Origin of the sequence: Pontibacter vulgaris (assembly GCF_022758145.1) — a bacterium.
In the GTDB taxonomy this organism is placed as follows: Bacteria; Bacteroidota; Bacteroidia; order Cytophagales; family Hymenobacteraceae; genus Pontibacter; species Pontibacter vulgaris.
Window position 1 is genome coordinate 403701 of the sequence record NZ_JAJVDH010000004.1, and the last position, 57212, is coordinate 460912.

At 44.6% G+C, this 57212-nt stretch carries 60 protein-coding genes and 2 tRNA genes (2 of these 62 cut by a window edge); 34 read left to right on the forward strand and 28 right to left on the reverse strand.

Features of this window, described 5'->3' with window-relative positions; genetic code table 11:
- Nucleotides 1-243, forward strand: partial view of a TonB-dependent receptor gene (locus LWP20_RS11965; protein WP_242928380.1) — the 3' end only. The gene continues 1944 nt to the left of window position 1, outside the view; only the last 243 of its 2187 coding nucleotides appear in the window; its start codon lies off the left edge, out of view; it ends in the stop codon at nt 241-243.
- A 219-nt stretch (nt 244-462) separates the two neighbouring features.
- On the opposite strand, the gene LWP20_RS11970 is transcribed toward LWP20_RS11965, so the two are convergent.
- From LWP20_RS11970 to LWP20_RS12015, 10 genes are all read right to left on the reverse strand, one after another.
- Nucleotides 463-550: transfer RNA gene (locus LWP20_RS11970), tRNA-Ser, on the reverse strand.
- A gap of 62 nt (nt 551-612) precedes the next feature.
- A complete protein-coding gene (locus tag LWP20_RS11975; RefSeq protein ID WP_242928381.1) occupies nt 613-1689 on the reverse strand; it encodes an asparaginase in 1077 nt (358 codons plus the stop codon).
- A 2-nt stretch (nt 1690-1691) separates the two neighbouring features.
- Nucleotides 1692-2459 carry a TatD family hydrolase gene (locus tag LWP20_RS11980; RefSeq protein ID WP_242928382.1) on the reverse strand — a complete coding sequence of 256 codons (768 nt, stop codon included), beginning with the start codon at nt 2457-2459 and terminating at the stop codon, nt 1692-1694.
- A 134-nt stretch (nt 2460-2593) separates the two neighbouring features.
- A complete protein-coding gene (locus tag LWP20_RS11985) occupies nt 2594-3688 on the reverse strand; it encodes a glycosyltransferase (RefSeq protein WP_242928383.1) in 1095 nt (364 codons plus the stop codon).
- Nucleotides 3685-4320: a polysaccharide deacetylase family protein gene (locus tag LWP20_RS11990; RefSeq protein ID WP_242928384.1), complete on the reverse strand. Its 636-nt coding sequence runs from the start codon at nt 4318-4320 to the stop codon at nt 3685-3687. Before LWP20_RS11990 ends, LWP20_RS11985 begins: the two co-directional genes overlap by 4 nt.
- A gap of 133 nt (nt 4321-4453) precedes the next feature.
- The gene (locus tag LWP20_RS11995; RefSeq protein WP_242928385.1) at nt 4454-5677 is read right to left on the reverse strand and encodes a PP2C family protein-serine/threonine phosphatase; all 1224 of its coding nucleotides are present in this window, start codon (nt 5675-5677) and stop codon (nt 4454-4456) included.
- Nucleotides 5670-6857, reverse strand: coding sequence for an ABC transporter permease (locus LWP20_RS12000; protein ID WP_242928386.1), 1188 nt, complete (start codon nt 6855-6857; stop codon nt 5670-5672). The genes LWP20_RS11995 and LWP20_RS12000 overlap by 8 nt, the downstream gene beginning before the upstream one ends.
- The gene (locus LWP20_RS12005; RefSeq protein WP_242928387.1) at nt 6857-7114 is read right to left on the reverse strand and encodes a hypothetical protein; all 258 of its coding nucleotides are present in this window, start codon (nt 7112-7114) and stop codon (nt 6857-6859) included. Before LWP20_RS12005 ends, LWP20_RS12000 begins: the two co-directional genes overlap by 1 nt.
- Nucleotides 7111-8244, reverse strand: coding sequence for a glycosyltransferase (locus LWP20_RS12010; RefSeq protein WP_242928388.1), 1134 nt, complete (start codon nt 8242-8244; stop codon nt 7111-7113). Before LWP20_RS12010 ends, LWP20_RS12005 begins: the two co-directional genes overlap by 4 nt.
- Entirely contained in the window at nt 8241-9230 is a 990-nt protein-coding gene (locus LWP20_RS12015) for a lysylphosphatidylglycerol synthase domain-containing protein (protein WP_242928389.1), read from the reverse strand. Before LWP20_RS12015 ends, LWP20_RS12010 begins: the two co-directional genes overlap by 4 nt.
- Before the next feature lie 25 nt (nt 9231-9255).
- Between LWP20_RS12015 and ruvC the strand changes: the two genes are divergently transcribed.
- Entirely contained in the window at nt 9256-9828 is a 573-nt protein-coding gene (gene ruvC, locus LWP20_RS12020; RefSeq protein ID WP_262914579.1) for a crossover junction endodeoxyribonuclease RuvC, read from the forward strand.
- A gap of 606 nt (nt 9829-10434) precedes the next feature.
- Here ruvC and LWP20_RS12025 read toward each other — a convergent pair.
- From LWP20_RS12025 to rsmA, 6 genes are all read right to left on the reverse strand, one after another.
- Entirely contained in the window at nt 10435-10833 is a 399-nt protein-coding gene (locus tag LWP20_RS12025; RefSeq protein WP_242928390.1) for an HIT family protein, read from the reverse strand.
- Nucleotides 10834-10836: 3 nt separating this feature from the next.
- Nucleotides 10837-11310 (reverse strand): transcription elongation factor GreA, encoded by a 474-nt coding sequence (gene greA, locus LWP20_RS12030; protein ID WP_242928391.1) that lies wholly within the window; start codon nt 11308-11310, stop codon nt 10837-10839.
- 257 nt (nt 11311-11567) lie between these two features.
- Nucleotides 11568-12002 (reverse strand): GNAT family N-acetyltransferase, encoded by a 435-nt coding sequence (locus LWP20_RS12035; RefSeq protein ID WP_242928392.1) that lies wholly within the window; start codon nt 12000-12002, stop codon nt 11568-11570.
- A gap of 7 nt (nt 12003-12009) precedes the next feature.
- Entirely contained in the window at nt 12010-12981 is a 972-nt protein-coding gene (locus LWP20_RS12040; RefSeq protein ID WP_242928393.1) for an NAD(P)-dependent oxidoreductase, read from the reverse strand.
- 51 nt (nt 12982-13032) lie between these two features.
- The gene (gene mgtE, locus LWP20_RS12045; RefSeq protein ID WP_242928394.1) at nt 13033-14385 is read right to left on the reverse strand and encodes a magnesium transporter; all 1353 of its coding nucleotides are present in this window, start codon (nt 14383-14385) and stop codon (nt 13033-13035) included.
- A 4-nt stretch (nt 14386-14389) separates the two neighbouring features.
- Nucleotides 14390-15172, reverse strand: a complete 783-nt coding sequence (gene rsmA / locus LWP20_RS12050; RefSeq protein WP_242928395.1) for a 16S rRNA (adenine(1518)-N(6)/adenine(1519)-N(6))-dimethyltransferase RsmA — start codon at nt 15170-15172, stop codon at nt 14390-14392.
- A gap of 158 nt (nt 15173-15330) precedes the next feature.
- Between rsmA and LWP20_RS12055 the strand changes: the two genes are divergently transcribed.
- The 10 genes from LWP20_RS12055 to LWP20_RS12100 all read left to right on the forward strand — a co-directional run bounded on the left by LWP20_RS12055 (nt 15331) and on the right by LWP20_RS12100 (nt 24670).
- Nucleotides 15331-16764, forward strand: a complete 1434-nt coding sequence (locus LWP20_RS12055) for a leucyl aminopeptidase family protein (RefSeq protein WP_242928396.1) — start codon at nt 15331-15333, stop codon at nt 16762-16764.
- Nucleotides 16765-16770: 6 nt separating this feature from the next.
- Nucleotides 16771-17793: a 4-hydroxythreonine-4-phosphate dehydrogenase PdxA gene (gene pdxA, locus LWP20_RS12060; RefSeq protein WP_242928397.1), complete on the forward strand. Its 1023-nt coding sequence runs from the start codon at nt 16771-16773 to the stop codon at nt 17791-17793.
- 66 nt (nt 17794-17859) lie between these two features.
- The gene (locus tag LWP20_RS12065) at nt 17860-18411 is read left to right on the forward strand and encodes a YceD family protein (protein ID WP_242928398.1); all 552 of its coding nucleotides are present in this window, start codon (nt 17860-17862) and stop codon (nt 18409-18411) included.
- Nucleotides 18412-18461: 50 nt separating this feature from the next.
- The gene (rpmF, locus tag LWP20_RS12070) at nt 18462-18659 is read left to right on the forward strand and encodes a 50S ribosomal protein L32 (RefSeq protein WP_007658910.1); all 198 of its coding nucleotides are present in this window, start codon (nt 18462-18464) and stop codon (nt 18657-18659) included.
- A gap of 51 nt (nt 18660-18710) precedes the next feature.
- Nucleotides 18711-19652 (forward strand): phosphate acyltransferase PlsX, encoded by a 942-nt coding sequence (gene plsX / locus LWP20_RS12075; protein ID WP_242928399.1) that lies wholly within the window; start codon nt 18711-18713, stop codon nt 19650-19652.
- Between the two features lie 137 nt (nt 19653-19789).
- Nucleotides 19790-20788 carry a beta-ketoacyl-ACP synthase III gene (locus tag LWP20_RS12080; protein WP_242928400.1) on the forward strand — a complete coding sequence of 333 codons (999 nt, stop codon included), beginning with the start codon at nt 19790-19792 and terminating at the stop codon, nt 20786-20788.
- A gap of 331 nt (nt 20789-21119) precedes the next feature.
- The gene (gene efp, locus LWP20_RS12085; protein WP_242928401.1) at nt 21120-21683 is read left to right on the forward strand and encodes an elongation factor P; all 564 of its coding nucleotides are present in this window, start codon (nt 21120-21122) and stop codon (nt 21681-21683) included.
- 3 nt (nt 21684-21686) lie between these two features.
- A complete protein-coding gene (gene accB / locus LWP20_RS12090; protein WP_242928402.1) occupies nt 21687-22175 on the forward strand; it encodes an acetyl-CoA carboxylase biotin carboxyl carrier protein in 489 nt (162 codons plus the stop codon).
- A gap of 129 nt (nt 22176-22304) precedes the next feature.
- On the forward strand, nt 22305-23648 hold the full coding sequence (gene accC, locus LWP20_RS12095) for an acetyl-CoA carboxylase biotin carboxylase subunit (protein ID WP_242928403.1): 1344 nt from the start codon (nt 22305-22307) through the stop codon (nt 23646-23648).
- Between the two features lie 86 nt (nt 23649-23734).
- Nucleotides 23735-24670 (forward strand): DUF6340 family protein, encoded by a 936-nt coding sequence (locus LWP20_RS12100; RefSeq protein WP_242928404.1) that lies wholly within the window; start codon nt 23735-23737, stop codon nt 24668-24670.
- 91 nt (nt 24671-24761) lie between these two features.
- On the opposite strand, the gene LWP20_RS12105 is transcribed toward LWP20_RS12100, so the two are convergent.
- Both LWP20_RS12105 and LWP20_RS12110 read right to left on the reverse strand, forming a co-directional pair.
- Nucleotides 24762-25343, reverse strand: coding sequence for a DUF3109 family protein (locus LWP20_RS12105; RefSeq protein WP_242928405.1), 582 nt, complete (start codon nt 25341-25343; stop codon nt 24762-24764).
- Nucleotides 25344-26132: 789 nt separating this feature from the next.
- The gene (locus tag LWP20_RS12110; protein ID WP_242928406.1) at nt 26133-27875 is read right to left on the reverse strand and encodes an ankyrin repeat domain-containing protein; all 1743 of its coding nucleotides are present in this window, start codon (nt 27873-27875) and stop codon (nt 26133-26135) included.
- Nucleotides 27876-28121: 246 nt separating this feature from the next.
- On the opposite strand from LWP20_RS12110, the gene LWP20_RS12115 reads away from it, so the two are divergent.
- From LWP20_RS12115 to LWP20_RS12145, 7 genes are all read left to right on the forward strand, one after another.
- The gene (locus LWP20_RS12115) at nt 28122-30368 is read left to right on the forward strand and encodes an ATP-dependent helicase (protein WP_242928407.1); all 2247 of its coding nucleotides are present in this window, start codon (nt 28122-28124) and stop codon (nt 30366-30368) included.
- A 198-nt stretch (nt 30369-30566) separates the two neighbouring features.
- Nucleotides 30567-31247, forward strand: coding sequence for a DUF4290 domain-containing protein (locus tag LWP20_RS12120; protein ID WP_242928408.1), 681 nt, complete (start codon nt 30567-30569; stop codon nt 31245-31247).
- 3 nt (nt 31248-31250) lie between these two features.
- Entirely contained in the window at nt 31251-32555 is a 1305-nt protein-coding gene (gene murA, locus LWP20_RS12125) for a UDP-N-acetylglucosamine 1-carboxyvinyltransferase (RefSeq protein ID WP_242928409.1), read from the forward strand.
- Nucleotides 32556-32798: 243 nt separating this feature from the next.
- Nucleotides 32799-33437 carry a hypothetical protein gene (locus LWP20_RS12130; protein ID WP_242928410.1) on the forward strand — a complete coding sequence of 213 codons (639 nt, stop codon included), beginning with the start codon at nt 32799-32801 and terminating at the stop codon, nt 33435-33437.
- Between the two features lie 84 nt (nt 33438-33521).
- On the forward strand, nt 33522-33833 hold the full coding sequence (locus LWP20_RS12135; protein ID WP_242928411.1) for a DUF6958 family protein: 312 nt from the start codon (nt 33522-33524) through the stop codon (nt 33831-33833).
- Between the two features lie 138 nt (nt 33834-33971).
- The gene (locus LWP20_RS12140) at nt 33972-34400 is read left to right on the forward strand and encodes a DUF1810 domain-containing protein (protein ID WP_242928412.1); all 429 of its coding nucleotides are present in this window, start codon (nt 33972-33974) and stop codon (nt 34398-34400) included.
- Between the two features lie 155 nt (nt 34401-34555).
- Entirely contained in the window at nt 34556-35398 is an 843-nt protein-coding gene (locus LWP20_RS12145) for a 1,4-dihydroxy-2-naphthoyl-CoA synthase (protein WP_242928413.1), read from the forward strand.
- Between the two features lie 166 nt (nt 35399-35564).
- Here the strand turns inward: LWP20_RS12145 and LWP20_RS12150 are convergent, their stop codons facing one another.
- Entirely contained in the window at nt 35565-36752 is a 1188-nt protein-coding gene (locus LWP20_RS12150) for a THUMP domain-containing class I SAM-dependent RNA methyltransferase (RefSeq protein ID WP_242928414.1), read from the reverse strand.
- A gap of 207 nt (nt 36753-36959) precedes the next feature.
- Here LWP20_RS12150 and murB point away from each other — a divergent pair, with 207 nt between their 5' ends.
- From murB to LWP20_RS12170, 4 genes are all read left to right on the forward strand, one after another.
- Entirely contained in the window at nt 36960-37976 is a 1017-nt protein-coding gene (gene murB, locus LWP20_RS12155; RefSeq protein WP_242928415.1) for a UDP-N-acetylmuramate dehydrogenase, read from the forward strand.
- A gap of 99 nt (nt 37977-38075) precedes the next feature.
- Nucleotides 38076-38507: a hypothetical protein gene (locus LWP20_RS12160; RefSeq protein WP_242928416.1), complete on the forward strand. Its 432-nt coding sequence runs from the start codon at nt 38076-38078 to the stop codon at nt 38505-38507.
- Between the two features lie 112 nt (nt 38508-38619).
- A complete protein-coding gene (locus LWP20_RS12165) occupies nt 38620-39045 on the forward strand; it encodes a hypothetical protein (protein WP_242928417.1) in 426 nt (141 codons plus the stop codon).
- A gap of 302 nt (nt 39046-39347) precedes the next feature.
- Nucleotides 39348-39794, forward strand: a complete 447-nt coding sequence (locus LWP20_RS12170; RefSeq protein WP_242928418.1) for a hypothetical protein — start codon at nt 39348-39350, stop codon at nt 39792-39794.
- Between the two features lie 56 nt (nt 39795-39850).
- Here the strand turns inward: LWP20_RS12170 and LWP20_RS12175 are convergent, their stop codons facing one another.
- On the reverse strand, nt 39851-42238 hold the full coding sequence (locus tag LWP20_RS12175; protein WP_242928419.1) for an endonuclease MutS2: 2388 nt from the start codon (nt 42236-42238) through the stop codon (nt 39851-39853).
- Between the two features lie 173 nt (nt 42239-42411).
- Between LWP20_RS12175 and LWP20_RS12180 the strand changes: the two genes are divergently transcribed.
- The 5 genes from LWP20_RS12180 to chrA all read left to right on the forward strand — a co-directional run bounded on the left by LWP20_RS12180 (nt 42412) and on the right by chrA (nt 46031).
- The gene (locus tag LWP20_RS12180) at nt 42412-42867 is read left to right on the forward strand and encodes a NanQ anomerase/TabA/YiaL family protein (protein WP_242928420.1); all 456 of its coding nucleotides are present in this window, start codon (nt 42412-42414) and stop codon (nt 42865-42867) included.
- A 49-nt stretch (nt 42868-42916) separates the two neighbouring features.
- Nucleotides 42917-43363: a GNAT family N-acetyltransferase gene (locus LWP20_RS12185; RefSeq protein WP_242928421.1), complete on the forward strand. Its 447-nt coding sequence runs from the start codon at nt 42917-42919 to the stop codon at nt 43361-43363.
- Nucleotides 43360-43935 carry a pyridoxine/pyridoxamine 5'-phosphate oxidase gene (locus LWP20_RS12190; protein WP_242928465.1) on the forward strand — a complete coding sequence of 192 codons (576 nt, stop codon included), beginning with the start codon at nt 43360-43362 and terminating at the stop codon, nt 43933-43935. Before LWP20_RS12185 ends, LWP20_RS12190 begins: the two co-directional genes overlap by 4 nt.
- Nucleotides 43936-44053: 118 nt before the next feature.
- Complete coding sequence (locus LWP20_RS12195; RefSeq protein ID WP_242928422.1) at nt 44054-44905, forward strand: sulfurtransferase; 852 nt, start codon at nt 44054-44056, stop codon at nt 44903-44905.
- Complete coding sequence (chrA, locus tag LWP20_RS12200) at nt 44898-46031, forward strand: chromate efflux transporter (RefSeq protein WP_242928423.1); 1134 nt, start codon at nt 44898-44900, stop codon at nt 46029-46031. Before LWP20_RS12195 ends, chrA begins: the two co-directional genes overlap by 8 nt.
- A 22-nt stretch (nt 46032-46053) precedes the next feature.
- Here chrA and LWP20_RS12205 read toward each other — a convergent pair whose 3' ends face one another.
- The 3 genes from LWP20_RS12205 to LWP20_RS12215 all read right to left on the reverse strand — a co-directional run bounded on the left by LWP20_RS12205 (nt 46054) and on the right by LWP20_RS12215 (nt 49098).
- Nucleotides 46054-46830, reverse strand: coding sequence for a TIGR02757 family protein (locus LWP20_RS12205; RefSeq protein ID WP_242928424.1), 777 nt, complete (start codon nt 46828-46830; stop codon nt 46054-46056).
- Between the two features lie 454 nt (nt 46831-47284).
- Nucleotides 47285-48241 (reverse strand): LysM peptidoglycan-binding domain-containing protein, encoded by a 957-nt coding sequence (locus tag LWP20_RS12210; RefSeq protein WP_242928425.1) that lies wholly within the window; start codon nt 48239-48241, stop codon nt 47285-47287.
- A gap of 23 nt (nt 48242-48264) precedes the next feature.
- Nucleotides 48265-49098 (reverse strand): DUF4905 domain-containing protein, encoded by an 834-nt coding sequence (locus LWP20_RS12215; RefSeq protein ID WP_367615750.1) that lies wholly within the window; start codon nt 49096-49098, stop codon nt 48265-48267.
- Between the two features lie 143 nt (nt 49099-49241).
- On the opposite strand from LWP20_RS12215, the gene LWP20_RS12220 reads away from it, so the two are divergent.
- The 5 genes from LWP20_RS12220 (at nt 49242) to kdsB (ending at nt 52905) form a co-directional block, all read left to right on the forward strand.
- Complete coding sequence (locus tag LWP20_RS12220) at nt 49242-50492, forward strand: NfeD family protein (RefSeq protein ID WP_242928427.1); 1251 nt, start codon at nt 49242-49244, stop codon at nt 50490-50492.
- A gap of 90 nt (nt 50493-50582) precedes the next feature.
- Nucleotides 50583-50921 carry a hypothetical protein gene (locus tag LWP20_RS12225; RefSeq protein WP_242928428.1) on the forward strand — a complete coding sequence of 113 codons (339 nt, stop codon included), beginning with the start codon at nt 50583-50585 and terminating at the stop codon, nt 50919-50921.
- 60 nt (nt 50922-50981) lie between these two features.
- Nucleotides 50982-51326, forward strand: coding sequence for a hypothetical protein (locus tag LWP20_RS12230; protein WP_242928429.1), 345 nt, complete (start codon nt 50982-50984; stop codon nt 51324-51326).
- Between the two features lie 80 nt (nt 51327-51406).
- Nucleotides 51407-52114 carry a DNA alkylation repair protein gene (locus LWP20_RS12235; protein ID WP_242928430.1) on the forward strand — a complete coding sequence of 236 codons (708 nt, stop codon included), beginning with the start codon at nt 51407-51409 and terminating at the stop codon, nt 52112-52114.
- 56 nt (nt 52115-52170) lie between these two features.
- The gene (kdsB, locus tag LWP20_RS12240) at nt 52171-52905 is read left to right on the forward strand and encodes a 3-deoxy-manno-octulosonate cytidylyltransferase (RefSeq protein ID WP_242928431.1); all 735 of its coding nucleotides are present in this window, start codon (nt 52171-52173) and stop codon (nt 52903-52905) included.
- Between the two features lie 64 nt (nt 52906-52969).
- Here the strand turns inward: kdsB and LWP20_RS12245 are convergent, their stop codons facing one another.
- The 4 genes from LWP20_RS12245 to gap all read right to left on the reverse strand — a co-directional run bounded on the left by LWP20_RS12245 (nt 52970) and on the right by gap (nt 56338).
- Nucleotides 52970-53317, reverse strand: coding sequence for a translation initiation factor (locus LWP20_RS12245; protein WP_242928432.1), 348 nt, complete (start codon nt 53315-53317; stop codon nt 52970-52972).
- Nucleotides 53314-54204 carry a diacylglycerol/lipid kinase family protein gene (locus tag LWP20_RS12250; RefSeq protein ID WP_242928433.1) on the reverse strand — a complete coding sequence of 297 codons (891 nt, stop codon included), beginning with the start codon at nt 54202-54204 and terminating at the stop codon, nt 53314-53316. The genes LWP20_RS12245 and LWP20_RS12250 overlap by 4 nt, the downstream gene beginning before the upstream one ends.
- A gap of 107 nt (nt 54205-54311) precedes the next feature.
- Nucleotides 54312-55157 (reverse strand): universal stress protein, encoded by an 846-nt coding sequence (locus LWP20_RS12255; protein WP_242928434.1) that lies wholly within the window; start codon nt 55155-55157, stop codon nt 54312-54314.
- 188 nt (nt 55158-55345) lie between these two features.
- On the reverse strand, nt 55346-56338 hold the full coding sequence (gene gap / locus LWP20_RS12260) for a type I glyceraldehyde-3-phosphate dehydrogenase (RefSeq protein ID WP_242928435.1): 993 nt from the start codon (nt 56336-56338) through the stop codon (nt 55346-55348).
- 182 nt (nt 56339-56520) lie between these two features.
- On the opposite strand from gap, the gene LWP20_RS12265 reads away from it, so the two are divergent.
- Nucleotides 56521-56592, forward strand: a tRNA-Glu gene (locus tag LWP20_RS12265).
- Nucleotides 56593-57003: 411 nt separating this feature from the next.
- Here LWP20_RS12265 and LWP20_RS12270 read toward each other — a convergent pair.
- Nucleotides 57004-57212, reverse strand: partial view of a DUF2911 domain-containing protein gene (locus tag LWP20_RS12270; RefSeq protein WP_242928436.1) — the final stretch only. Its footprint extends 427 nt past the window's final position; only the last 209 of its 636 coding nucleotides appear in the window; its start codon lies off the right edge, out of view; its stop codon occupies nt 57004-57006.

Here is a 57212-nt window from a genome sequence, read left to right on the forward strand (position 1 = left end):
TTCTCTCCGCAGCAATTAAATGATGGCAGCAGAGGGCGCGATTACTGGATAAACGGAGTGATGGTAGAGAAGATGTTTGAGAAATTTTCCCTTTTCCTCAACTTTGAAAACATTTTCGACACCAGACAAAGCAGGTTTGGCAGTATCTACTCCGGTAATATGCGAAATCCTGAATTCAATGAGATATATGCGCCAGTAGATGGCAGGGTAATCAACGGAGGAATAAAGTTAAATATACTGTAGAACAACATTTTATAATTACTAATCTCAATTACTTGATCTGAAGGAGGAGCCCGGCAAATATAATATCGGGCTTTTTGGCAATTATTCCTCTGACAAAAATATTTTTGTTTAATCCAGTAACTTTGAATACGTTGTGATATTAATGCAAATGCTGCCATTAAAGTTGTATTAAATTAAAAAGCCTTGTAAACTGACCAGTTTACAAGGCTTTTTAATTTGCAGAGAGGAAGGGATTCGAACCCTCGATACCCTTTTGAGGTATACACACTTTCCAGGCGTGCTCCTTCAACCACTCGGACACCTCTCTAATTGTGGTACAAATGTACGCTATAACCTTATATGCTGCAAGCGCGATGCAGCCGTATACCGCTAATCTTTTAAAATAGTTAGCTCGCCGCGCAGGTTACTAGCCAGCAACTCACGGGTTTTTACAGCATCGAGGCCAAGCCCCAGCACATACATCAGTTTTGTGATAGCAGCTTCTGTTGTAATGTCTGCCCCACCGATTACGCCCATGTTAAGCAGGTGCTTGCTTGTTTCGTAACGGCCCTGGTCTACCCTGCCTTCATCGCATTGCGATACGTTAAGTATAAATACACCCCGGTCAATGGCCTCCTGCAACAGTTCCAGGAACCAGGCTATAGTTGGCGCATTGCCCGAGCCATAGGTTTCCAGCACCACGCCCCGCACTTCCGATGCCTGCAACACACTCTTTACTACGTGCGGGGTTATACCCGGAAAGAGCTTCAGAACAGCTACTCCGTCATCAAGCTTCTGGTGTGCTTTAAAAGCCTGTTCCGGGTGCGGCAGCAACGTATTGGGGAGATAATCTATGGTTATGCCTGCCTCGGCCAAGGGCGGGTAGTTCTCTGATTTAAAAGCATCGAAATGGCTGCTCTCTACTTTTTTAGATCGGTTACCGCGCAGCAGCAGGTTATGAAAAAAGATACATACCTCGGGCACCAGGCTTTTACCGTTGGCTTTGGTGGCTGCAATCTGCATGGCTGTTATCAGATTCTCGCGTGCGTCCGTTCTTATCAGCCCTATTGGTAACTGCGCTCCGGTAAAAATGACCGGTTTTTCCAGGTTTTCGAGCAGGTAACTTAAAGCCGAGGCACTATAAGCCATCGTATCTGTGCCGTGCAGTACCACAAAACCATCATAAGCAGCATAATTCTCTTCTATCAGGCTAGCCAGCATAAGCCAGTCGGCTACCGATACGTTGGAAGAATCAATAACCGGCTCCACACTCAAAACTGTGATTAGGTAATTAAACTGCCTGAGTTCGGGTACTTTATCCAGTATCTGGCTGAAGTTGAAAGGCACCAGGTGCTGGTGCTCCTCATCGAAAACCATACCTACCGTACCGCCTGTGTAAATGATAAGTATGGATGCTTCCGGGTGGGCAGGCGCTGCCGTATCAATGTCTACTTTAACAACGGGCATGTTTATAGTTTAAACAGGTTAAGGGCATTTTGGGTAGTTACTTCTGCTACCTCTTCCACTGTTTTTTGCATGATTTCTGCTACACGTTTTGCTACAAGCGGCAGGTATACGGGCTCGTTGCGCTTGCCACGGTAAGGCACCGGCGCAAGGTATGGGCAATCTGTCTCAAGCACCATGTCTTCCAGCTGCACATGCGGCAAAATTTTGTCCATACCGCCGTTTTTAAAAGTTGCCACGCCACCTATCCCAATCAGGAAATTGAGTTCTTTTACTTTGGCTGCCTGCTCTACCGTGCCCGAAAAACAATGAAAGATCCCACGCAACGTACCGTCCTGTGCGGCAGAGATGATCTCGTAAGTCTCATCAAACGAATCACGGGTATGAAGTATGATTGGGAGCTGGTGCTTTTTAGCCAGTTCTACCTGCACTTTCAGGGCTTCCTGCTGTTGCGGGAAAAAGGTTTTATCCCAGTACAGATCGATGCCGCATTCGCCTACTGCCGCAAACGGGCGCTTATTTAGCCACTCTTCTACCAGGTATAACTCGCGTTCAAAATCCTGCTTTATGTAGGCCGGGTGCAGCCCCATCATAGGTATGCATTGCTGCGGATACTTTGCCTCGGCCTCCAGCATGGCATCTATCGAAGTATGATCAATGTTGGGCATGTAGATCTTTTCTACACCTTCGGCCTGAGCGCGTGCCAATGCCTCTGCCCTGTCATCGTTAAACTCTTCGGAATATATATGTGCGTGCGAATCAACCAGCATCATTGTCAGTAATCAGTTAATGGTAAACAGTTTTCAGAATCTAAATCCTGAAGTATAAATATAAGTGCAAGTTACGGCTTTTACATTTGAGGTGAAATGATGCTTTGAGATTGGAGCCATACTTACAAGTATAAAACCTAAGCATACTGCCTGCCTTTCCAGCGAATTTTATGCGGTAGAAAAAAGAATATGATCAGGATAACAGAGCCGATGACCATATAAACTTCAAACAGAATATACAGCCACCATGGCACCCGCTCCCCCAAACGCCGCATGCAAATAGCAATATACATACTTTGCAGCACCAGCTTGAAAAGGAAGATGGATACTGCCGTACTAATCGAAGTATAAGCGAAAAACGGCAGCAGCACCGGGTAATAAGCCGAATGAAGTATAAGTATAACCGCCATGTAAAAAGGCAGGTGCATAGAGCCGCGCATCCAGCGTTTGCGCTGGTGCAGAAAGCCGGAAAAAGTAACAGCCGGTAAAGACCTGGCCAGTATGCTCCTGTCGTATACATTCCGGAAGCCCCAGCCTTTCCTGATTACTTCGTTGAAAATGGCAATATCCTCTGTAACCGAAAACTTTATACTTTCAAAACCACCCACAGCCTCATAAGCCTGCCTGCGTAGCAGCATGTTGTTACCCATTGTAGAAACCGGCAGATTCATATCAGACACTACCTGCATCAGGCCCAGCGCATACAACCAATCAATAGCCTGTAACCTGGCAAAAGTGGTGTTGCCCTGTATAGTTGTAATGCCTGTAACCACACCTACCTCTGGTTTCATTTCCGAGAGCATGGCTTGAATCCAATTGGGTGGAACTACAATATCGGCATCTGTATAAAAGTAGTAATCGGTAGTGGCGTATTTGGCGAGTTGTGCCAGTACATTAGCTTTACCGCGCGCTTTACCCAACGTGCCCGAAACAGTGATGCAGGTATAGTTTGGTTTGTCCCGGATAAATTCAGCGACTATAGCCTGAGTATCATCCGTGGAATCATCGTCGCCTATCAGTACTTCAATTTTTTCTTTGGGATACTCCAGGTGCTCAATCGCGTGCAGGCAACGAAGTATGGTATGTTCTTCGTTGCGGGCAGCAATTAAAATACTGATCCGGGGTTGTTCTGTTAGCTGGGAGGTATAGTGTTTCCGGTTTAAAACAAACAGCGCCAGTAGCGCCATAAAAAGCAAAAAGTAAAGTATAAAATAGGCTACTGATAAGATCATAAGGTCTCGAAAGTATAGCCTTGGGCAGTAAAGTGTTCTAAAAATCTGGGCAAGGCATACTGCATATTCCGTTGTGCTTTCAGGCTGTCGTGAAATACGATAATGCTACCGCTTTTGGTATACTTTAAGGCTTTCATTAAACAGGTTTCCGGCGAAAGCGAGGCATCATAATCGTTTGTGAGCATGTCCCACATAATCAGTTCATACTTACCGCGGAGCGCTGCTGCCTGCCGGCTCGTAATACGGCCATACGGCGGCCTGAAAAGCGATTTACCTGAACGTGTTTCGCCCAACTCATTTAATGCTTGCTGGCACCTCTGCACGTTTTGCAGGTAAGTTTCCTGGTTAGTCTGCCAGCCTTTCAGGTGGTTATAAGTATGATTTGCCAGCACATGCCCCTCTGCCAGCGCTTGTTTTGCTATTTCCGGATGTTTTACCAGGTTATCGCCAACACAAAAGAAAGTGGCTTTGGCTTTATACTTGGCCAGTTGTTCCAGCACCCAGGGCGTTACCTCAGGAATCGGGCCATCGTCAAAAGTAAGGTATAATTTCTCGTCCTGCGCTTCGCGGTGCCAGGTATAATCCGGCAATATTGCTTTTAACAGCCTGGGCGTTTTATAAAGGCGGATCACGTTATTAATGTGTTAATGCGGTAATGTGCTAAATGGTTAATTTTTTAATTAAGTCTGATTACAGACTAACAAACCTGATACTCTGATTATAGTGTATAGCACATTTTACATCAAACTATTTAACATATTAACTCTACTTGAAACGGCAGGATAGCAGTGTAATATCGTCGCTGAAGGTAGTTTCTTCGTTGTAAAGGTTAATCTCGCTCAGTAATTGCAAATGCAACATGCGCGAACTGAGAAAACGATGATTCTGGAGATATTTTATAGTTCCTTCTATACCAAATTCTGCCTCTTCTTCATCAAAAACTTCGGTAAGGCCATCGGTATAGCACAGCAACACTGAGTTTTCAGGCACATGTATTTTAGTTACCGACATAAACGGCAGCACGTCGAAAACGCCCAGCATGGTGCAACCTTCGTTTAGCAGCCGGTGCGAGTTGTTTTCGTAAAGCAGAATAGGCGAGTTATGGCCGGCATTTACATACGAAAGCTCGCGTGTAGCACGGTTATATATAGCTAGAAATGTAGTTATAAACTTTTCGGCGATCGCGTTGCGGTAGATCAGGTTATTCAGTTCTGCCACAACGGTATTCAGGTCAGAGGTCTGGCGCAGAATTGTGCGCAAACCCGCCTGGAAGTTAGACATCAGCAATGATGCCGGCACGCCTTTACCGGATACATCAGCCACACAAAACAGAAACTGATCTTTATCTATCTCGATGAAATCGTAATAATCACCACCAATAGATGAGTGTGGAATATAGCTGGCATGGATAACTACGTCTTTATCGTTTGGCAAAGACTTCGGAAAAAGCATGGACTGTACTTCGCGGGCAATTTCAATTTCGCGGCGAATAGATTCCTGGGCCAGTCGCTGGCGTGCCATTTTGTGGTTTTCAATGGCTACCAACATAATGTTACTGACTGTCTGCACAAAATTAAGTGCCTCCAGGTTCGTGTAATATGGTTGTATTTTACCAATCATTACAAAGGCCAGCACTTTGCCGTTGTGCAAAATAGGAATCACGATCTCGAACACACGCCATCTTTTATCTACGCGTAGTTTAGAGGTATTTGTGATCTCGGTAAGAGCCAGTATTTCTTCCGGAATCTCCTGTTTGGTAAAATCCTGCTCGGTGCCGAAACATACTTTGCACTCCCACTCCTCGTCGTGCACAAAAAGTGTCAGTCTGTTAATCTGCAACTGTGCCAGCAACGTGAAACGGTAAATTTTATATAAAGCCGTTTCCGGCAGGTTCTCATTTATAGCCTGCGTAATTTCCAGAAGCGCAGATAATTCCAGCTTCTTGAGGTTTAGCTCCTGTTGTATATTTGGTGCGCTTGATTCAGCCATTTGAAAGCGGAATTTTAGGATCGTATGCATCGCGGAGGCCATTACCCAGCAGGTTAAAAGCCAGCACCAGCATACTGATGCAAATACTTGGTAAAACTACTAAAAAAAGACCGGCCTTGGCTCCAATCAACTGAAATCCTTCGTTAACCATCATTCCCCATGAGGGAGCGGGTGGTTGCACGCCAAGTCCTAAAAAGCTTAATCCTGCTTCCACTAAGATAGCCGATGCGAAATTAGCCGTAGCAATAACGATAAGCGGCCCGATCATGTTAGGCAAAAGGTGCCTGATAATAATTCCTGATTGTGTAACACCCAGAACATTAGCCGCTTCCACATAGGTTTTTTCTTTCAGGCCCAGTATCTGGCCACGTACTACACGCGCCACCTCAACCCACATGGTTAAACCTACTGCCACAAACGCCACCCAAACGCCTTTGCTATCCAGCGCCAGGCTAATGGCAATTACCAGCATTATACTTGGCACCGACCATACAACCGTCATCAGGAACGTCATGAGTTTATCAACCCAGCCGCCAAAATAACCGCCCAGTGCACCAACCGTAATGCCAACTACTAATGATATAAGCACGGCTACAAACCCAATGCCCAGCGAGATGCGCGTACCCAGAATTAATCTGCTCAGAACATCACGGCCGGCTTTATCAGTTCCCAGCCAGAAGGTTTTCTGACTAATGTAATCCTTCTTAATAACTTCTACAATTGCATTATTATCAGCGTACTGGCCTGGGTTTTCTACCACATCTCTTAAAGCAAAAGCACGCACCTGGTCTGCCATGGCATTGTTACTACGCAGCGGTTGCACGAGCAGGCTGTCGCCTTTAAAAGTATAACTTTCGATGGGAATCTCGGTAAGGTCGGCAGGCTGGCCGGCAAGTATAAATTGTAGCGGATTTACTTTTTCTGCTGCCGCCCTTTCGCGGGTTATACTTAAAATCTGTGTTGTAAAGCCAGGCTGCTTTTTCTGGATCTGCACCAGGCCATTGTTGGCATTCGGAGTGCTGTCGGGCATGAGGGCATAACCGCCTAAAGCCACAACCACCGAAAACAGGATTATGAAAAGCCCGAACATGGCAGGCTTATTTTGCAAAAGCCGCTGTCGGATATAGTAAGAAGGCGGGCGCGATGCCACCGTATTTTCTTTTTTAGTAAGTATAGCCATTAGATGGAGTTATGCACTACAAGCCCCGCCTTTGTGGCCAGGTAAAAATACTGCTGACAATGTTTCATGAAAGCAACTTCGTCGTACTCATGCTCTGTATCCTGATCGGGGTACAGAATTTTGATATAGCCTTTTGCCAGTAAAGCCTGCAGCCCGGCACATAGCTCTTCGTCACTTAATGAGAGCGCGCCACGCAGGTCAGCATAGGAGGCTACAAAGTATAACTCATCTAAAATATCGAACTCAATCTCCGTCATTGGTTGCTAATTTGTCTTCCCTTCCAGGTATAGCGGCCAAACAAGCCACAGATAGCTGTATAAATAACATAGGGTGCGTATACCAACTGTAGCGGCAATATGTACCAACTATAGCGTCCGCTATCTAAAAAGCGAAGTATACGAGTTAAAAATACTAAATCTACTGCAAATTTAGTAAGATACGCGGCTATAAAAACAGGCACAGGCAAAGAACCCCATACAACTGCAGGTATAGCAATAAATAACAGCAGGTTTACAGCAAACACCACAAAGGCCACTACCTGTACATGCAGCTCCTGATAAGCCCGCCACTTACTTGCCCAACGCACACGTTGCTCTATAAAACTATTTACTGATTTGCAGGCATTTGTATAAACCACTGCTTTTGTACTTTTCAGGAAGGCAACCTTGCCAGGGTGCTTTTTGTTTATTTTATGCAGCAGAAACTCATCGTCGCCGCTTGCAATGCCTTCGTTTCCAGCAAACCCACCTACTTCCACAAAGATATGTTTGGTATAGGCCAGGTTGGCGCCATTGCACATATTTGGTTTGCCCAGACCAATAGATGCCCCTCCTATCCCGATCAGGCTGGCAAACTCTACCAATTGCATGCGTTGGAAGGCAGATTCTGTGTTTTGAAAAGCAACCGGACCACTGATAAAGTATGGCTGTTGTGTTTCGTAGAGGTGCGCCAATTGCAATAACCAATCTGGCTGCACATGGCAATCGCCATCGGTAAATACCAGCAACTCTTTTTGTGCAAGCGCTACCCCCAGTTTTACAGCAGCCTTTTTACCGGTAATGCCTTTATAGTCCTGCAACTTTATCAACTGTATTTTGAGCCTTGTTTTACCTATGAATTCTTCAACCAAAGCAGCCGTATTATCATCAGAATGATCATCGATTATTAAAATTTCGACCAATGCGGATGGGTAATTTTGTTGCTCAAGATCCTGAAGCAAGTATAAAATATTGGCTTGCTCGTTGCGTACTGGTATAATAACTGAAAGCGGAGTGGTTGGTTGATAAATGGAAGGAACAGTAGCAACAGGCAAATTAACCCACGCCACCCACCGGCGAAGTATGATCCAGGAATAAGCAGCCAATGAGAGTATAAGCAAGGCTGTCATGCTTTTACTTCTTTACGCGACAGGCGCAGTTGCAGCACAAATATCAACCCTATTGCGCTAGGTACAAGTATGTTCAGGAACCACAGGCTGAGGCTAGCGCTGAGTACCTGTAAACGAGCCTGGCCAAGTAAGCCAAACAAATACATAGCGGACAACTCGCGCACGCCTAAATCAGAAAGTAAACTAACCGATGGCACCACTGATTTCAGAAAAAAAGTACCTGATACACCGCTCAGATACTCAGCCGGAGTTAATTTCACACTGAACAAGTAGAGCAGCAATATAAACTGAAAAAGAAAAACAGCATATCGCCCTAACGAAAGCAGCAGCAGCCTGGAGGTTTCAGCATAAGTATAACTTGCCATGATCTGTACATACTGCACCAGGTTATGGAATGGTTTAATGGCAGCAATTACTGAAACCATAGCACGGGCATTATAAAGCAGCAGCAACAAAGCCACATTAATGGTAAACAACAAGACTACAATACTCATACAAACCGCCGGATAGCTCTGCCAATAAAACCTGAACACAAAGTATAAAAGCCCTAATGCGCCAACCATAACAGTAGCTACCAGTTGGCAAAACCTACCAATAAAGATGGCACCAATGGCATCCAGGCGTTGGCGGCTTTTGAGCTCCAGCACACGGCCGGCATAGTCGCCCAGGCGGTTAGGGGTAATAAAACCAAGCGTTAGCCCTACCATAACGGCACGATAGGCTCTTAAAAAACTAATCGGTTCGATCTTCTGGCCTAGTAGTTGCCATTTCTTCGCTTCAAAGCCCCAGTTTACAGGAATCAGCAAGGCTGAAACTATAAAAAGGAATTTTAGCGGGCTTTGCACAGCATTTTGCAGAATGCCGCCCCAGGTCAGAAAAGTATCGGGAGCTGTAAAAATAGTCTGATAAAGCAGGTACAGTGTAAGCAGCAGCACCAATGCTTTACCAAAGTATAAAAGGAACCTTCTGTTGGGATTGATGTTCAAGATAATGTCTTAATTTTGTAGCCTCATGGTATACACTTCTGCACTTCCGCCTAATAAACTTATACTTGGCATCGACCCTGGTACACAGGTAATGGGCTATGGCCTTATTGAGGTAACTGGCTCTAAAGTGCAGGTTGTTCAGTATGGCGTCATCCACCTGAAGAGCTACAGCAACCACGCCATTAAATTAAAGAAAATTTTTGACCGTATGATACAACTCATCGATGAGTATTTACCCGATGAGCTGGCTATTGAGTCTCCTTTCTTTGGTGTGAACGTGCAAAGTATGCTGAAATTAGGTCGCGCCCAGGGCGTTGCCATCGCCGCCGCCCTCTCCCGCGACATACCTTATGTAGAGTATGCGCCTAAAAAAGTAAAGCAGTCTGTTACCGGAAACGGTAATGCCTCCAAAGAGCAGGTTGCCAGCATGCTTGTTCAGATCCTGAAAATCCAGCCAGACCCTAAAATGTTTGATGCCACAGATGCGTTATCGGTAGCACTTTGCCATCACTATCAGAAAGGGAATAACGCCAAACAAGGTGGTAAATCCTGGAAAGGTTTCCTGACAGATAATCCGGATAGGTTAGTAACGAAATAAGGGTTGTTCTCCTTTTGTCATTTCGACGTAAGGAGAAATCTGTTATAGTTGTATAGTTCAAGTTTTTGCTATTGGCAAACAAGCTATACTTTCACCCTCAGTTATACTTGCCATACGTTTCATTTTATACTTTGGCTCGCTCCAAGCCCGCGGGGGCTCGTCCTTTGGTATCGCGCTGTGTTCCCTCCTGCCTCCGCTGCGCTACGGCTGCCCTAAGCGGGCACCGGATCTCACAAGGCGCTCAACCCAAGGACTGGGATCAGATTCGATAGTAACAGTTTTTACTACTGTAGCGCAAGTATAATCTTTAGGGACAGGTCGTGACCTGTCCGCAGGAAAGCCTCAACTATGAAACTCTGGTTATTGCTCTGGCAAAGGCAGAACTGTCCCCTTGAGGGGACTATAGGGGTGTTGAAATAGTAACAATGAAACTATAATTTTAAAAGAAGCAGCTGCCAAAACTCCCCGCCTTAGACAAGGAGGGGTTGGGGTGGTTGGACCAACAGCAACTATGAAACTATATTTCACCTACTAATAGCCAAACCAAAAAAAAGGGTTAAAACCGGTAACGGCTTTAACCCTTTTTTGAAGTATAGATCAGGAAAATCAGCTGTGATATTCAGTCCTGATTTTGTTTGCTACTTCTTCAAATTCTTCTTTACTAAACGTCTTTTTGTTGCTGAAATTCATATCCTGCATGCTGTTGATCGGGATAAGATGGACATGCGCATGCGGCACTTCCAGGCCTACAACAGCCACACCAACACGTTTGCAGGGAACAGCTTTTTCAATGGCGGCAGCTACATTTTTAGAAAAAGCCATCAGGCCTAAGTATAGCGCATCGTCCAGGTCAAAAATATAATCTACCTGTTGCTTCGGTATTACAAGCGTGTGGCCTTTTGCAGTCGGAAAAACGTCCAGAAAGGCAAGAAAGCGATCATCTTCGGCAATTTTATATGCCTCGATTTCGCCTTTCACTATCTTTGAAAATATCGAAGTTTCCATGTTTTATCGGCTGATCTCTAGTATCTCGAACTCAATTTTACCTGCCGGAATAGTAATTTCAGCAATCTCGCCAACTGATTTTCCTAGCAAACCTTTACCTATCGGCGATTTTACTGAGATCTTGCCAGAAGCCAGGTCTGCCTCTTCTTCAGCTACCAAAGTATAGTTTACTATCATGTTGTTCTTAAGGTTTTTGATCTTCACCTTTGAAAGTATAAGCGCTTTGCTCATGTCGAGGTTCGACTCATCGATCAGTCGGGCATTGCCTACTACTTCTTCCAGTTTCGAGATCTTAAGTTCCAGGTGGCCCTGGGCATCTTTTGCTGCATCGTATTCGGCATTTTCGCTCAGGTCGCCTTTATCGCGTGCCTCAGCAAGTTGGCGCGCCACTTCGGAACGGCCCTTCGTTTTGAGCTCTGCCAGTTCGTCTTTAAGTTTCTGTAAACCTTCTGCAGTGTAATAAGAAATGTTGCTCATAGTAGTTTTTACGATTAAAACACAAAAACAAAAAGAACGGCTATGGCTTGCATAACCGTTCTTTTTGCTTCGTATGTAAATGTTTAAGTTTTCTTTTTATAAGGTCAGCCAAGCCTGGGCTTGCCATCTGCCTTTCTATACCATAGTATATATGCTCATTAAAGGTATGTTCAGGAGCTACTCTCGCTGCCTACGCTTTAGGCAAATATAATAAAATTTTATACACAAGACCTTTTGGCGGGTTTTATTTAAATAATTTATACCTGTGCCGGGCGGTAAAGCAACAAAGTAGTTTCAGGATAAGTGCTGTTGCACCAGTTCCACTTTTCAAGCAGCTTTTCTGTTACCATTTCCAGGTCTGAAACCGGCCGAAAGCCCATACTTGCATAAAAATTTTCGAGCCTCGCAAAGGGCAGGCAATAGAGCGTTCTAAATCCGGCCTGCGCCAGCAAGTATAAAACAATAGCACGTGCCAGGCCATAACCTCTGTAATCTTCCAGCACCAGTATTCCACCTAGTTCCATTGCCGTATCCGATAAAGGAACAAGCCTGCCAATACCCGCCCGTTTTTCATCAACTTCCGCAATGGCAATCAGCTCTTTATAAAAGTCCGAATGCAGGAACTGTACCCGATCGTATTGCTGATTGACCCAGATGAGTTCTTCTGGTTTTGCTCTCCTGATAACCCGCATACTTTGCTTAAAGTAAAGTGGCCGTATACCCTTGCTGGTGCAGCAGTTGCGCTATTTTCTTTACCAAAACTTCATTTATCTTGATGTAAGATTCATGCGTCCAGCCGGCTATGTGCGGGGTAAGTACCACATTTGCAGCCGATGCCAGGTAAGTATAATTTGCCAGTTGCGACTCTGTTAAGAACTGCAGTTTTTCGTTTTCCAGTACATCCAGGGCAGCGCCTTTTATACTTTTGTTTTGCAGGTGTTTTACCAGGGCACTCTGGTCCACCACCTCACCGCGGGAGGTATTCATAAACCAGATAGGCTTTTTAAAAGCGCTGAAGAAAGCGTCATCTGCAAAATGCAGGTTCTCCGGAATATAAGGTATATGCAGGCTTACAATATCGGCCTGCTCCTGTAGTTCTTCCAGGGTAACGCTTTCGGCTGCGCCATTTATTTTTTCAGGAGCGTAACGGTCGTAAGCAAGTATGCGGCATCCAAAGCAGGAAAGCAAACGGCCAAAGCTTTGCCCCATGTTCCCATACCCTATTATGCCAACTGTTTTCCCGTTAATCTCTTCTCCCCTGTTCTCTTCGCGCAGCCATACTTTATTTCTTACCTCATGGTCGCCACGGGTAATATTGCGCATCAGGGATAGTAACATACCTAACGCATGCTCACCCACTGCCTGGCTGTTGCCTTCGTTGGCGCCAATCAGCGCTATACCGCGTTCCTGTAGTGTAGTTGCATCAATATTATCTACGCCAGCGCCGGCCCTGGCCACAAATTTCAGCTTATCGGCAAGTTTTATAGTATCCGCTGTGATCTGCATTTTGCTGCGCACAATCAGCCCATCAAAACCAGCCAGCGCATCGCATACCTCAGCAGGTTTTATGGTTGGTCTGTAATCAGCTTCTATGCCTATACTTTGTAACAGCGGAAAAATGCCGGGGTGTATTTCGTCTATAATGAGGCAACGGAGCATTGGTGTTTCCATAGCTACAGTCTTTTATACTTAATAAAAGTGTATATGAGGGTGCGTTTATACTTAGAGATTATACAGGAAATGCGCCACGGCAAAGTATATTCCCAAACCAAGTAAATCGTTGGCAGTTGTAATAAAAGGGCCTGCCGCCACCGCAGGGTTTACGCCAAAACGGTCGAGTAACATGGGGGTTATAGTACCCATTAATGAGGCCAGCATAACTACTGAGAACAATGCCACTGATACTACCAATGCCAGTGTAAATTCCTGCCTGAACAAGTATGAAAACGCAAATACCAATACCGATATAATAATGGCATTGAGCAACGCTACCAGTATAACCTTGAGTATACGCTGGGCAAAGTTCTCGAAAACTACGGCGTTGGAAGAGAGCGTCTGGATGATGATGGAAGATGACTGGATACCAACATTACCACCGGTAGCTGTGATAAGCGGCACAAACAGAGCCAGCGCAGGCAACAAGGCAATATCTTCTTCAAACATCCCCATAAACTGCGCGGCAAGCAAACCACCCACCATGCCAATTATCAGCCACGGGATACGCGAACGCGAAATACGGAACACGCTATCATCTTCCTCCACATTTTCGGTGATACCGGTCATGAGCTGGCGGCTGAGTTCGGCTTGCTCCTGCATTACGTCTACCACGTCATCAATGGTAATTCGGCCCAGCAAGCGGCCTTGTATGTTTACAACCGGAATAGCTTCCAGGTCATACTTCTGCATCACCGAAACCACTTCGTTCTCATCACGGAAAGACTCGATCGAGATAACATCGGTGCTGTAGATATCCTTTACCAATTTATCGTCGCGGGTAAGCAACAGGGCTTTCACACTCACACGGCCAACCAGTATATCGCGGTTATCTACTACATACACGGTATAGATCTTCTCTACATCTTCGGCCTGCCTGCGAATTTCTTCGATGCACTGACGTACGCGCCAGTTCAGGTTCACTTTTATAAGCTCCTTCGCCATCAAACCACCGGCACAGTCCTCTTCGTAGTGCAGCAGGTCAAGTATGGCTTCGGCTTTTTCTTCGTTGTCGAGCAGGGCAATTACTTCTTCACGTATCTGTACCGATTGCTCGTTCAAAATATCCACCGCGTCATCCGAGTCCATCAGGTTAACGTAGCGGGCTATTTCTTTACTGGTAAAGTGGTGCAGGAAATCAGTACGAATATCGTAATCCAGGTCGCTGAGGATTTCGGCTCCCACCTCAGGCGGCAGCAGGTCCATTACATACTTGGATTGCTGGGCATCGAGTTCGTAGAGTACGGTGGTAATATCGGCCGGGTACATATCGGCCATACTACTCAGGATAAAGTCATTATCCTGGCGTTCTAAAGCCTCTTCTACCTGGTCTATATACTCACGTGTGATCTCTACCTGCATCGTACTATTTAATATGCTGCTCTACCAGTTGGGTCAATTCTACAAAATCCTGTACCGATAATTGCTCGGCGCGTTTATCAAAAACAGGTTGTGCCTGCACTTCAGGTGGCAAGTTATAACTTTTGAGGCAGTTACGCAGTGTTTTCCGCCTTGTTCCGAAACTTAGCTTCACTACTTCAAAAAAGCGCTTCTCGTCGCATGGCAAATGCTCTACCTCATTGCGCAGCAACCTGATCACCCCTGACTTTACTTTTGGTGGCGGATGGAAAACATGCTCATGCACGGTAAACTTATATTCTATTGTATAAAATGCCTGCAACAGCACACTTAGTATGCCATAGGTTTTAGAACCCGGAGGCGCTGCCAGCCTTTCAGCCACTTCTTTCTGAATCATGCAAACCACTTCCGGCACCCTGTCGCGCTGCTCCAGTACTTTAAAAAATATCTGGCTCGATATATTATAAGGAAAGTTACCAATAATGGCAAACGGGCCGGGAAACAGGGAACTCAGGTCGGTGCGCAGAAAATCGGCAGAGATGATGCGATCACCCAGCTCCGGAAAATGCTCTTTCAGGTATGCAATAGATTCCCGGTCGATATCTACCACCGTGGTGCGGTAATTTGTGTGCTGCAACAGGTATTTGGTGAGCACGCCCATGCCCGGGCCAATTTCCAGCACATCCTGTACGCCTTTGTGTAGCGTCAGCTGCTCCACTATTTTGGAAGCTATATTCTGATCGACCAGGAAGTGCTGGCCTAAATGTTTCTTCGGACTTACTTTACTCACAGTGTGCGATTTAAGGTTTCAGGATATAAAGTATACTTTTCTTCCCGCTACCGTTATACTTTAATTGTGCGTGCACCGGCTATACTTTTTCAGCATAAGCTGGTTTTCGCATTACGTTTAATACTTACTATATTGCAACCCAAAGATACGAACGACAGATGCCAACACAACTTAAATACAGCACAACCTTAGCTAAAAATACTGACCTGGCCATAATTGTGCAGGCAGATAAGGTAGCTTCAGTGGAGGACCTTCAAAAAGAAGAGATCGCTTATGTGCAGCAGCAGGTAGAAAAAGAGGCCAAAATAATCTCGCTTAACCGCTACTCACACCATCTGTATATTGTATTGGCTCCGGAAGCCAAAACGCAGAACCTGGCACAGGAAGCCTTGCGCCAGGCAGGTTATACTTTGCTGAAACAACTAAAGGCAAATAAAACTGAAGCTCTTGCTATACTTGATAAAACCGGTACAAACGCAAGCTTATACCTGGCCGAAGGTTTATACCTGAGCAACTACGAGTTTCATAAGTATAAAACCAAAGGCATTAAGCCAAGCTCGCTGCAAACTATAACTATAGCCGACAGCAACATTAACGAACAGACCGTAAAGGAACTGCAACATGTGCTCGAAGCTGTAACCTTAACCCGCGACCTTGTAAACGAGCCGCACAATAACCAAAGCGCCACCCAGTTCAGCGAAAACCTGGAAGAAATTGGCCGTGAAGCCGGATTTAAGACCGAAGTACTGGATGAGCTAAAAATCCAGACTCTTAAAATGGGTGGTTTGCTGGCCGTAAACCAGGGCAGCGAAGAGCCGCCAACCTTTACCATTATGGAGTGGCAGCCTGAAAATGCAAAAAATAAAAAGCCTTATGTACTGGTAGGCAAAGGTGTGGTTTACGATACAGGCGGTCTTAGCCTGAAGCCAACGCCACAGTCAATGGACTACATGAAATCGGATATGGCCGGTGCTGCCGCTGTTGCTGGTGTAATGTATGCCATTGCTAAAAATAAACTACCGCTGCACGTTATTGCCCTGATTCCTGCAACTGATAACCGCCCTGGCGGAAATGCCTATGCACCCGGCGATGTGCTGACTATGCACAACGGCATGACAGTGGAAGTACTGAACACCGATGCCGAAGGCCGCCTTATACTTGCCGATGCCCTTAGCTTTGCCCAGAAGTATAACCCGGAACTTGTTATAGACATGGCTACTTTAACAGGTGCTGCTGCCCGCGCCGTTGGTAAAGAAGGATTGGTAGCGATGAGCAATGCCGGCGATGATGTAATGAACTCCCTGAAAAAATTTGGAGAACAGGTGCATGAGCGCATCGTGGAGTTCCCGCTATGGGATGAATATAAAAAGCATATAGAATCAGAGATAGCTGATATTAAAAATATTGGTGGTGCTGAGGCAGGTGCCATTTCAGCAGGCAAGTTCCTGGAATGCTTTACCAATTACCCTTGGGTACATTTTGATATTGCCGGTGTAGCGTATTTATTAGGAGAAGACTCTTATCGTGGCAAACAGGCTACCGGCTCGGGCGTGCGCCTTATTTACAATTACCTGAGCTCTCTGGCTAACTAAGAAAAAATGGATAACAGATATAAAGCGAAGTTAGGCATATCTATCGGCGACACAAATGGCATTGGCCCTGAGGTTGTCGTGAAAACGTTGTCAGACCAACGCATACTTAATTTCTGCACTCCGGTTATTTACGCCAGTGCAGGTATACTTAACCGCGTACGCAAAGCATTAAGTGCCGAGCATTTTCATTACCAGCAGGTAGAATCTGCCAGGGCACTTGTGCCTAAAAAAATAAACCTGATTACATGCTGCGCTGAAGAAATTGAAGGCGAACCAGGCAAACCGACACCTGCCTCCGGCAAAGCTTCTTTAGACTCGCTGATGGCAGCCTGCGCCGATTTAAAAGCCGGTTTACTGGATGGTTTGGTAACAGCACCCATCGATAAAGACAATATTCAGAACGAGGAGTTTCGCTTTCCGGGCCATACCGAGTTTCTGACCTCATACTTTGATGCAGCAGATAGCCTGATGCTGCTGGTAAGCGGCGACCTGCGTGTAGCTACCGTTACCGGCCACATTCCGGTTAAAGATGTTTCTGACAAACTTTCTTTCGACCTGCTTATCCGCAAGATCACAATTCTGCAGGAGTCGCTTCGCAAGGATTTTGGCATACTAAAGCCACGCATTGCTGTACTGGGCCTCAACCCGCACGCAGGCGAAAAAGGCTTATTAGGCACCGAAGAAATAGAAATAATCCGCCCGGCTATTATGCATCTTAAAGAGCGTGGCCATTTGGTTTTCGGTCCCTTCCCGGCCGACGGTTTCTTTGGGATGCGCCAGTACCAGCAGGTAGATGCGGTGGTATCAATGTATCACGATCAGGGCCTTATTCCTTTTAAAACGCTTGCATTTGAGAACGGTGTAAACTTTACGGCAGGTTTGCCAATAGTGCGCACCTCCCCTGACCACGGTACAGCTTACGATATTGCAGCCAGGCACATAGCCGATGAAACCTCTTTCCGTGAAGCCTTGTTCCTGGCATGCGACGTCATAAAAAAACGTGCGGCAGAACAAATGCCTGCTGTTTAAATAGACAGGGTATTTTATTTGTCAGAATAATATTCTAATTTTGCATCTTGCAATAAAAAAACGGTAGTGAAGAAGCTTAGAGACTATGAAATCGGTATTGCCAAACTCAGCAATAAAAAGCACGAGTATGAGTTTGACATGGATGATTCATTTTTCGCTTTGTTTGAGCAGGAGATTATTTTAGGAGGGAAACTACTGGCTAAGGTAGAGCTGGATAAAACAGAGTCTTTACTTACCTTGCATTTTGATATTAAAGGAAACGTTCGCCTAACCTGCGACAGAAGCCTGGAAGAATTTGATCATCCGGTTGATGTACAGGAAGTTTTCAGGATCAAATATGGCCCTGAAACCATGGAACTGGACGAAGACCTGTGGCAGATCACAAGTGAAACGCAGACTATTAATGTAGCGCAACACCTGTATGATTTCATAGTTTTGTCGCTGCCGATAAAAAAACTTCATCCCCGTTTTTTAGAGGAGATGGAAGACGATGAGAATAATGAAGAAGGCATCTTTGTTTACTCTTCCAGCAGTACAGAACAGGCCGAAGATGGTGATGAAGGAGATGACGACGAAGATAACGATCCTCGTTGGGATGCTCTTAAAAACCTTAATTAAGTAGTTTCAGAAGTATAAAAATAAAACAGCAAGTAAATAATTAACTAAAAATGGCACATCCTAAACGTAAGATTTCGAAGACCAGAAGAGATAAGAGAAGAACTCATCAAAAACTTTCTGAGAAAGCCATTGCGATTTGCCCTACTACAGACACTCCGCACCTGTTCCACCACGCATATGTTGTAGAAGGTGACCTGTATCACAAAGGCAAACTGGCAATCAAAAATTATACAACTAACGCCCAGTAAGCTCAGCCTACGCTAAGTCTTAGTTTGGTATAGTTTAACATCATCCGTTACATGAGGATCGCCTTAGACGCTATGGGCGGCGATTTTGCACCTGAAGCAACTGTTAAAGGTGCTATATTAGCCGCTGAGCAGCTTACTAATGATAATGAAATCCTGCTTATTGGCAAGGAAGACATCATCACCGCTCTGCTTCAAGAATATGGGTATACAGGGTCAGCAATAAAGGTAGTAAACGCCACTCAGGTTATCGAGATGGGCGAACACCCTACCAAAGCATTAACCCAAAAACCTGACTCCAGTATTTCAGTAGGCTACGGCATGCTGAAAGCACAAAAAGCCGATGCATTTTGCAGTGCCGGAAATACCGGCGCTATGCTGGTTGGGGCCATGTTCAGCGTTAAAGCTATTGAAGGCATTTTAAGACCATCTATAGCCGGGCTGGTACCAAAACTCACAGGAGGCTATGGCCTTATACTTGATGTTGGTGCCAATGCCGATTGTAAGCCGGAAGTACTTGAACAATTTGGCGAGCTTGGCTCTATTTATGCCAAATACGTGCTCGAGATTGATAATCCGAAAGTAGGCCTCATGAACCTTGGGGAAGAGGAAGGCAAAGGCACTGTGGTAACACAGGCAGCCCACCAGCGTCTCAAGGCAAACCAGAACATCAACTTTATCGGCAATATAGAAGGTCGCGACCTTTTCAACGATAAAGCAGATGTGATTGTATGTGATGGCTACACAGGTAATATTATCCTGAAACTGGCGGAGTCGATTTACGACATTCTCAACGAGAAAAACATGCATGACCCTTTCTTCGATAAATTTAATTACGAAGCAGAAGGCGGCAGCCCGATTTTGGGTATCAATGGAAATGCTGTAATCGGCCATGGTGTATCAAGCCCATTAGCGATCTGCAACATGGTGTTGCAGGCTCAGAAAATGGCTGCATCTACTATCTCTGAGCGCTTTAAAAAACACTATAGCGTATAGTCTGGCTTTTAGCCTGAAAAAGTATATCTTGGCATAATTTGTACCGGTAACTCTTTTTAGAGCACTTGTACAGATTATGCCAAGTTTTTTTTATTAACTTGCCTCGCTTAAACTATAACACAAAGACTTTTTTTGCCATGAGTAAAATTACTGCCGCTATAACAGGTGTAGGTGGCTACGTACCGGAATACGTGCTTACAAACCAAGAACTTGAAACATTTGTTGAGACCAATGATGAATGGATCATGTCTCGAACGGGTATCAAGGAAAGGCATATTTTAAAAGGCGAAGGTCTGGGCACCTCTTATATTGGCGTTAAAGCAGTTGAAGAACTACTAAAGAAAACAAACACAAAGCCAGAAGAAATTGAATTGCTTATTTGTGCTACTACAACGCCTGATATGCAGTTTCCGGCAACTGCCAACTTAATTACTGCTGAAGTAGGTGCCGTTAATGCTTTTGGTTACGACTTACAAGCTGCCTGCTCTGGTTTCATGTTTGCACTTGCTACGGGAGCCAAGTTTATTGAATCAGGTAAGTATAAGAAAGTAGTAGTTGTAGGTGCTGATAAAATGTCATCTATCATTAACTATGAAGACCGTGCAACCTGTATCATTTTCGGAGATGGCGGTGGTGCGGTTTTGCTGGAGCCAAACACAGAAGGCTTAGGATTGCAGGACGAAATACTGAAATCTGACGGAACGGGTGCTCAGTTCCTGCACCAGAAAGCAGGTGGTAGCCGTAAACCAGCTTCTATAGAAACAGTGCAGGCAAAAGAGCATTTTGTTTACCAGGAAGGCCAGGCTGTATTTAAATTTGCTGTTAAAGGCATGGCGGATGTGGCTGCAGAGGTAATGGAGCGTAACAACCTGACCGCCGAAGATATTGCATGGCTGGTACCACACCAGGCTAACAAACGCATTATAGAGGCTACAGCCAACCGTTGCGGCGTAAGCAGCGATAAAGTAATGCTGAACATCCAAAAGTATGGTAACACAACAAACGGTACTATTCCGCTTTGCCTGTGGGAGTATGAGAACCAGCTTAAAAAAGGTGATAACCTAATCATTGCTGCCTTTGGTGGTGGCTTTACCTGGGGTGCCGTTTACCTGAAGTGGGCTTACGATCCTAAATAGATTTTAAAGTATAAAAGCGGCCTGAGCCGCTTTTATACTTTAAGGCCCCTTGCTTTATCAATAAGTCTAGCCAAAGAGCAAGTAAGAAGCACAAACTTAAGGTTGCAACATTAGTCTGGTTATTTAAAGGTGCATAGCAAAGAGCGGAATGACCAAACCTAAATATAAGCCTTATGCATGCATAACAACTTGAGACAAAAGCAATAAAAGTTCGGGCAAAGACCAGCTTTTTCACGACTATTTCGGCATTATAGCTAACTTTGTTTGCAGAACAGACTTTTGCGCTATACTTTTATTGTTTCATTAAAGTACACACGATTCAGAACATACTATGGCAACCACAGCTGATATTAAAAACGGCGTTGTGATTGAGTACAACAACGACCTTTACCAGGTAATCGAATTCCAGCACGTAAAGCCAGGCAAAGGTCCGGCCTTCGTAAGAACAAAGCTTAAGAATATCAAAACCGGTAAAGTATTGGATAATACCTTTTCTGCCGGTCACAAGATAACTACTGCCCGTGTAGAGCAGCGCCCGCATCAGTTTATTTACAAAGACGACCTGGGTTACAACTTCATGGATATGAATACCTTTGAGCAGGTTGCCCTTGAAGAGAAAATGGTACCGTTTGCCGACCTAATGAAAGAAGGCCAGGAAGTAACTATACTTTACCACGCTGAAACAGAAACGCCGCTAACCTGCGAGATCCCTCCTTTTGTAGAACTTACCATTACATATACAGAGCCAGGCCTTAAAGGAGATACAGCTACGAACGCTTCTAAACCAGCTATTGTAGAAACAGGGGCCACTATACAGGTGCCATTGTTTATCGGACAAGACGAAAAAATTAAAGTAGATACCCGTACTTATTCTTACGCAGAGAGAGTAAAATAACACATGAAAGCTAAAGAAATCCAGGATCTGATCGACTTCATCGCCAAATCTGGCCTGAACAAAGTAAACATCGAAACAGAAGAGTTTAAAATATCGGTTAAGCGCGACCCAGACCAGCAGATTACCTATGTAAAAGAGTCTGGTGCTGTAGCACCGGCTGCTGCTCCTGCTCCTGTTGCAGCCCCTCAGGCAGCTCCAGCCGCGGCACCTGCACCAGTTGCTGCTGCCCCTGCCGCTTCTGAAGAAAGCCGCTATGTAGCCATCAAAGCTCCGATGATCGGTACGTTCTACCGTGCATCAAGCCCGGAAGCCCCTATTTTTGTTAACGTAGGCGACGAGGTAAAAAAAGGCCAGGTAATTTGCATTATCGAAGCCATGAAACTATTCAACGAAATTGAATCTGAAGTATCAGGTAAGATCGTGAAAGTGTTGGTAGACAATGCTTCGCCTGTTGAGTATGATCAGCCATTGTTCCTGGTAGATCCTAGCTAATACATTGATTTGAAAATTTGAAAATGTGAAGATTTGAAAATGGAGACGGCAATTACCTTCTCCATTTTTATATCATTTTCACTTTACATCTCTACATTTCCAAATCTACAAATCTTCTAATCTGACATTATGTTTAAGAAAATACTTATTGCCAACCGTGGCGAAATTGCCCTGCGCATTATCCGCACCTGTAAAGAAATGGGTATCAAAACGGTAGCTGTTTATTCTACAGCAGATAAAGAAAGCTTACACGTACGTTTTGCAGATGAGGCTGTTTGTATCGGCCCGCCTACAAGTGCGCAATCATACCTTAACATACCAAACCTGATCGCAGCTGCCGAAATTACCAATGCAGATGCTATTCACCCGGGTTATGGTTTCTTATCTGAGAATGCCGAGTTTTCACGCATCTGTGCTGAAAACAACATCAAGTTTATTGGTGCATCACCTGAGATGATTAACTCTATGGGTGATAAGGCATCAGCTAAAGCAACAATGCAAAAAGCTGGCGTGCCAACTATACCTGGTTCCGAAGGCCTGTTGCAGTCTTTGGAAGAAGGCATAAAGCTGGCAGGCAAGATGAAGTACCCGGTTATTATTAAAGCAACTGCCGGTGGTGGTGGCCGTGGTATGCGTATCATTAAAAATGAGTCTGAGTTTGAGAAAGCCTGGAACGATGCCCGCACCGAAGCGAAAGCTGCTTTTGGCAACGATGGCTTGTACCTGGAGAAATTCATTGAGGAGCCCCGCCACATCGAGATTCAGTTGATCGGTGACCAATATGGTAACGTAGCGCACCTTTCTGAGCGTGACTGCTCTATACAGCGCCGCCACCAGAAACTGGTAGAAGAAACGCCATCTCCGTTTATTACCGATGAACTGCGTGAGAAAATGGGTAACGCTGCTGTTGCAGGCGCGAAAGCCATTAGCTACGAAGGAGTTGGTACTATCGAGTTCCTGGTTGATAAAAACCGTGACTTCTACTTTATGGAGATGAACACCCGTATTCAGGTGGAGCACCCAATTACTGAAGAAGTTATTGATTACGACCTTATCAAGGAGCAGATTAAAGTAGCGGCTGGTGAGAAAATATCCGGCAAAAACTACTATCCTAAGATGCACGCGATTGAGTGCCGTATCAATGCTGAAGATCCTAAAAACAACTTCCGTCCTAGCCCGGGCAAGATCACTACCCTGCACATGCCGGGCGGCCACGGAGTTCGCATCGATTCGCACGTTTACTCTGGCTATACTATCCCGTCTAACTATGACTCCATGATCGCTAAACTGATCGTGAGCGCACAGACACGTGAAGAAGCTTTGGTAAAAATGAAGCGTGCCCTGAGCGAGTTTGTAATAGAAGGCGTTAAAACTACAGTTCCTTTCCATTTAAAGCTGATGGATGATCCTGGCTTTAAAGAAGGTAACTTTACTACCGCCTATTTAGAAAATTTTGACTTCGGTGCGCTTTAATTTTCGCCTGAAAGTATAAATTGTAAGCCCGGCCCAGAAGCCGGGCTTTTTCATTGCTCCGTACCAACCATAAACTTATCTCTTAAATGCGAAAGCTGCTGTTAAAAACGGGTTTATACTTTATACTTACCGCTCTCCTTTTTAGCTGTACCTCACAGCTGATTGTAGAAACTACAAAACCACCGGTAGTTACGGTGTTGCCCGAACAATGGAAAGTGGTGGTATTGAATAACTTTGACGCAAAACTACTTTCTACCAAAAAAGACAGTAAAGTAGAGACTTACCGGCAGGGTGCTCTGGCAGCTTTTGACGGCGTAGTAAATGCTGTAATTGATGATTCTACTTTTGTATTAGTACATGCTGATAGCGCTTTCAGGGGCTCTGCTTCTACTTCGTGGAATGTGCTGAACCGTGAGCAAATTCTACAGTTATATAAAGCGCATCCTTATCATTTGCTGGTGGTTCTGGATAATTTTGAAACATTTTTTGAGCAGGAAATAGAAAGAAGCGACGAGGGCAACAAAACAGCCCATTATACTTTAAATACGCATACAGGCTGGACACTTTACGACAGCACCGGCATCGCACTGGACCAGGTTATACTTACTAATAACACGTTGTATAACTCAAGGAGCGTGATCAGCGGTTTACTGGCTGTTGGCCCATCGCTTACCAATGCTACACCAACAATTGAAAGCCTGGCCTATGAAACCGGCCAGAGTTACTGGCAACGTTTTTACCCGCAGCGCACTTATTATTCGCGCATTGTGTATGCGCCACAGGCTTTTGTAGATGGCGTTACATACATGCACCAACAGAACTGGGATAAGGCAATTGCTGTTTTTAAACCTTTTACCTCTAATAAAAACAGGAGACTGGCTGGTAAAGCAGCCTATAATTTAGCAATTATATATGAAGCACTAGGTAATGTAACCGAAGCGAAGAAATGGGCCGATGAAGCAGCTGAGCGTAAAAATCCAATGGCCCCGTACCTGGTACAACACTTGAAGCAAAAGCCTTAAATTTTTGTATAGGAATTCATCTTTAATCGACTCTAAAACAGAAAGGCTGACCTTCTCAGGTCAGCCTTTCTGTTTTAGAGTTTATACTTGGTTAAGCTTTCGCTGTCTTTTCCTCTTCCTCCATTAAATGCGTCAGCTCATTATACCAGCCTTCGCCATACTTTCTAATAAGCGGTTCTTTCAGGAATTGGTAAACCCTTACACCTGACTCCTGCCCAAAATTACAGGCAGCTGCGCAAATGCTCCAGCGGTCATAGTTTAAGGCTTCGAAGTCATCATACTTCGTGATCCGGATTGGATATAAATGGCAGGAAATCGGTTTTTTCCAGTCAATAACGCCGTCATTATAAGCTTCTTCAATGGCGCATTTCAGTATGCCCTTATCATCATACAATGCATACGCACATTCGCGGTTCTCTATAGTTGGCGTAGAATAATCGCCTTCAAAATCTTTAATGTAAAGGCCCTGCTCTTCAATGGCCTGTTTGCCGGCTCCTGTTAAGTATGGCTTTATCTTGTCATAATTCTGGTCAAGTATAGCCAGTTCAGACTCTTCAAGCGGGGCACCTAAATCGCCTTCTACGCAGCAGGCACCTTTGCACTTTTCAAGATTGCAAACAAAAAACTTATCACGGATGTCGTCGCTGATGACGGTATTCTGAAGAACTATCATGCTTTAAATTAAAATAGAAGAGCTAAAATGCAGATTCTAAAACCTGTTTTTCATCCCTGTTTTATGAAAGACAAAGGTAGGTAGAAAATAGTTTAGAAGATGAGATTGTGTTTAGGGTATTCTGTCTGTTAATGGTGAGTAAGTTTGAAATATTTTGAAATATTATGTTCTACTTTCAATTTTGCTGTTTCGCTAAGTCTGACTTGCCAATTGTTTCATAGTTGGCTTTGGTTCGCTCCAAGCCCGCGGGGCTCGTCCTTTGGTATCGCGCTGTGTTCGCTCCTGCCTCCGCTGCGCTACGGCTGCCTTTTCAGGCACCGGATCTCACAAGGCGCTCAACCCAAGGACTGGGATCAGATTCGATAGCAAACGCTGTTACTGCGGAAACCAAGTATAACCTGTAGGGACAGGTCGCAACCTGTCCGCAGGAAAGCATCAACTATGAAACTATAATTATTGCTCTGGTAAAGGCAGAAGTGTCCCCTTGAGGGGACAACAGGGGTGTTGAAATAGTAACAATTAAACTATAATTTTAAAAGAAGCAGCAGCCAAAACTCCCCGCCTTAGACAAGGAGGGGTTGGGGTGGTTGGACTACGGCAACTATGAAACTATCCTTCCAACTATAAGGCATCAACTGAATTCCTCTCCTCAGGGGGGCCAAGGGGTGGGTTTATACTTTACTGAATCAGATCTCTCCTATCGTCGAGATGACAAATTAAGATAAACAGTGCGTTGATAACAAAAAAGGCAGCTGCTTTCGCAACTGCCTTTTCTAAAAATTCTTCGTGCTACTGCTTCTGCGGCGATCCGGCAGCCATCAGGATATTCGTTACATTTTCGTGTTTTGTGTAGTCTATAGCTGCTTTGCCATTTGCATCGCGGAGCTTGGCATCTGCGCCTGCTTGCAGTAGGGCAAGTATAATTTCGAAGTTTGCATCAATTTCACAGGCCAGCATGAGCGGGGTTTTGCCTTCGTTGTTCTGCAGGTTAGGGTTGGCTCCTGCTGCAAGCAAGCGCTCCAGTTCCATAATACCAATGTGCTGCCCTATTGTAGATTGCAGGGCTACTCCTATAGCAGTGTTTCCATCGGCATCTTTAAGGTTTGGGTCAGCACCATGTTTTAGCAGCGAGTCGATCAGCTGAACCTGTTCTAATTCAAAAAGCTCGGACTTAACCTTTGTACCAGAAACCAACAAGTGCAAAGCAGTGCGACCATCCTGATCTTTCGCATTTACATCAGCTTTCTTTTTCAGTAATTGGCTCAGGGTATGCACCCGAACTTCCGGCTCATAAACTACCCCGTTTTCCTCCAGCAATAACGGAATATAAACGGTGTGCATCAGGGGCGTACGCTTCCTGAGGTCAGTGCCAAAATCATCCGGTATTGCAACAGTATTTACATTAGCGCCTGCAGTAATTGCGCGTTTTAACATATCAGGATTACGGGTAATGGCAGCTATCACCAGTTTCTGATCGGGGGTCTGGTTCATATACTTAAGCTGCTCGTAAGCATTTATACTTCCTTTGGAAATGGCAGCACGATATAGCTTTCGGGCTTCATCTAAGTTGGGTTCTCCTAATGTTCCTTCTTCATACAGCAATCCTAAAGTATAAAGCGCTTCACGGTCGCCGGCAGCAACACCTTTCTTCAGCCAGTTTACGGCCTTCTCATTATCTTTCTTTACGCCATCGCCTTCCAGGTACATATTTGCCAGGAAGCAGTAAGAAACGGCATCGCCTTTACTTGCAGCTCTGCTAATGTAGTTAAATGCGAGTTCCTTATCCAGCAGCTCTCCATAACCGGTAAAGTACATACTGCCCAGAATACGATTGCAAAAAGCATCTCCTTCTACAGCCTTTTCCCGGATAACCACAGCGGCTGTGTGCATGTGCTCCAGAAAATTCTGCTTGTCTTCCTGTGTTCTCAAGGTCATTAGTTCTGCTACACCCAGGTGGCCTAACATGCTGTTATTGTCGAGGGCCTGCTCAAAATAAAAATTAGCAGAATCTGTATTGGCAGAAAAGTATTTACCTGAGTTCTGAATCTGTTTTAAGGTATCAATTTGTACAGAATCATACTTCAGTTCACGGTACTGGTGCATGCGGCCCAGAAAATAATAGGCATCAGCATCTCCGGCGGCTGCCGCATCTTTGAATTTACTGTAGGCCTGCTCAAATTTCAGATCGGTATAAAATCCGAGTGCTTCCTGCATGGCCGGCGTGCGCCAGATAAGCTTGCCAGGGGCTTTAGTTTCCGGTTTTGTGTCAGCAGTTATTGCCCCGGTTTGCTTTTTTGTTTTTGCTGTTACTTTTGCCGTTTTCTTGGTAACAGTCTTTTTCTTTTTATGGGTATTGCCAACGGCTTTAGTAGTTTTAGCGCCATTTTTAGCCGGTGTTTTCGTCTGAGCCATACTTACTTCGCTCATCAGGATAAAGGCTAATAAAAGCAACAGGTAGCGTATATCGGGCATACCAGCAAGTATAAATCGGGTGCTTTTAGTATAAGTCAGCTTCTTTTTCAGGTAAGTCATAGGCGGCAAATTAACCATAAACGGCCTTTAAATCAATTAATATCGGCTTTTGGCACATACACTGCATCTTTAAAGGCTAAACAGGTTGCTGGTATAAAACGCTTTACAAGTAATCTGTGTTCATTAACAGAGGCGCTTAGCTTATACTTCAGAGCCATTGCTGTGCCAAAAGTATAACTGCCGTTCAGAATACAGAATTGTATTCGTAAATTGCATAGATTTTAAGACGCACGCGGAAGAGACGAAATGGATTACTTAAACTTACTCAACGAGTCGCAACGCAAGGCCGTGCTCCATACCGAAGGGCCAGCCATGATTATTGCGGGTGCCGGCTCAGGCAAAACAAGAGTACTTACTTACCGGATTGCCAACCTGATCAGCCTGGGGGTAGATCCGTTTAACATACTGGCCCTGACCTTTACAAACAAGGCGGCCAAAGAAATGCGCCATCGTATCGAAAAAGTGATCGGCAACGAGGCCAAAAATATCTGGATGGGTACGTTCCACTCGGTTTTCTCGCGCATACTTCGTGCTGAAGCCGATAAGATTGGTTATCCGAAAAGCTTTACCATTTACGATACAGACGACTCCAAAACGCTCATTCGCAATATTGTGAAAGAGATGAACCTGGACGATAAACTGTATAAGCCAAACGTGGTGCTCGGGCGTATTTCATCAGCCAAAAACAAACTGATCTCGCATAAGCAGTACCTCAACGATGCTGTGATTCAGGCAGACGATGAAGCTGCCATGCGCCCTAAAATTGGCAAGATATACGAGCAGTACCAGAACCGTTGCTTCAAGGCCGGCGCCATGGATTTCGATGACCTGCTGTTCCAGACCAACGTGCTTTTCCGCGACCATCCGGATGCACTGAACAAGTACCAGAATATCTTTAAGTTTGTGATGGTGGATGAGTACCAGGATACAAACTACTCGCAATACCTGATCACGCGTAAATTGGCCGCCCAGAACAGAAACATTGTGGTAGTAGGTGATGATGCTCAGTCTATCTATGCTTTCCGTGGTGCCGATATCCAGAACATCCTCAACTTTGAGCGTGATTACCCGGAACTGGAAGTATTTAAACTGGAGCAGAACTACAGATCTACCAAAAACATAGTACACGCCGCTAACTCTGTTATTAAAAATAACCAGGCACAGCTGCGCAAAGATGTTTTCACGGATAACGAAGAAGGTCCGCTGATCGAGGTGATAAAAGCCAACTCCGATAACGAAGAAGGCAAACTGGTGGCAACTACCATTTTCGAAGAGAAAATGAACAACCACCTCTCCTACGACGATTTTGCTATACTTTACCGTACTAACGCGCAGTCGCGTGCTATAGAAGAGGCCCTGCGCCGCATGAATATCAAGTATAAAATTGTTGGTGGCCTATCCTTCTATCAGCGTAAAGAGATTAAAGATCTTATTGCGTACCTGCGGCTGACGGTAAACCCGAATGATGAGCAGGCTTTGCGCCGGGTTATTAACTACCCGAAACGTGGTATTGGCGAAACAACAGAATCGAAGATATTCGTAACTGCCGACGAAACCAACCACAGCGTATGGGAAATAGTGCAGAATGCCGGTCAGTTCCTGGGCAACCGCGTAGGCATGGCTATCGAGAATTTCTCTATACTTATTAAAGACTTCGCCCGCATTGCCGATAACAACGATGCCTTTGAAGTTGCCAAACACGTAGCAAAACACTCAGGCATAGTAGACGACCTTTACCAGGATAAAACGGTGGAAGGCCTTGCCCGCTACGAGAACATACAGGAATTACTGAACGGTATTAAAGAGTATGTCGATGACCCGGAGAAGGAAGATAAAAGCCTTTCGGCGTTTCTGCAGGATATTGCCCTTATTACCGACGCCGATACCAAAGCAGATCTGGATGGTGAATTTGTTACCTTGATGACTATTCACTCTGCAAAAGGACTTGAGTTTAAGAACGTGTTTATAGTTGGCATGGAAGAAAACCTTTTCCCTAGCCAGATGATGCTGAACTCGCGTGCCGACCTGGAAGAAGAACGCCGCCTGTTTTATGTTGCCATCACACGTGCCGAAAAGAAACTATACTTAACCTACGCCACTAGCCGTTACCAGTGGGGCAACCTGAGAGCCTGCGAAAAAAGTCGTTTCCTGGATGAGATAGATCCGAGGTTCCTGAACTTTAAGTATGGCGAGCAGTCTAACGGAGCAAGTGTATTAGACCGGGTATTGCAGCGTAAAACCAGCGTAAGCAATCTTGTAACGCCACCGGCACACAAGCAGGTAGCTACTGCCTATACCCCACCCGCCGACTTTAAAGCCAGCGATACTTCGAACCTGGCAGCAGGTATGAAGGTAGAGCACCCGAAGTTCGGTTTTGGTGTGGTTACAAAAATGGATACGCAGGGCAACAGCACAAAAGCTATCATCAACTTTGATGAAGTGGGCGAAAAAACTTTGCTTTTAAGCTTTGCCAAGCTGCGCATACACAACTAATAAAGTGCTAATTAGAAATAATGAATTAAAAATTAGAAATTGAATCCCTGAGTTGTAAGTATAAAATGCACCTGTTTAAGGCAGCACCTATAACTTCTTGCCTAGAATTCGTAATCATAAATTTAATGAGCGCACTTTGTGCAATATTTATCATTTCTAATTTCTAATTCATAATTTTGAATTTCATAAACCGATATAATGGAAGCTAGTACCACCTTTAAACAGGATTTGCTGCTGCGCGAGTATGGCAGAAATGTGCAGGACCTTGTTAACCATATACTTACCGTACAAGACAGATCTGAGCGCACACGCCTTTCGCAGTTGCTTGTAAACCTGATGGCAAAACTGAACCCCCAGCTGCGCGACACACAGGATTACCAGCAAAAGCTATGGAACCACTTATTTGTGATGTCTGGCTCTAAGCTTGATGTTGATGCTCCTTACCCGCTCAGCGCCATGGAGTACCTCAACGACAAGCCGCAACGCATGGTATACCCACTTGATACGCCTAATTTTAAGCATTACGGCAAAAATGTGGAACTCCTGATTAAGCGTGCTACCGAGCTGGAAGATGAAAAAGAGCGTGAAGCTGCCATTATCTCTATCGGTAAGCTGATGAAAACGCTATACCGTTCTTATAACAAGGATAGCATAACAGATGATGTAATTCTGGGCGATATACGCCATATATCGAAAGGCAAGCTGGACCTGGACAAAAGCATGGTTGAAAGCAATAACCTGTTCGAATCTGTGGGCGGCCGACCGCAACAGCAGGAATACAGCAACCGCCCGCAGCAAAACCGTGGCGACCAAAGAGGTGGCAGCGATCGTCACCGCAAGAATACAAACAGAATTCCCTCTACTAACAGAAATAAGTAATAAATGGCTTCATTTGAAGTAATTGGCGGCAACAAGCTAAAAGGAGATATTTACCCACAAGGTGCTAAAAACGAGGCACTTCAGGTGTTATGCGCAGTATTGCTAACATCAGAGCCCGTTACCATTTCCAACGTCCCGGATATCCGCGATGTAAATAAACTGATCGAGCTACTGCAAAACCTCGGTGTTAAGGTTGAGAAAAACAACCCGGATACTTATACTTTCCAGGCAGATAACATTGACCTGGATTATCTCGATACAGAATCTTTTGTAGCACTTGGCCGCGCTATACGTGGTTCTGTGATGATCGTGGGCCCGATGCTGGCTCGTTTTGGAAAATCAAAGCTGCCAAAACCAGGTGGCGATAAAATTGGCCGCCGCCGCCTAGATACTCATTTTATCGGGTTCGAAAAGCTGGGCGCTAAGTTTAGCTACGATACCCAGGATAGTTTTTACAGCGTAACTGCTGATAAGCTGAAGGGCACTTACATGCTGCTTGATGAAGCTTCTGTAACTGGAACGGCTAACATTCTTATGGCAGCTGTGCTGGCTGAAGGCACAACTACGATTTACAATGCAGCCTGCGAGCCTTATGTACAGCAGCTTTGCCGTATGCTTACCCGTATGGGCGCTAAAATTACCGGCACAGGCTCAAACCTGCTTGTAATAGAAGGTGTTGAGAAACTGGGTGGTACAGAGCATCGCATGCTGCCAGACATGATCGAGATTGGTTCTTTTATAGGACTTGCCGCCATGACAGGTTCAGAAATAACTATAAAGGATTGCCAGATACCGGAACTGGGCCTGATACCAGATACTTTTCAGCGCTTAGGTATAAAAATGGAATTCCGCGGCGATGATATCTTTATCCCTGCACAGGACAATTATGAAGTTGATACTTACATCGACGGTAGTATACTTACTGTTTCTGACCATACCTGGCCAGGTTTAACCCCCGACCTGCTGAGCGTGGCTTTAGTGGTTGCAACACAGGCAAAAGGTACTGTACTTATACACCAGAAAATGTTTGAAAGCCGCCTGTTCTTCACCGATAAGCTGATTGACATGGGTGCCCAGATCATACTTTGCGACCCGCACCGCGCTACTATTATTGGTAATGATAAGCAGGTACCGCTTCGTGGTATTACCATGAGTTCTCCTGACATCCGTGCCGGTGTTGCCCTGCTTATAGCTGCCCTGTCGGCAGAAGGGCGTAGCGTTATTGAAAACGTGGAGCAGATAGACCGTGGCTACCAGAACATTGATGGCCGCCTGAACGCCCTTGGCGCACAAATAAAAAGAATTTAAAGTATAAGCACTATACTTTAGAAGTATAAAAAGAGCACACCTAAGGCAGGTGTGCTCTTTTTGTTTGCAGCTAATTCAGTCTATGTAATTTGCTTGAAAGATGCACTTGTATAGCATATAGTTCTTATATTAGAAGAGTAATATGTTATATTAGATTTTACGAACTAATAACACCGCCCTTAGCGCAGATAACGGGAGTAGATACCCGTGCCAGCTACTAATTACCAGTAATTTATAATTAATATGGCAATACACATTATTGACCAACTTGAAACAACCGAATGTGGGCCAGAGGCAAATAATGGAAAAGGTTATTTACAAGAAGTCTTCCTTAACCAAGGTTCTATTGATGGTGCTTGTGGACCTTACAGTATTTTCATGGGGCTTTTAACTTTAGGATTGGCAGACAGAAACGAAGTAACTTCATTTAATACAGATGGACGGACAAGATTAGGTAAGCTGATAAATAAGTTAAACAACGATTATGCAAGCCTATTCAAGCACGGAACTTACCTAAATGATTTAGAAAAGATATTGCTGGAAAATTATGGTAGCTTAATTCACACAGAAACGCGAGAAACTAAAAACAAAGATTTAACAAATTTCACAATTCAGCATTTAAAAGAAAATCACCCAACTATTATTGGAATCAACTTTTCAGGCGGTGGACATTGGATGCTAGCTGTTGGATTTGAAGAAAATAAAGAAAAGGGGATTTCTAGGTTGTTGTTGCTTGACCCTTCTGATGCTAAGCCAGTAGTTTCATCATGGAATTCAATAATTGAGCTAAATGTAACACAAAAAGGAAAGTACCCTTTTAAATGGTGGACAGCTTCACGATATGTGCAATTTGACCAAGCGATTGCATTGTGGTGTAAATAAAAAAACAGGTAACATTGTTTAAAAATCATGCTTCGGCCGACGGCCTAGCATGATTTTTAAACTAACCGTTCACTCCCCAACACCATGGAGCTAAAAATGCAACTCTTACATCCGGCTGGCAAGAAAGCTGTAAGCATGAATGAGGACAAATATACTTTATTAAAAGAATCGCTTTTAAAGCACCTAATGTTAAAAGGCGAATCTACTCACACGGAAATTTTACAGGCAGTAACCGAAGACTTTAAAAATAACGAAACTGCTTTTAAAGGTTCGCTCGCATGGCACCTGGAATGGGTTAAACTTGACCTGGAAGCCAGAAATGAAATTAAGCGAACAGGAGTCAAAGCACCTATAAAATTCGGGATTACAAAGCAGGGTGATAAACAAATATTATAGTTGCCAGCTTTAAAATCGTAATGCTTTATAATGGGGCTGTGTTCAAAATATAAATTGTTTCTGTATTGGTGCTTTTCTAACAGTGTATACTTTGCTACGCCACGTATACCTATGATGCACAAAGTATAAAATACTACCATGAGCGACAGCTACAACTTAAACAGGTTTTTATCGGCACAGGAGCAAATATACCCATCGGCTCTGGCTGAAATAAAAAGTGGCCGCAAACGAAGCCATTGGATGTGGTTTATTTTCCCTCAGCTGGATGGCTTAGGCTTCAGCGAGACTTCAAGGTTTTATGCGATCAAGAGCAAAGAAGAGGCCATTGCTTATTTAAACCATACTATACTGGGCGCCAGGTTACAGGAAATAACAGAAGCATTATTAAACATTAATGGAAAGACAGCTTCGGAAATTTTCGGTAGTCCGGATGATGTAAAGTTAAAATCCAGTATGACCTTATTCGCTTTAGTTAGTAAGGAGAACTCAGTTTTTCAGCAGGTGCTGGATAAGTATTTTAACGGGGTGAAAGACACAAAAACGCTGCACCTGCTTAACGAGGAATAGCTTAAATTAACGAAGGCTTTTCTTGTTCTCAACCATATTTTATACTTGCCAATAGTAGGGAATAACAAAAACTCGTAGTGGTTTCGCCACTCCGGCATAAAAGCGTTTGAGCTAAAGTATAGAATAAGCTACCTTTGGGTGTAAATATTCGAAATATGAGCAAAGCAAATTGGGAAACCGTTAAGAAATACGAAGATATAACTTATAAAAAATCAGGCGGTGTGGCCCGCATTGCCTTTAACAGGCCAAACGTGCGCAATGCATTCCGCCCTAAAACCGTATTTGAACTGTTCGATGCGTTTTTGGATGCACGCGAAGATACAAGCATAGGCGTGGTGCTGCTTTCTGCCGAAGGCCCTTCTACCAAAGATGGTGTTTACTCTTTCTGCAGCGGCGGCGACCAGAATGCGCGTGGCTTTCAGGGGTATGTAGATGAAACTGGTATTCCGCGTTTAAACATCCTGGAAGTACAGCGCCTTATTCGTTTTATGCCTAAGGTAGTTATAGCAGTTGTGCCGGGTTGGGCTGTTGGCGGTGGCCATAGTTTGCATGTAGTTTGCGACCTGACACTTGCCAGCAAAGAGCACGCAATCTTTAAACAGACAGATGCCGATGTTACCAGCTTTGACGGTGGTTACGGCTCGGCTTACCTGGCTAAAATGGTAGGTCAGAAACGTGCCCGCGAGATCTTCTTTTTAGGTCGTAATTACTCTGCCCAGGAAGCATACGATATGGGTATGGTAAATGCTGTTATCCCGCACGATGAACTGGAAGACACCGCTTACGAGTGGGCTCAGGAAATTCTGGCTAAATCACCAACCTCCATAAAAATGCTGAAGTTTGCCTTTAACCTGACCGATGACGGCATGGTAGGCCAGCAGGTTTTTGCCGGCGAAGCTACCCGCTTAGCCTATATGACCGAGGAAGCCAAAGAGGGCAGAAATGCTTTCCTGGAGAAGCGTAAGCCCGACTTTAGCAACATTCCCTGGATTTCCTAACTAACGTATAAATTATAAATAAAGGCCTGCTACTTAGCTGTAGCAGGCCTTTGTTTTTTATGTCAGAGTCAGGATTTAGGTATGTATGAAGCCCTCTTAGCGTTCCCGAAGGCTTTCGGGATCGCTAAGAGATCTAACGAAATTTCACTCTGGCTAACATCCAAAGCTATACTTCTTTCGCCTGCTCTTCTCTCCTTCTGCTCCCACTATATAATTCATACTTCAGCAAACGGCAATCTATGGCGCCATTATAAAGCGGTGTGCGGCGGGACGCGCGTAAACCTATACTTTTGGCAGCATCCAGGTTACCCGTAAATACAAAGGCATCGTAGCCCTGGTAATTGTTCTTCAGCGTATCCCCTATCTGCTTATACAACAGGTTTATATCATCTGAAAGAATTCGTTCGTTATAAGGCGGGTTCATTACCAGCACTCCATGCTCAGACGGGGCTTGTGTGGTAAAGAAATCGGCCTGCTTTACTGTAATGATGTTCTCCAGACCGGCATTCTCAATATTGTTTTTGGCAGCCTGCACGTAATCAGGGTCAATATCATAACCTATAATTTCAGCCTGAGGCTCGCGTTTTTCTTTAGCTTCTGCCGTGCGCCAAACCATACTGAAAAGCTCTTCGCTATAATCTTTCCAACGCTCAAAACCATATCCATCGCGGCGGTATAAACCGGGCGCAATATTTTGTGCCATCATGGCGGCCTCTATCAGGAAAGTACCGGAACCGGCCATAGGGTCAATAAAAGTAGATTTTTTATCCCAGCCTGTAAGGGCAATAATTCCGGCAGCCAGTACCTCGTTTAGTGGCGCTACGTTGGTTTGCAAACGGTAACCACGGCGGTGCAGCGAATCTCCTGACGAATCCAGTGACAGCGTTACCATGTTTTCGTGCATGTGCAGGTTCAGGCGCAGATCGGGCCGGTTTTTATCTACAGAAGGGCGCTCGCCGGTTTTCTTACGGAACTGATCCACGATAGCATCTTTGGTAAGTTGGGCTACAAACAGCGAGTGCTCAAAGGTAGAGTGGCTTACAGCAGCATCTATGGCAAAAGTCTTATCCAGATCCAGGTATTCGCTCCAGTCGGTTTTCTGTACCTGTTCATACAGGTCTTTCTCGTTTCGGGCTTTAAACGTGCGGATAGGTTTAAGTATGCGAATGGCAGTGCGGCACCATAGGTTAGCTTCGTACAGCTGGCGCAACGTACCCGAAAAGGTAACAGCACGGGTACCAACTTTAATATAATCCATTTCAAGGGCCTGCAGTTCGGCAGCCAGTACCTCTTCTAAGCCTGCCAGTGTGGTGGCTACCATGTTAAAGTTGCCGTTTGGTTTCTGTTTCGCCATAATCTATCGTTATAATGTTACAAAGATAGCTTGAAGAGTTCAGAATTTAGCGTTAAAAGTTAAGTACGGTTTTATTATCGTTTCTGTAAATTCAGAATTAACGAGATCAAATTTGAGCTGTAAACCGGTTTACTATCCTACATAACTCATACTTCATAACTTTTAACTCTTAACTAGTAATTCTATCTTTACAGGAAATTACTGCTTATGAAACTCCAGGCCGATTTTTCGCTTAAACCTTATAATACATTCGGGATTGATGTTAAAGCCAAGCTATACGCGCGTTTCGACAGCGTGGCCGAGCTGCAGGAGCTCCTGCAAATGCCCGAATTAAGACAGGAAGAGAAACTTATACTTGGCGGCGGCAGCAACGTGCTTTTCACGAAAAATTTCGATGGCATTGTGCTTCAGAACTGTATAAAAGGCATTGAGGTGTTGCGCGAGGACGATGCTTATACTTATGTAAAAGCAGGCAGCGGCGAAGTATGGCATGAGTTTGTTGTGTATTGCCTGGAGCATAACCTGGGTGGTTCCGAAAATCTTTCCCTTATTCCGGGCACGGTGGGCGCAGCGCCCTTACAGAACATTGGAGCATACGGTGTAGAGCTGAAAGATATTTTTTACGAATTGGAAGCCGTTGAACTGGAAACCGGGCAAATCCATACTTTTGATAACGAAGCCTGCCGTTTCGGCTACCGCGAGAGCATCTTTAAAAACGAGTTGAAGGGCCAGTTTATAGTTACTGGGGTAACATTCAGGCTGCACAAAAACCACAAGCTTAATACCTCCTATGGCGCCATCAGTACCACGCTGCAGGAAATGAATATACAGGAACCAACCATACAGGATGTAAGCGCGGCTGTTTGCCACATTCGCCGCAGCAAGTTGCCAGATCCGAAGCAAATCGGAAATGCCGGCAGTTTCTTTAAAAATCCTGAAATTCCGCTGGCTTTATACGATGTGCTCAAGTACCAGTACCCAACTATGCCTGCCTACCCGGTATCCGAAACGATGGTAAAAGTGCCGGCAGGCTGGCTTATTGAGCAATGCGGCTGGAAAGGCAAAGTAATTGAAAACTATGGCGTTCATAAAAATCAGGCCCTGGTGCTTGTAAATTATGGAGGCGCTTCCGGCGATAAAGTTCGTGCCCTGGCTTACGACATTATTCATTCTGTTGAAGAGAAATTTGGCATCAGCCTGCACCCCGAAGTAAACATACTTTAGGTTTTATATCTATACTTTACTATACTTTAACCGAAACAACCTAAACTTATTTATAGCGCATACGATATATAGAATTGTAAACACTAAAAGCAATTCTATATGAAGCCCAATAAATTACTCTATTTCTTTTCTTTACTTTTTGCCCTTACCGTATTTAGTAGTTGCGATAAAGACGACAGCGAGCCTACCAAAACCGATATACTTACCTCGCATGAATGGAAAGGCAGCCGCGTACTGGTTGCCGGGCTCGATGTATCGGACAGGCCGGAGATAAAGGACATGTTGCTGGATATTAAAACGCTGCGCCTGAATTTTAACCGCAACGGCTCTTACACGGCAACTTATACAGATAAGAGCGGCCCAAGAACTACCACAGGTGCCTGGCAGTTTACAAACAACGAAACCAAACTCGCTTTTGACCTGCTTGGTGAGATGGAGATCAAGAACTTTACTTCTTCTAACCTCGACATGATTAAGGTGGCTCAGAATGGCAGCCTCACGTATAATGCTGAAGTACAGTTAATAAAATAATCCTGAAGTTACCTGATTTATTTGTTCTTTTCTTATCAGATTTCGTATTAAGCCATAAATTATATTTATAAAATACAAATGTAGGCATTACGCAATCTAAAGTCGAACATATATGAAACAACTCAGAAAACTAAATTATCTGTTTGCTGCACTTTTTGTACTTGTACTGTTGGGATGTGGCGATGACGAAGACAAAGAACCAAGCCGCCGCGATTTACTTACGTCAACAACCTGGCAAGCCAACCATGTGTTTCTTGATGGAGTGGATGTAACCAGCAGAGTGGATCTGACTCAAACTTCATTCAAGTTTGAAAAAAATGGTAACTATACTTTTAAATTCGATGGAAACCCGATTATAGGTACTTGGGAATTTGCAGACAACGAACAGAAGTTAGTTCTTGATAAGGGTACAGGCGACGAAGAAAACGTAAAAATATTGCTGCTAAGCGCTACAAATTTTAATGTACAGTTTGAGGAAGTTGACGACGATACAGGTATAAATCATACATTAGAGTTCAGGTTCATAAATAAGCCATAACCGGATTTCAATCTATACTTAACAAAAAAGGCTCCCCAATCGGGAGCCTTTTTTATTGGTATTCGTTCCTTTTATCCTTCCTTTAACTTAAAATCAATATTACAGCTATAAATTTTTCACTTCTACAGGTAGCTTTTTGCTGTGTTTAAGATTAATCTCCTTCATCATTTATCTTGTAAACTGATAAATATCAATAACTTACACCTAAATCGCATCGTAATTATTTATAATAATATCAATATTGATTTTAACTAAGCCCATATGAGTTAAAATTATATTATTAATTACTAAATTTTTAAAGTATGAAGAAATTACAGTTACTCATTTATTTGTTACTGTTTATTGCAGTAGTTCCACTAACTAGTTGCGATGACGATGATGACGCAGAACCATCCCGAACAGTACTTTTAACAACTTCTCAATGGACGGGAAATACCATTTATGTTGATGATGTAGATCAAACCCAGTCGTTTCGGGACAAAGGAATGGATATCAGAACATGGAAATTAAAATTCAATACAGATGGCTCCTATACTATACAGGGCGACATGCTTCAACCTTCTCCGTACACCGGAACATGGGAGTTTACAAACAACCAGCAGGCGATACTTTTTGACAAAAATGCCTCTAATGGATCAGAGACCGCACAGATAAATAAGCTGAGCAGCTCAGAATTATTCCTTCAGATGACGCTTGAAGATACACAGAGTGGAACAATGATAGAAGCTGAAGTCAGATTCAAAAAATAACTATAAAGTATAAAAAAGGCTCCCCAACCGGGAGCCTTTTTTATACTTTATAGTTTCTATTTCAGAACTGCTAAGGTAGCGCCATCGCCGCCGCGTTCTTCGGCTTCGCTGCCCAGGCTGGCTACTTCCGGCACCGAGTATAAATAATCACGCACAACCTGGCGAAGTACACCGTTGCCACGACCGTGTATGATCTTGATTTCCGGGATGCCCAGCATTATGGCTTCGTCGGTAAAGTTCATTACTTTGGTTAGCGCATCTTCCGCATATTCCCCTCTGATATCCAGTGTGCTTCCGAAACCGGCCATGCGCTGCGTAATGTTCATGCCACGGGTATAGCCTTCTTCGGCTTTCTTCTGCTTTTTAGTCTGGGCTTCGGCGCGTTCCAGGTTGTTTACCTTAACGATTGTTTTAAGTCCACCGAACATCACTTCAGCAGTTTTGCCTTTTATACTTACAATCTGTCCAACAGAGTCCTGCCCTATTAAGGCTACCGTATCGCCTTCTTTAAGTGGCCCACCTGTTGTAATGCGTTTATGTGCCGGACGCGGCTCATCTTTGCGTACCTGCTCGTTGGCAAATGTTTCGAGGTCGCGGCGTGCTTCCTTGGTCTTTTCCTTTTCGGCCTGGCTCTGCTTTATCTGCTGTATGGTGGCCTCAATTTTCTGGTTGGCGTCCTTCAGCAACAGCTTCGCTTTGCCTTTGGCTTCGCGCATTACGTCCTGTTTGCTCTCTTCCAGGAAGTTCTTCAGGTCGTTGTATTCTTTTACATTGCGCTTCAGCTTCTGCTCCAGTTTTGTAGCTTCAGCAAGCTTCTTTTCCAATTCCTGCTTTTCGGTTTCGAGCTCTTCCAGCAGGCGGTCATACCGGATCTTGTCTTTACCTACCAGGCTGCTGGCTTTATCAACTATAGCTTTCGGCAAACCAATTTTACGGGCGATCTCGATGGCAAACGACGAACCCGGCTTCCCGATCTCGAGTTGGTAAAGCGGTTGCAGATGCTTATGGTCGTAACGCATAGCACCGTTCACTATACCCGGTGTTTTCTCGGCAAAGTTCTTTAGGTTGGTGTAGTGTGTGGTTATCACACCGTATACTTTGCTATTGTTCAGGGTTTGCAGCACGGCTTCGGCAATAGCGCCACCCAGCACCGGTTCAGTACCCGTACCAAACTCATCTATCAGCACCAGGCTTTTGCTGTCGGCTACCGTCACGAATTTCTTCATGTTGGTCAGGTGCGAACTATAGGTACTCAAGTCGTTTTCGATTGACTGCTCATCTCCAATGTCGATGAAAATATCGTGGAAAATGCCGGCTTCCGAGCCATCGGCTACCGGAATCAGCATACCTGTCTGCAGCATATACTGCACCAGTCCTACCGTTTTTAAACTCACCGATTTACCACCTGCGTTAGGGCCGGAGATCAACAGGATACGCTGGTCACGGGTCAGCTCCAGGTCCATCGGCACGGTTGGCTTACCCAGCTGCCGGTGCGACAAGTATAAAAGCGGGTGTATAGCCTGCTTCCAGGCAATGTGCGGATACTTGTTCAGTTGTGGCATTGTGGCCTCTACCCTACGCGCAAAGGCAGCCTTAGCCCGGATAAAGTCCAGCAAACCTAAATACTGGTAGGCCTTTCTTAACTCAGGTATGTGATGGCGCAGTGTATTGGTAAGGCCGGTTAAAATCTTAATGAGCTCGCGGTGATAAGCGTTCTCCAGGTCCTTGATATCGTTGTTGAGTTCGAAGATGGATTCCGGTTCAATGTAAACCGTTTGCCCTGTATTTGATTCGTCGTGGATAAGGCCTTTGATGCGGCGCTTGTGCTCGGCAATAACAGGTATAACCAAACGGCCACCGCGTATCGTTGGCTCCACATCGCTAGGCGTCCAGCCTTCGTTTTTGGCATGGCGAATGATCGAGCTGATCGTTTTGCGAAGTATAGCCTGCTGCGCGATCAGGTCGCGTTTGAGGCGCTGTAACTCTGGGGTAGCATCGTCGCGAACGGCACCGGCATCGTCTACTACTTTATCCAAGGCAGCTATCAGCGAGCGCTCTACCGTTACGTCTGCACCCAAAGCTTTAAGCGCTTCAAACTTCCCTTCTTCAGTACCGGAAATAAAGCGCTGCGAATCGCGGATGGTGCGTAACGACATCTTGATCTCGAAGAACTGACTCACATCCAGGAAGGTACCAGGAATAGCCGCCCTGTCGAGGTAAGCGGTTACGTCGAAATAGTGGCTCAGCGGAATCTCGGCATCGGACTCCAGCAGTTGTTTAAATTCGTTGGTTTGTTGTAACAGTCGCTGTACCAGGTCGTGGCGGTTCAGGAACTGCATGCGGTTTACAAACTGGCGGCCCAGCGGACTTAAGCAAAGCTCAGCCAGCATTTCGCGCACCTGTGCAAACCCGATCTTTATTTCAAAATTTTCTGGATAGATCAATTGTTATCTCTTAATTTAAGGCAAATTTAGCATTTTATAACAAGTAAAACCTGTGGTTTAGTTCTGAGTCTCGAGTTATGAGTTACGAGTTTTTTCGCACACATAACTCGAGACTCAGAACTCAGAACTTTTAACTCGTTAACTCTTAAATTCCTACACTCTTAACTACAAAGATGGTTCTCGATAAACTCTCCAATGCCGACCGATACGTTTGCATGCACCCGCTTTTTGCACAGGCTTTTAAATTTTTGCAGGAAACCGACCTGGCAACTATAGCTACCGGTGTTTTGGAGATTGAAGGCAGAAAGCTATTCGCCATAGTTTCGGAAGCGGCCGGCGTAACCAAAGACAACTATAAACTGGAAGTGCACCGCAAGTACATCGACATACAGTATGTAATTTCGGGTACCGACCACATGGGCTGGAAAGACCTGGCACTTTGTGATGAACCAAATGACCCCTACAACGAAGAACGCGAAGCTGCTTTCTTTCCGGATAAAACCGATAACTGGTTTGATGTACCGGCCGGCTCATTCACCATTTTTTACCCGGATGATGCCCATGCAGCTATGGTTACAGGTGAAAGTATAGTTCGGAAAGTTGTGCTGAAGATTGCTGTTGAAGCATAGTTATACTTTGTACATAGTACAGATAAGTATGTTTACTGTTATCCGGTAGTTGGCTGCAAGCACTAAAACGATTTTAAATTATTTAACTAAAATGGATATAAAATACAGCTTCGATGATAAACCTACTGCAGAGCAGGTTATTGAACTTTATGACAACTGCGGCTTGCCTCGCCCGACAGGAGACAAAGAAAGAATTCAAAAGATGTTTGATAACTCCAATCTAATTGTAACAGCGTGGCACGAGGACTTATTAGTTGGTGTTTCGCGTTCTATAACAGATTGGGTATGGAGTTGCTATTTAGCAGACCTTGCAGTAAGGGAAGTATATAAAAAGGCAGGTATCGGTAAAAAATTAATACAGTTAACAAAAGAAAGGGTTGGAGAACAATCAATGGTTTTACTCTTGTCTGTTCCGACGGCTATGGAATATTATCCTAAAGTTGGATTTGTGAAGCAAGAAAGTAGCTTCATCTTAAACCGAGCAGATTGGCAGTGAACCCGATAATGATTTTTCAAAGATGGCTTCAGGAAGAGCTAAATTTGACACAAGTGAGAATCCCTACCGCTTGTTGTTTATCGACCATTGGCTTAGACAATTATCCTAATGCACGATTTGTCTCCTTAAAAGAGGTATCAGATGATAGTTTTGTAATTACTGGGCCTTTGAACTCAAGAAAAGGACTTGAAATAAATCTATGCAACAAAGTAGCTTTAACTTTTTGGTGGGTTGAAACAGAAAGGCAAGTAAGAATCCAAGGAGAGGCAACTCAGATTTCAAAAACGCTTGCAGATAAATATTTTTCAGAGAGAAACAAAGACAGCCAAATAATTTCCATCGTGAGCAAACAAGGACATGTAATTACAGATGTAGACGGACTCATAGAGGAATATAATAGAATTGAGCAAAGCTCAGGAAATAATAAGCTAAGAAGACCAGAATATTGGGGAGGTTATACAATAAAGCCTGCGCGAATTGAATTTTTAGAATTCAAAACGACCCGGTTTCATAATCGGGATTTGTACACAATAGAGAACCAAAAATGGGTTTTACAAACATTACAACCATAGATTGAAAAATGCCAGCAGCTAACACTATATATAAATCATGCTACGGCCCACGGCCTTGCACGCTTTTTATACTAAACGTTACCTAACATTCTAAACCCACCACAATAAAACTATAGCCATGGTCCCAATCATTAACACACATGATTTAGCAGCCATATTTTCAGAAAAGAATCTGGTATTGATAGATGCGCGCACAGGACCGGGCATACAACAGAAGTATAACCTGGAACATCTGAAAGGTGCCCTTTTCGTTGACCTGGAAACTGAGATGGCCCACAAATCTGCTGATGCAGCTGATGGAGGCCGCCATCCTTTACCAGATATCTCTGTTTTTGCTGAATTGCTAGGCAAACTTGGTATTACCCCGGAAAGCCATGTGGTAGTGTATGATGATAAAAATGGAGCCAACGCGGCAGCGCGTTTCTGGTGGATGTTGCGGGCTATCGGGCATGAAAAGGTGCAGGTATTGAATGGTGGCTACGATGCGGCTATTGAGGCTGGGGTTCCTACCAGCTCGAGCACCGAAGCACCTATAGCTCAGCCACCTTACCCGCACAGTACCTGGAAAATGCCAGTTGCAACCATAAACGAAGTAGCGCAAGTCACACATCACCCAGCCAAACTTGTAATAGATGTGCGTGATGCCGCGCGTTACCGGGGCGAAACAGAACCTATTGACTTAGTAGCCGGCCATATACCGGGCGCCGTTAACATTCCATTTTCCTCCAATTTGAACCAGCAAGGTTTTTACCTGACCCCGGAAGAACTGGCCGCTAAGTATAATGAGGTTTTAAAAGATCGAAATGCAGAAGATGTGATAGTGCATTGTGGTTCCGGGGTAACAGCCTGCCATACTATACTTGCCATGGACCAGGCCGGACTGGGCATTCCCAAACTATACGTAGGCTCCTGGAGCGAGTGGTCGAGAAGTGGCAGGCCCATGGCAAAGGGGAAAGATACGAATGCATAAAAACTCAGAACTAAAGGAGCTCTCAAAATTATTCCTGAAACTTGGCTTTATAGCTTTTGGAGGCCCTGCTGCTCACATTGCCATGATGCAGGACGAAGTGGTAACCAAACGGAAGTGGATGAGCGAACAGCACTTCCTGGATCTGATAGGCGCTACCAACTTAATACCAGGCCCTAACAGCACCGAACTGGCCATCCACATCGGGAACGAAAGAGCAGGTTGGAGAGGCTTATTGGTTGCCGGGCTTTGCTTTATACTTCCGGCCGTTTTTATAACCGGACTCTTTGCCTGGCTTTATAAAACCTATGGGCAATTGCCACAGTTGCAGGCTTTTATTTACGGCATTAAACCAGCCATTATTGCCATTATACTTGCAGCCGTTTTTCCGCTGGCTAAAAAATCACTGAAGACTGTTACTTTAAGTATAATCGGGGTAGTTGCCCTGGTGCTGGCGCTTTTTCAGGTCAGCGAGATCTATGTGATGTTTGGTGCTGGTTTGATAGCTATAGCATTAGCGGCAATCCGTACCAGAAAGCCCGGAGCTACACTGAACGGCATTTCTATACTTACTTTTACCAAGCTGGGTGGCCCGGCATTACAGGCTGTCAGCAACACCAAACTTTTCTTTAGTTTCCTGAAGATCGGGTCAATACTTTATGGTAGCGGGTATGTGCTTTTCGCTTTCCTGGATACAGAGCTTGTTGCCAAAGGCTTGCTCTCGCGGCAGCAACTGATAGATGCGATTGCTGTCGGGCAGTTTACCCCAGGGCCGGTGTTCTCGTCGGTTACGTTTATTGGGTATCAGATGAATGGGTGGATCGGCGCAGCTGTGGCAACTATAGGTATCTTTCTGCCTTCGTTTGTTTTTGTGGCTTTGCTTAACCCGCTTGTCCGGAAAATGCGAAATTCTACACTGATGGCTGCTTTCCTGGATGCTGTGAATGTAGCGTCGGTGGCGGTTATAGTTGCCGTTTGCTTTGAAATGGGCCGCGATACCATAACCGATTGGCGAACTATAGTTATAGCTCTCGTAAGTATAATTCTGACCTTCGGCTTCCGGAAAGTGAACAGCGCGCTGGTGGTAATAGGAGGTGCGCTGCTGGGTTATGTTTTAATGCTGGTATAAAGCAATTCTTATACTTCCGCCCTCAAAATTTCTCTTCTATGCCTAATCCGAAAAGCGCATAATCATACTTCACAGGGTCATTGGGCTCAAAAGCCCTGAGGTGGTCTGTGAGCTCTTCGGCGGTAAACCAATCCATACCTTTACGGGTAATCAGGCCCAGTTTTCTCGCAACACGCTCTACGTGTACATCGCAGGGGCAAACCAAGTCGGCGGGCTTCATGTTATTCCATATTCCGAAGTCTACGCCTTTATTATCCTTACGCACCATCCAACGCAGGTACATATTCATGCGTTTGCAGGCCGACTTGCGTGCGGGAGTTGAAATATGCTTCTTAGTCCGGTGCGGTGCTTCTTCGAGGCTAAAGACCAGATCATGGAAATGTATGAGGCGCTCCTTCTGTGTTTTAATTTGATTCTGATCCCCGGTAAAAGCTGTTTCGAGGCTCTCGTGCTGCCTGTAATACCACTGAAAAAAGTACAGCAGGTATAACAGATCGGTATCATTAAATGTACGGTGCTTAAAACCCAGAAAGCGATGCAGATCCTGCTCCTGGTGCTGAAGTATAAAATCGTGGGGTGCGTTGTCCATCAGGTCCATGAGCCTGATGCAGTTGTTGATAATAGTTTTGCGCTGCCCCCAGGCAAGTATAGCTGCAAAAAAACCGCTGATCTCAATATCCTGTTTTTTTGTAAAACGGTGCGGGATAGAAACCGGATCGTTCGGAATAAAGTCTGGTCTGTTATACTTCTCCACACGGTCATCGAGTAAGGCTTTAATGGCGGCAAGGTCTTGTTTCATGGGTTAAAATACGTGTAAATTCACTATGTAAGTTAATTAAACGTGCTGGGGTTGCATGTACCGTTTATATCAATCGGTCTTTTATCTGTATCAGGTTAAGTATAGACCTCGTAGCGTGCGCAGCTCCTACGAGCGTAAAAGTGTTGACATAGGACGCTCCGAGGTTTTGCAAACGCCCGGAGGCCTTTGGAGCCACGGCTATAGTTTGGGAGCATAGTGCTCAACACAAAGACAAGGCCTCTCGGCCTGGAGCGAGCCAAAGTATAAAATGAAACGATGCACAAGTCAGACTCAGAATGTAAAGTATACTTGAAAGTATGGTCTGCTTAACTCAAGCTTGAGCTATAAAACACAAATCTCCAATACCTTCGAGAGACCAGGAATGAATGTAAAACAAAAGACCTGAACTATAATAGCTCAGGTCTTTTGCAGGTATTTCTGTTAAGCAGAAGCACTATGGCATGTAAGAAACCTCAACTCTGAACTTAGCATCAACGGCGCCTAGTTTCTGGTAAGCCTTTTTAGAAACACGAACAAGCACTTTATCAGTTGTTCCGGTTTCAGGCAATCTTCCGATTACACGCACATAAACTACCTGCCCATTCATCGCATTTTTTACCTGCATAATAGTGCCAACCGGCGCAGATTTGTGCAGTGCCAGGTACTTGTTAGTATCAGATTTAGGATCGATCATTTCGGCCATACCGCTTTCAACAATCTTCTTTATACCGGCAACATTATCATCGTCATCATTTGTTGCCTCACGGCCCGTAGCTGCTGCAACCGGCTCAGCTTTGGCAGGACTTGCAGAAGCTGTGGCTGTTTCAGTAGTTTTAGGCTTTGTAATTTCTTCGTCGGCCTCAGCAACGTAAATCGGTTTTTTAGTTGGCGTGGCAGTGGTTTTACCAACCTTTATCTGGTCTCCAACATTCAATTGGTTTGATGTCAGGTTATTCCAGCGCTTAATATTATCAACGGTTACTCCGTGCATGCGCGAAATAGAGAAAAGCGTCTGGCCGGACTCCACAACATGAATTTTGTCGCCTTTGTCGCTCACTGTAAAAGTACGGTTGCTGGCAGTAGCTGCTGGCGTTGTAGTAACAGGTGTTTTAGCAGCAGTTGCTACAGCAGCGTTTACGGGTGCAGTGCGAGGAATAAGTACGATCTGGCCCACGTTAATGGACTGCTGTACTTTCGGATTAGCCTCAACTATTTTTGAAACCGGAACGCTATACTTTCTTGATAAAGCATAAAGGGTTTGACCGGGCTCAACGCGGTGCTGCAAAAAGAACTTCCCATTTTTGCGTTCAACTCCTACAGAGTCGCGCACAGCTGTCAGGTTAAATGCAGATGCCGAAAATGATAAAAAGGGTGCTACCACCAGGAGAGCGAAGAATAGAACTCGTACCATGACTTTTATAAGTAATAAGTATACTATGTAAGTAGTTGATATGCTTTTAAAATATCTCTGTTTTGGATAAAGTATAAATCAGCCCCAAATATAAAAAAAGTATCTGAACCTATGCCACTTAATCCGCAGCCAAGTGTTTCCTGCAACAGAAATTCCCCTGCCAGATCATAAACAAGCAATATATTTTTTAATTTATCTTTTCCTGATGCTATGTAAAAACTAATGATAAAGCAGTTTTCGGTTTCGGCATACTCCAGGGCCTGCACTGGCCCGGCTTCAAACTCCATCGCATTCAGAAAATCTCTAACCTGCTCGAAGTATGTTTCGCCTTCTTTGTAAAGTACCGGATACTGGCACAAGCTGTAGCGCTGCCGGCCGAAATCGTTTACAGCAGCAGTAGCTTGCAGTTGGCTGATGCCTGACTCCATTGTTTTACCTGAAGCTGCATCAAGCAATGTATAATCCGCTTCAAGTTCAGTGGCGGGGTAAGCAAGAATACCAGCAGCTACAATTCCATAAAAAGCCAGCCCGGTACTCTCCCATGCCGGCTTTCCGGTTGTGGCCTCTAGGGCAAGTATACCTTTATGCTGGCCCAGCTGTCGGTCGGCGTAGCCATGTATGTATACTTTTCCCTGGTGTGCATCTTCCAGGCCTTGCCACCAGGTTAGTTGTTGCGGCAGTTTTATTTCCTGTAAAGTATAAGTAGCGCAATCCAAAGTATAAAAATGAGCAATCAGTAAATCGGCATCGCGCACTTCCAGGGCCAGCCTGTTGGCAACCGTATCGGGGCGAAGGCGCCAGACCGGGGCACCAAAATCATATTTGAAACGTAGCGGAAGTATAACCTGGTATTTTATTGTTAACTTATTGCCTTGTACTAAATCAGCCCTAAGTTATGAAAAGTAAGGCAAAGCATCTGTGTTTTCTGATTCTTTATACATTGGTATACCTTGTGTTTATACCGCATACTGCAATAGCTCAAAATCAAAAACAAAAGGTATTGCTGCTGAAAATAGATGCCGAAATAGACCCGCGCACTAACCGCTATACCGAGCTTGCTCTAGCTGAAGCCACACGAAGCGGTGCCGACCATGTGCTGCTGGAACTGGATACTTTTGGCGGCGCCTTAAACGATGCAGATGAGATCCGGACAAGATTGCTGGAGTTTCCGAAACCGGTTTACGTGTTCATCAACAAAAATGCGGCCTCTGCTGGTGCACTTATTTCGCTTGCCTGCGATAGTATTTACATGGCGCCGGGCGCTAACATTGGGGCTGCAACCGTTGTAGGGGCTGATGGCCAGGCTGCACCAGGCAAATACCAGAGTTACATGCGCTCTATTATGCGCTCTACCGCAGAAGCTAATAACCGCGATCCGCACCTGGCTGAAGCCATGGTGGATGCCAGTGTAGACTCTACCCTTTCTGCCAGGCAGGTAATCACTTTTACAACTTCAGAGGCTATTAAGTATAACTTCTGCGACGGGCAGGCCAACAGCATAAACGAGGTGCTCCAAAAACTTAACCTGCAGGATGCCGAACTGATAACTTACGAACTAAGCACTACTGATAAGATCATCTCTTTTTTCCTGAACCCTGTGATAAGTGGCATTTTGCTGCTGCTTATTCTGGGTGGTTTATACTTTGAGCTGCAAACGCCTGGCATTGGCTTTGCCCTGGTAACGGCTATAGTTGCCGGCATACTTTACCTGACACCTTATTATCTGAACGGCCTCGCCGAGAACTGGGAAATTCTGTTATTTATAGTTGGCCTAGTGCTCATCGGGCTGGAGGTGCTGGTGGTTCCGGGCTTCGGGGTAACAGGCATTAGCGGCATTATACTGGTGTTTCTGTCGTTAGTGCTGATTATGGTTAACAACGATAATTTCGATTTTACTTTTGTACCTTCCGGAGAGTTGAATAAAAGCCTGCTATCGGTGCTGATTGGTATGCTGGGTGCAGTAGCAGTAATCGTGCTGGCATGGAACCGCATACTGGGCAGTCGCACATTAAACAAACTGGTGCTGCATAACACATTTCAGAGTGACGAAGGGTATCGTTCTGCCAACTCCGCCCTGCACCTGATTGGTAAAACCGGCATTGCCCATACGCGCATGGCTCCTACCGGCCGTGTACTAATTGATGATGTGCTTTATGATGCACAGGCACGAGAAGGCTTTATAGAAAAAGGCGAAACCGTGGAAGTAATAGACCAAAGCACCTTTGCATTGCGCGTAAAGAAGGCTGTGTAGTGTAGTTTACTTATTAATTAAAGCCTTGCAACCATACGTAGCTAAAAGTACTCCTTAAAGTATAGATTCGAAAAACACTAACCTAAACTTATGAAACCACTGAAACTATACTTTGCGGCTGTGCTTGCGCTGCTTCTAACTGTTTCCTGCAAGGAAGACGACGACCTGCAGATAATAACGGCTGAAGCCACTTTATACTGGTCAGGTAATTACGCTGTAGATGGCTGCGGCTATAAACTGCAAGTAAACGAAAAAAAATATAAGCCTGAGAACGAAGATGATATTCCGGATAAATTTCAGCAAAACACTCCGATGCAAGTGAAGGTAAAATTTGCCGAACTAAGCAAGCCTGTCGAATATACCTGTGGTTTCAGCAGCACGCCTATAAAATTACCAGGCATCAAAATACTTTCCATAGAAGAGTTATAGCCATAATAACTGTATATTTACAAAAGCCACTAAATCAGCATTTATACTTCATCACCTGCTATGCTAAACAACTTAATTACTACCGCCCTGCTGGCAACAACGCTTGCCTTTACATCTTGCAGCAAAAACATGACAAACACGACTGAAAATGCAGATGCCATACTCGAATGGTCGGGTGAGTATATGGTAGATGGTTGCGGTTTTAAGCTGACAATTGACGGCAAAGACTATAAACCTGAAGATGAAAGTGTGATAGGCGATGAATTTAAACAGGAAGACACTACTATACCTGTAATAGTAACCTACACTGAAACCGGCGAAACCATAGACCGTCGTTGCGGACTTTCTACCCAGGATCGCTCCATGCCAGGCATCAGAATTATCACAATCAAGAAGAAGCAGTAACCTGTTTATACTTTACTGTTTAGCTCCTAAAGTATAAGTTAAAGTATAAACGCGGAGTTCAGCTCACACAAACCTCAACAATGACAACCGAAGAGATCATGCTTCAGCTGGAAAGCCTGGGTAGCCAGCAGACTAAAAATACATGGATGAAACATGGTGCGCAGGAGCCTTACTTCGGCGTAAAGGTTGGTGACCTGAAACCGATCCAGAAGAAAATTAAAAAGAGCCATACACTCTCAAAAGAACTGTATGCTACCGGCAACTCCGATGCCATGTACCTGGCCGGCCTTATTGCTGATGAAAAGGCCATAACCAAAGAAGACCTGCAGCTGTGGGCCGAACAGGCGTACTGGTATATGATTAGCGAGCATACAGTGGCATGGGTAGCATCAGAAAGCGCTTATGGTTTTGAGCTGGCCAAAGAATGGATACAATCAGATAACACAAGGCTGGCAACCGCAGGCTGGGCTACCTTATCGAGCCTTGCAAGTATAAAGCAGGACACGGAACTGGACCTGGAGTACCTGAACCGGCAACTCGACCATGTAGCCCAAACCATACACCAAAGCCCAAACCGCGTACGCCATACTATGAACGGCTTTGTAATTGCAATGGGCTGTTTTGTACCCTCCCTAACTCAAAAAGCAAAAGCAGTAGCTGGAACAATAGGCAAAGTGCAGGTTGATATGAACGGAACGGCCTGCAAAACACCGGACGCCTATACTTATATAGAGAAACTGGAGAAAATGGGGCGTGCCGGTAAAAAGAAGAAAACTGCCCGCTGCTAACCTGTTAAACCGATATCACTTCTGTATATTTGAGCTCGCATTTATACTTGTAAACTATGGACGTACTCGGTATCATACCTGCCCGCTTTGCCTCTACCCGTTTCCCGGGCAAACCGCTTACCAATATTAATGGCAAAACCATGATACAACGGGTGTACGAGCAGGCAAAGAAATCCGGCTTAACAGAAGTTGTAGTTGCAACCGATGATACCCGGATTCTGGAGCATGTTCTAGGTTTCGGAGGAAAGGCCGTAATGACAGCTGAACACCACCAAAGCGGCACCGACCGTTGCTTCGAAGCTTACAGGTTATACAATGTGCCTTTTGAGTATATCATTAATATTCAGGGAGATGAACCGTTCATTCGCCCAGAGCAGATAGACTTAGTGGCATCCTGTTTCCGGAACCCGCAAACGCAGCTGGCCACACTTGTAAAAAAGATAACTACCGAAGAAGAGCTGTTTAATGTGAACGCGCCAAAGGTTGTGCTTAGCACTACTGGCGATGCCTTATACTTTAGCCGTCAGGCGATACCTTATTGCCGCAACGTACCCCAGGATATCTGGCACAAGCAGCATACTTACTACAAACACATTGGCATTTACGGTTACCGCGCCGATATTCTGGAGCAAATTACGCAGCTACCTCCCTCTGCTCTGGAACTGGCTGAATCGCTGGAGCAATTGCGCTGGCTGGAGAACGGCTTTAAAATAACCACAGCCCTTACCGAGTTCGAAACTATAGGCATAGACTCGCCTGAAGACCTAGAAAAAGTGCAGCACCTGATGTAGTAAAACTCAAATAGCTATACTTTAAAAGGAGCAGGAGGATGATCAACAATTTATACTTACAAAATTATCCTCCTACCCTTTTCGCTTTATAACCCGCAGCCTGTAAAGTTTGTAATACCTTATCCCTGAAATCACCTTGTATCAGGATTTCGCCATCTTTGGCTGAGCCACCTACGCCGCATTTGTTTTTCAGCATTTTGCCAAGCTCTTTCAGGTCATCGTCAGTGCCCACAAAGCCTTCAACTAAGGTTACCTGCTTGCCCCCACGCGACTTTTTATCGAGCATCACTTTCAGATTTTGCTGTTGTGGCGGCAATGTAGCAGCTTCATTTTCCTGCTCATACTCATAGTTAAAGTCGGAGTTTGTAGAATATACTACTCCCTGGCGTCCTTTCTTATTTTTATCGCTCATAGCAACTTTGGTATAATAACATTTAAAGATAACGGCAGCATCTGCACAGTAAACTTGCTTGCCTCGCCCATATATTCCCCATCAGCATGAAACATAATGCTATGGTCTGTCTCTACTTCTACGGCATCGGCTTTAAAATATTCGGCGCTGCCCGGGTTTGCGATCTGTTTGGTAAGCATGCAGTAGCTCAGGTTAACAGCCTTCAGAATATCCAGCTGGCGCACCAGGCATACATCTAAAAGCCCGTCGCGTATGTCGGCGAGGGGGGCAATGTAAGCGTTGTTACCATACTGAGCCGCATTTGCAAAAGCCATTACAAAGCACTCAGTATCAAGTATGGTATGGTTTATTTTTGCCCGGATAGGAATACGCTTATAGTTACGTACCTCCTTTAACACCAAACCAACATACGTTTTAAGACCGCGCCGAGTGCTTCCTGCAAACACAGAGCTTATAAAAGCATCGAAGCCGATACCTGCCGTTGTGAAAAAGGAATGCCCGTTTATTTTACCACTATCGATGGCAGAAGTATGGCCCGCATTAATAACAGCTATTGCTTTGGTAAGGTTAAGAGGCAGTTGCAGATGCCGCGCCAGGCCATTGCCGGATCCTTTCGGAAGTATACCTAATGCTGTATTGGTTTGCAATAAGCCACGTGCTACCTCATTTACAGTGCCATCACCGCCAACAGCTACAACTATAGCTGCGCCTGCATCTGCCGCCTCTTTGGCTAATAGTGGCGCATGGCCGGCGTAAGCTGTGTACACAATTTCGTGGCTATACTTTGTATGGTCTAAGTATAACTTGATGTTTGCGGCCACATCTACTTTGCTTTTTGGGCCGGAAGTAGGGTTAATTATAAAACGGATATGCGGGCGTGCGCTCATACTTTTACTGCTATTATGCAGTTGCAGCAAAAATACCCTTTCCTGCGGACAATAAAAAAAGCCGGACACCTTTAGAGGCATCCGGCTTTCTATACTTTATTTATATTCTACTTGATAGCAAAAGTAAGTACCGGTATGGCAGCATGGTTAACCAGATCCTCTGCTATACTTCCGCTTAAAAGGTGTGCAAATCCGGTTCTGCCATGCGTAGCCATCATGATCAGGTCTGCGTTTATATCCTGGGCAAAGTGCAGAATACCATCTTCTTCCATTACATCGTTATACACGTTCAGGGTATAATTGGTAAGGCCGTAACGTTCAGCTGCTTTCTGCATCTTATTTTTAACATTGCTGCTCGATTCAAAAGCGCCCGGCGTATTAATGTATACCATATGCACTTTGGCTTCAAAAAGCGCCTGTATACTTTTAAACTTCTCGATAGCTGCCCCTATTTCCCTTTTAAAATCAGATGCCAGCACAATATTCTTGATATCGAAACTTGGGTGGCGCCGCTTAACGGTAAGTACCGGGCATTCGGCTGTGCGCACTACTTTTTCTGTGTTAGAGCCGATCAGAAACTCATCAAACCCACTTGAGCCCTTTGAGCCCATCACTACCAAATCCACCTGGTCTTCTTTTATAACTCTCCTGATCTTACCAATTACACGGTCCACATCCACTTCCTGCACTACGTCTACGCCTTCATGGCTAATAGTTTTGGCCAGGTCCGCAATCTGCCTGCGCGATGATTCCAGCAGTTGCAGAACGTATACCTGCTCCATGTTGTCTTGTGTAAATGTATCGCCGGTGGCACTAAAGGTTGGGGCATAAGGCGCTTCGATAACATGTAGTAACTTAATTGAGGCACCGGTTTTACGTGCTAAAGCAATGGCAACTTCAAAGGCGTTTTTTGCCTGTTCGGAAAAATCAGTAGGTACAAGAATCCTTTTCATGGTTCTATCGGTTTGGGGTTTTCAGCTCTATGAATGTACGAAAGTATAAGTAAATTCTTATTTAAATCATGACATATATCACTATACTTATTTTATACTTTTTTGGCTGCTGCAAAAGCATATAAAACAAGAAAGGCCCACCATAATGGTGGGCCCTTCTTGTTTTATACTTTAAGCTTAACAGCTTCTTAGCCGATTCTGGCAATAAGATCAGCAGCTCTGTTAGAATAGCCGGTTTCGTTATCGTACCAGCCAACTACTTTTACAAGTGTTTCGTTTGCTGATGTCATCTCTGCATCAAATATACAAGAGTGCGCATTACCAACGATATCGATAGAAACGATCGGATCTTCAGTATACTCCAGAATACCTTTCATTTCACCTTCAGCAGCCTTCTTCATGGCAGCATTGATCTCTTCTTTTGTAGCTGGTCTTTTCAGGATACAAGTAAGGTCAGTTAAAGAACCATCCGGAACAGGAACGCGCATTGCAACGCCATCCAGCTTACCTTTCAGGTGAGGCAATACAAGACCAACAGCCTTGGCAGCACCAGTAGATGTAGGGATGATTGAATAAGCTGCAGCACGTGCTCTTCTCAGGTCGCTGTGAGGCGCATCCTGCAGGTTCTGATCAGAAGTATAAGCGTGTACAGTTGTGATATAACCTTTCTCGATACCGAAAGTATCGTCCAGTACTTTTGCCATTGGCGCAAGGCAGTTTGTAGTGCAAGAGGCGTTAGAAACAATTTTCTCTTCACCTTTCAGTATATCCTCGTTAACACCCAGTACAACTGTAGGAATGTTACCTTTTGCAGGAGCTGAAATAACTACTTTTTTAGCACCAGCCTCAATGTGTCCGCCAGCACCCTGCTCGTCTACAAAACGACCAGTTGATTCCAGAACTACATCAACACCAAGCTGGCCCCAAGGTAAATTTTTAGGCTCGCGCTCTGCCGTGATGCGAATTTCCTTGCCATTTACAATGATACCATTTTCACTTGCTTCAACTGTGCCGTTGAATTTGCCATGCACAGAGTCATACTTTAACAGGTGAGCAAGAGTTTTTGTATTAGTAAGGTCATTGATAGCAACTACTTCCACATTCTCCTTCCCGAGCAGCGCCTTGAAAGTAAGTCTGCCGATACGGCCAAAACCGTTGATTGCAACTTTAATTTTAGACATGGTATCTTAAGTTTTGAAAGGTTTAAATTTCTGGTGCGAAGTTACAATTACCATAGTGTAAAACCAATATTTTTTTCCACACTGAGAATGAACATCTTACAAAAAATAACGTTTTTTATGAATAGAATATTTGGTTTGTAAAATATGAGCCGTATATTTGCACCACAATACGACACTAATACGGTCCGTTCGTCTAGGGGTTAGGACTTCAGATTTTCATTCTGGCAACAGGGGTTCGATTCCCCTACGGACTACACAGTAAAGTTTAAAAACCCGCTTATTTCAACAAATAAGCGGGTTTTTTCATTTTAGAGTAACAAAAAAGTAACAAAAAAGATTTTTGCAGCTTTTATCCTCCCTTGTCCTTTCTCAATTCCTTTTACACAAATTTGAATAATTACCAGCCAGTACTGAAACTCATTCTCATATTCTCCTCAAGGATTTTAAATTTAAACAGGTCCTAAGTATTATGATTTAAATTAGCAAAATAGCTGACATTATCTATTGCAAAGAGCGTAGTAGTTTATGAAAAGATTAACCTTGTAAAGGCTATATTTATCTGCATATAAAAAGTTTTGTGCTTGTGAGAGAACCTTGTATCAAGTAGTAGTTAGACTTTTATAAAAGCTAATAGTCTTTTAACGTCAGCCTACATAATATCTTTTCTATTCAGCCACAGGAATTGAAACTTTCAGTTTATCCCAGCTGATAACTATCATACCTTTATTATTACTTTCAGATACAATCTCGTAACGCAGTCGCTCCTGTGGTTGCACTACTTCCTCTGGCTTTACTGTAATGCGTAGTACATCATCTTTTTCAGAATAATCATCTGCCAGGTGCTGTTCCCAGTTTCTGTTTATAATTATAGACC

What these genes read in the sequence shown, in the direction of transcription:
- LWP20_RS11975 (WP_242928381.1), bottom strand. Translation starts at nt 1,689, where the DNA reads ATGCCCGTTGTTAAAGTAGACATTGATACGGCAGCGCCTGCCCACCCG.
- LWP20_RS11980 (WP_242928382.1), bottom strand. Translation starts at nt 2,459, where the DNA reads ATGATGCTGGTTGATTCGCACGCACATATATATTCCGAAGAGTTTAAC.
- LWP20_RS11985 (WP_242928383.1), bottom strand. Translation starts at nt 3,688, where the DNA reads ATGATCTTATCAGTAGCCTATTTTATACTTTACTTTTTGCTTTTTATG.
- LWP20_RS11995 (WP_242928385.1), bottom strand. Translation starts at nt 5,677, where the DNA reads ATGGCTGAATCAAGCGCACCAAATATACAACAGGAGCTAAACCTCAAG.
- LWP20_RS12000 (WP_242928386.1), bottom strand. Translation starts at nt 6,857, where the DNA reads ATGGCTATACTTACTAAAAAAGAAAATACGGTGGCATCGCGCCCGCCT.
- LWP20_RS12005 (WP_242928387.1), bottom strand. Translation starts at nt 7,114, where the DNA reads ATGACGGAGATTGAGTTCGATATTTTAGATGAGTTATACTTTGTAGCC.
- LWP20_RS12010 (WP_242928388.1), bottom strand. Translation starts at nt 8,244, where the DNA reads ATGACAGCCTTGCTTATACTCTCATTGGCTGCTTATTCCTGGATCATA.
- ruvC (WP_262914579.1), top strand. Translation starts at nt 9,256, where the DNA reads ATGGTATACACTTCTGCACTTCCGCCTAATAAACTTATACTTGGCATC.
- LWP20_RS12025 (WP_242928390.1), bottom strand. Translation starts at nt 10,833, where the DNA reads ATGGAAACTTCGATATTTTCAAAGATAGTGAAAGGCGAAATCGAGGCA.
- greA (WP_242928391.1), bottom strand. Translation starts at nt 11,310, where the DNA reads ATGAGCAACATTTCTTATTACACTGCAGAAGGTTTACAGAAACTTAAA.
- LWP20_RS12035 (WP_242928392.1), bottom strand. Translation starts at nt 12,002, where the DNA reads ATGCGGGTTATCAGGAGAGCAAAACCAGAAGAACTCATCTGGGTCAAT.
- LWP20_RS12040 (WP_242928393.1), bottom strand. Translation starts at nt 12,981, where the DNA reads ATGGAAACACCAATGCTCCGTTGCCTCATTATAGACGAAATACACCCC.
- mgtE (WP_242928394.1), bottom strand. Translation starts at nt 14,385, where the DNA reads ATGCAGGTAGAGATCACACGTGAGTATATAGACCAGGTAGAAGAGGCT.
- LWP20_RS12055 (WP_242928396.1), top strand. Translation starts at nt 15,331, where the DNA reads ATGCCAACACAACTTAAATACAGCACAACCTTAGCTAAAAATACTGAC.
- pdxA (WP_242928397.1), top strand. Translation starts at nt 16,771, where the DNA reads ATGGATAACAGATATAAAGCGAAGTTAGGCATATCTATCGGCGACACA.
- rpmF (WP_007658910.1), top strand. Translation starts at nt 18,462, where the DNA reads ATGGCACATCCTAAACGTAAGATTTCGAAGACCAGAAGAGATAAGAGA.
- plsX (WP_242928399.1), top strand. Translation starts at nt 18,711, where the DNA reads ATGAGGATCGCCTTAGACGCTATGGGCGGCGATTTTGCACCTGAAGCA.
- LWP20_RS12080 (WP_242928400.1), top strand. Translation starts at nt 19,790, where the DNA reads ATGAGTAAAATTACTGCCGCTATAACAGGTGTAGGTGGCTACGTACCG.
- efp (WP_242928401.1), top strand. Translation starts at nt 21,120, where the DNA reads ATGGCAACCACAGCTGATATTAAAAACGGCGTTGTGATTGAGTACAAC.
- accB (WP_242928402.1), top strand. Translation starts at nt 21,687, where the DNA reads ATGAAAGCTAAAGAAATCCAGGATCTGATCGACTTCATCGCCAAATCT.
- accC (WP_242928403.1), top strand. Translation starts at nt 22,305, where the DNA reads ATGTTTAAGAAAATACTTATTGCCAACCGTGGCGAAATTGCCCTGCGC.
- LWP20_RS12100 (WP_242928404.1), top strand. Translation starts at nt 23,735, where the DNA reads ATGCGAAAGCTGCTGTTAAAAACGGGTTTATACTTTATACTTACCGCT.
- LWP20_RS12105 (WP_242928405.1), bottom strand. Translation starts at nt 25,343, where the DNA reads ATGATAGTTCTTCAGAATACCGTCATCAGCGACGACATCCGTGATAAG.
- LWP20_RS12110 (WP_242928406.1), bottom strand. Translation starts at nt 27,875, where the DNA reads ATGACTTACCTGAAAAAGAAGCTGACTTATACTAAAAGCACCCGATTT.
- LWP20_RS12115 (WP_242928407.1), top strand. Translation starts at nt 28,122, where the DNA reads ATGGATTACTTAAACTTACTCAACGAGTCGCAACGCAAGGCCGTGCTC.
- LWP20_RS12120 (WP_242928408.1), top strand. Translation starts at nt 30,567, where the DNA reads ATGGAAGCTAGTACCACCTTTAAACAGGATTTGCTGCTGCGCGAGTAT.
- murA (WP_242928409.1), top strand. Translation starts at nt 31,251, where the DNA reads ATGGCTTCATTTGAAGTAATTGGCGGCAACAAGCTAAAAGGAGATATT.
- LWP20_RS12130 (WP_242928410.1), top strand. Translation starts at nt 32,799, where the DNA reads ATGGCAATACACATTATTGACCAACTTGAAACAACCGAATGTGGGCCA.
- LWP20_RS12135 (WP_242928411.1), top strand. Translation starts at nt 33,522, where the DNA reads ATGGAGCTAAAAATGCAACTCTTACATCCGGCTGGCAAGAAAGCTGTA.
- LWP20_RS12140 (WP_242928412.1), top strand. Translation starts at nt 33,972, where the DNA reads ATGAGCGACAGCTACAACTTAAACAGGTTTTTATCGGCACAGGAGCAA.
- LWP20_RS12145 (WP_242928413.1), top strand. Translation starts at nt 34,556, where the DNA reads ATGAGCAAAGCAAATTGGGAAACCGTTAAGAAATACGAAGATATAACT.
- LWP20_RS12150 (WP_242928414.1), bottom strand. Translation starts at nt 36,752, where the DNA reads ATGGCGAAACAGAAACCAAACGGCAACTTTAACATGGTAGCCACCACA.
- murB (WP_242928415.1), top strand. Translation starts at nt 36,960, where the DNA reads ATGAAACTCCAGGCCGATTTTTCGCTTAAACCTTATAATACATTCGGG.
- LWP20_RS12160 (WP_242928416.1), top strand. Translation starts at nt 38,076, where the DNA reads ATGAAGCCCAATAAATTACTCTATTTCTTTTCTTTACTTTTTGCCCTT.
- LWP20_RS12165 (WP_242928417.1), top strand. Translation starts at nt 38,620, where the DNA reads ATGAAACAACTCAGAAAACTAAATTATCTGTTTGCTGCACTTTTTGTA.
- LWP20_RS12170 (WP_242928418.1), top strand. Translation starts at nt 39,348, where the DNA reads ATGAAGAAATTACAGTTACTCATTTATTTGTTACTGTTTATTGCAGTA.
- LWP20_RS12180 (WP_242928420.1), top strand. Translation starts at nt 42,412, where the DNA reads ATGGTTCTCGATAAACTCTCCAATGCCGACCGATACGTTTGCATGCAC.
- LWP20_RS12195 (WP_242928422.1), top strand. Translation starts at nt 44,054, where the DNA reads ATGGTCCCAATCATTAACACACATGATTTAGCAGCCATATTTTCAGAA.
- chrA (WP_242928423.1), top strand. Translation starts at nt 44,898, where the DNA reads ATGCATAAAAACTCAGAACTAAAGGAGCTCTCAAAATTATTCCTGAAA.
- LWP20_RS12205 (WP_242928424.1), bottom strand. Translation starts at nt 46,830, where the DNA reads ATGAAACAAGACCTTGCCGCCATTAAAGCCTTACTCGATGACCGTGTG.
- LWP20_RS12210 (WP_242928425.1), bottom strand. Translation starts at nt 48,241, where the DNA reads ATGGTACGAGTTCTATTCTTCGCTCTCCTGGTGGTAGCACCCTTTTTA.
- LWP20_RS12225 (WP_242928428.1), top strand. Translation starts at nt 50,583, where the DNA reads ATGAAACCACTGAAACTATACTTTGCGGCTGTGCTTGCGCTGCTTCTA.
- LWP20_RS12230 (WP_242928429.1), top strand. Translation starts at nt 50,982, where the DNA reads ATGCTAAACAACTTAATTACTACCGCCCTGCTGGCAACAACGCTTGCC.
- LWP20_RS12235 (WP_242928430.1), top strand. Translation starts at nt 51,407, where the DNA reads ATGACAACCGAAGAGATCATGCTTCAGCTGGAAAGCCTGGGTAGCCAG.
- kdsB (WP_242928431.1), top strand. Translation starts at nt 52,171, where the DNA reads ATGGACGTACTCGGTATCATACCTGCCCGCTTTGCCTCTACCCGTTTC.
- LWP20_RS12245 (WP_242928432.1), bottom strand. Translation starts at nt 53,317, where the DNA reads ATGAGCGATAAAAATAAGAAAGGACGCCAGGGAGTAGTATATTCTACA.
- LWP20_RS12250 (WP_242928433.1), bottom strand. Translation starts at nt 54,204, where the DNA reads ATGAGCGCACGCCCGCATATCCGTTTTATAATTAACCCTACTTCCGGC.
- LWP20_RS12255 (WP_242928434.1), bottom strand. Translation starts at nt 55,157, where the DNA reads ATGAAAAGGATTCTTGTACCTACTGATTTTTCCGAACAGGCAAAAAAC.
- gap (WP_242928435.1), bottom strand. Translation starts at nt 56,338, where the DNA reads ATGTCTAAAATTAAAGTTGCAATCAACGGTTTTGGCCGTATCGGCAGA.